Genomic DNA, 57,164 nt, shown 5'->3' with positions numbered 1-57,164 from the left:
AGATCGATCAACATTGCCATACGCTTTTTGCCGTCGCCTTCACGCCGCTCGGGTTGCAGCTGCCAGCCGGAGTGCGCCAGCGGTACCAATGCGGCTCCTGCGGTCAGGACACCGAGGCGTTGTAAAAATTGCCGTTTTCCACTATCCATTGATTTCTCCCAAAAAGTATCAACCGGGGAGCTGATACAAAGGAGTGTAAAAGTGGCGTACGACCGTCCATATTGTGGTTTACCACATTCCCTACTGCGGCTTGATCCAGGACAATTCCTGCTGGCGATCGAGATCATAAAAATGGAGATGATGTGAAAAAGGCAGTACTGATGATCTTGCTATGCGGTTGGTTGAGCCCGGCCTTGGCGGGGCAATGGACTATCGCCGTGCTGGCATTACGCGGCGATACACATGCGCTGGCCCAATGGCAGCCGTTAATTAACCATCTCAACCGTCAGTTCCCAGACGAAAGCTTTCAACTGTTGCCGCTGAACCTGGCCGATATGGGGGAAGCCGTCAGCAACGGCCAGGTCGATTTTCTGCTCACCAACCCGGCGCAGTATATTCAGTTGGACAATAGTTATCCGTTACGCTGGTTGGTGTCCTTACGCTCCGGGAAAAATCAGCAGAACGCTTCAAACAACGTAATAGGCAGCGTGATATTGGTACGCCGCGATAGCCCAGTGATCAACGCCGATCAGCTCACCGGAAAAAAAGTGGGCGCGGTCTCCCCTGACGCCTTTGGCGGCTATCTTCTGGGCTATAAGGAACTGTTGGCCGCCGGCGTACATCCGGAAAAAGATCTGCAACTGCACTTCAGCGGTTATCCGGTGGACGCCCTGCTTTATCTGCTGCGCGATCGGGCACTGGACGCGGCCATAGTGCCGGTTTGTCTGCTGGAAGAGATGGAGAAAGAGGGATTACTCAAAGCCAATGATTATCGTGCCCTGCTGGCCAAACCCAGCGCACAGCCCTGCCTGACCAGTAGCGTGCTTTATCCCAACTGGTCGTTTGCCGCCTTGAACCACGTACCCGATCCCCTGGTCGACGAGCTGACCCGCCAACTGTTGCAAATGGATACCCCAGGTCTCCCTGCCTGGGGCGCTCCCGCCTCATCTCGCCAGGTAGATCAATTGCTGCGCGATCTGGATCGCCATCCGGCACAGCGTTCACTCTGGCAAGAGATACACAGTTGGGCATTGCAACATCTGCTCCTGCTTGGCGCGCTCGCCGGGGGCATGCTACTGCTTGGCACTAACCACCTGTGGATCGGCCACTTGGTACGCCAGCGTGGGCGCGAGCTAGAACAAATGCATCTGACGCTGCGGGCCAGAGAAGCGGCGCTAGCCCGGGCGCAACGTCTCAGCACTCTGGGTGAGATGGCCTCCGGCTTTGCTCACGAACTTAACCAGCCTCTGGCGGCAATACGTCACTATGCCGAAGGCTGCCGTATTCGCCTTGAACGCAGCGATCCGCAGCACGAGCTGTTGCCGATCCTCGAACAGATTGGCCAACAGGCGCAGCGCGGGGCAGAAATCATCGTCAATCTGCGCCAATGGGTCAGCAAAACGCCACACCATGAGAGCGCACAATGGCTAACGCTGCGCCCCCTGGTGGAAAACGTCATCAAGCTGATGCGCATCGAACAGCATTACCCTCAGTGCCAGTTGGCCATCATCATCGCCCCGAAAAGCCAGTTGTATAGCCAGGCCACGCTGTTGGAGCAGGTGCTCACCAACTTGTTAAGTAACAGCCTGCAGGCCGGTTCACAGCAGATCACCCTGAGGCTGGAAACCGATGGCGATCGCCAGACGCTGATACTGGAAGACGATGGCGGCGGCCTCAGCGCCGAACAGTTAGCACAGCCGTTCGTGCCTTTTCGCAGTACTAAATCTGAAGGTCTTGGCCTGGGGCTGGTGATCTGCCAGCGGCTGCTAAGGAGCCAGCAGGGGGAGCTGACGCTGGAAAATTATTCGATATCGCCACAACGGCAGGGGCTACGCGTTACCCTGCTCTTCCCTGGGATCAAAAAGGAAACACGCCATGGCGCTGATACATCTGGTCGATGACGATCTGGCAGTCACCGACGCCAGCCGCTTTTTACTCGAAGGGTTGGATTACCGGGTGAAGATCTGGAACGACAGCCAAAGCTTTATCGACCAAGTCGACCCTTACCAATGCGGCGTCGTGATGCTGGATATTCGCATGCCGGGGATCGATGGGCAGCAAATCCATCAGCGGCTACGCGAGCGGGAAAGTACGCTGGCAGTAGTGATCGTTACCGGCCATGGCGATATCGCCATGGCGGTAGCAGAGATGAAATTGGGGGCGTTGGATTTCCTGCAAAAGCCGATTGCCACCGCACCGCTGATCGCCGCGTTGGAACGGGGGATCGCCCATTCTCAACGCCAAGTGGAGCGCTACCAGTTGCAGCAGCGTTACAGTACGCTAACCTCACGCGAGCGTGATATCGCTAGCGGCGTTGCCGCCGGAATGACCAACAAGGCCATCGCCGATCGTTACTTCGTTGCCGTACGCACCGTCGAGGTACACCGCTCTAAAGTGATGGAGAAGATGCAGGCCACCAGCCTGGCGGAATTGGTGAGCTCGCTGAACCTGCTGGCTGCACAGGAGCAAAAAAAATGCCGGTCAGCGTAAACTGACCGGCATCGGGTTCAGACGGTGCGTGGCTTACTCAGCCACATACCGGGCAATCACGGCAGGATCGAAGGCTGATCGGCGCCCTCTTTCTCCACTTTCTGCTGCAGCATGTGTTCGCGTTTCATACCCAGTTTCAACGCCAACGCAGAGGCGACGTAGATAGAGGATATGGTACCGATAGACACGCCGATCAGCATGGTCAGGGAGAAGCCCTGCAGCATCGCGCCGCCGAAGATGTACAGCATCAGAACCACCATCAGCGTAGTGGCGGAGGTCATGATGGTACGGCTCAGCGTCTGCGTCAGCGAGACGTTCATGATTTCGTAAGGCGTACCGCGACGGATCTTGCGGAAGTTCTCACGAATACGGTCAGATACCACGATACTGTCGTTCAGCGAGTAACCGATCACCGACATCAAGGATGCCACGATGGTCAGGTCAATCTCGATATGGAACAGCGACAGCACGCCCATGGTGATGACCACGTCGTGCGCCAGGGCGATAACGGCCCCCGCGGCCAAACGCCATTCAAAACGGAAGCCCACGTAAATCAGGATACAGATCAACGCCACCAGCAGCGCCATGCCGCCGGTTTGTGCCAGTTCTGCCCCTACGCTCGGGCCAACGAATTCAATACGCTTGACGGACGCATTCTTATCGACCGATTCGTTGATCACGCCAATAACTTTGTTACCCAGTTCCTGGCCTGCAGTACCGACCGCCGGTGGCATACGCACCATCACGTCACGGCTGCTGCCAAAGTTCTGGATAATCGGGTCCTGGAACCCGGCTTTTTCCAACGTATCGCGCATCAGGTCCAGATTCGCGGGTTGTTCCAGAGTAATTTCAATCACCGTACCACCGGTGAAATCCAGACCCCAGTTAAACCCACGCACGGACATGGTGGCGATCGACGCTACCAACAGCACCAAAGAGATGCCGAAGGCCACGTAATCCCAGCGCATAAAGTCATAGACTTTACGGCCGTAGTTGAGTTGTTCAACAGTATAATCCTGTGCCACAACGCACTCCTCAGATAGACAGCTTGTTAATGCGCTTGCCGCCGTAAAGCAGGTTGACGATGGCACGGGTACCGACAATCGCGGTGAACATGGACGTCGCCACACCGATTGCGGTGGTAATTGCAAAGCCCTTGATCGAACCGGTACCGACTGCGTACAGAATGATCGCGGTGATCAACGTCGTGACGTTGGCATCAACGATACTGGAGAACGCGCCTTTATAGCCCTCATGGATCGCCTGCTGAATGGATCGCCCATTCTTCAGCTCTTCCTTGATACGTTCGTTTATCAGTACGTTGGCGTCAACCGCCACCGCCAGCGTCAGCACGATCCCGGCAATCCCCGGCATGGTTAGCGTCGCCCCTGGTAGCAGAGACATCACGCCAACGATCAACACCAGGTTAGCCATCAGCGCGGTAGAGGCGATCAGGCCAAACTTGCGGTACCAGACCACCATAAAGACGATCGAAGCCACCAGGCCCCACAGGCAAGCTTCCAGGCCCTGGGTGATGTTCTGTTGCCCCAAGGTTGGACCTATGGTCCGCTCTTCCACGATCTGGATAGGCGCAATCAACGCACCGGCACGCAGCAGCAGCGACAGCTGACGTGCTTCGTTCGGGTTGCTGATACCGGTGATACGGAAGCTGTTACCCAGACGTGACTGAATGTTCGCCACGTTGATCACTTCTTCCTGCTTCACCAGCACGGAACGGCCGTTGGCATCTTTCTTGCCGCTGTCTTTATACTCCACGAACAGCGTCGCCATTGGCTTGCCAATGCTGTCTTTGGTGAAGTTGGACATGGCAGTACCACCAGCGCTGTCCAGTGAGATATTGACCTGCGGCTGGTTGTACTCATCGGTGCTGGAGGTGGAGTCTGTAATGTGGTCACCGGTCAGGATGACACGCTTGTACAGCACAACCGGTTGGCCTTCACGGGTGTATTTCACCTCGGAGTCACCCGGCACACGGCCATTGGCCGCAGCGGTCGCATCCGCGTTGGTGTTCACCAGACGGAATTCCAGCGTAGCGGTCGCACCCAAAATTTCTTTGGCGCGCGCAGTATCCTGGATACCCGGCAACTCAACGACGATACGATCGGCACCCTGGCGCTGTACCAACGGTTCGGCAACGCCGAGCTGGTTAACACGATTACGCAGGATGGTAATGTTCTGCTGCACCGCATACTCACGCGCTTCGCTCAGGCGAGCGTCGGTCATCGTTGCTTTCAGGGTGTTGGTGCCGTTGGCAGAAAGCACCAGATCGCGCTGACGTGGCGTCATGTAGCTGATGGCTTGATCGCGAGCGGCATTGTCACGGAAGCGGACTTCCACGCCGTTGTTGTCCAACTTGCGGATCGCAGCGTAAGGAATGCCCTTTTCACGCAGTTCGCTGCGCAGGGTATCCATGGTTTGTTCTTGCAACTTGCTCAGCGCGGTGTCCATGTCGACTTCCATCAGGAAGTGCACGCCACCACGTAAATCCAGACCCAGCTTCATCGGCTCGGCGTTGAGCATCGCCAGCCAGGCAGGCGTTGCCGGGGCAAGGTTCAATGCGACGACATATTTGTCACCCAGCTCCGCCATCAAGGCTTCACGGGCGCGCAGCTGAACGTCAGGATCTTTAAAGCGAGCCAGGATGGCGCCGTTTTCCAGCGCAATCGACTTGCTCGCAATGTTGTCTTTTTCTAATACAGTACGGACTTGGTCCAGCGTAGTTTCACTGGCGGCGACTCCGCGCGCGCCAGTGATCTGTACGGCCGGATCCTCTCCGTAAATGTTGGGAAGCGCATATAGCAGTCCGACGAGGATCACCACGATCAACATCAGATACTTCCACAGAGGATAACGGTTTAGCACGGCAGTTCCCTTAGGGAAAACAAAATTACAGGGCCTTCATAGTACCTTTCGGCAGAACGGCCGCCACGAAGTCACGCTTGATCATCACTTCCGTGGTGTCATTCAGCGCGATGGCAATGATACCGGTATCTGCCACTTTAGTGACACGGCCAATCAGGCCACCGGTGGTCAACACTTCATCACCCTTGCCGATGGAGTCCATCAGTTTTTTGTGCTCTTTAGCACGTTTCTGCTGTGGGCGCAGGATCATGAAATAGAAGATCAGGCCAAACACCACCAGCATAATGATCAAAGAGTACGGGCTACCCTGAGATGGAGCCCCTGCTGCTGCCACTGCATCGGAAATGAAAAAGCTCATTAAAATTCCCTCATTAAATTTTCAATTATTAATTCAAGCGTTTAAAGGTGGTATCGGTTTACCGATCCGACCATAAAAATCCGCCACAAACAGCTCTAATTTACCCTCTTCAATGGCCTGGCGTAAACCCGCCATCAAACGTTGGTAATAGCGCAAGTTATGGATGGTGTTCAATCGGGCACCGAGAATTTCGTTGCAACGATCGAGATGATGCAAATAGGCACGACTATAATGGCGACAAGTATAGCAGTCACACTCACTGTCCAGCGTGGAGGTATCATCCTTGTGCTTGGCATTACGGATTTTTACCACACCGTCCGTCACGAACAAATGGCCGTTACGGGCATTACGCGTTGGCATCACGCAGTCGAACATGTCGATGCCGCGACGCACGCCTTCAACCAGATCTTCCGGCTTGCCAACCCCCATCAGATAGCGTGGCTTATCTTCTGGAATTTGTGGGCAAACGTGTTCAAGAATGCGATGCATATCCTCTTTTGGCTCACCTACCGCCAAACCGCCCACAGCGTAACCATCAAAGCCGATCTCCACCAGCCCTTTTACCGATACATCACGTAAATCTTCGTAAACGCCGCCTTGAATAATACCGAATAACGCATTGTTGTTATTCAGTTCATCAAAACGCTGGCGGCTGCGCTGCGCCCAACGCAGAGACATTTCCATCGAACGCTTGGCATAGTCCCAATCCGCCGGGTAAGGCGTGCATTCGTCGAAAATCATCACGATGTCAGACCCCAGGTCGTACTGGATCTCCATCGATTTTTCCGGGCTGAGGAACACCTTATCGCCGTTGATTGGGTTACGGAAATAAACGCCTTCCTCTTTAATCTTGCGCATCGCCCCCAGGCTGAACACCTGGAAACCACCGGAGTCGGTCAGGATCGGCCCGTGCCACTGCATAAAGTCATGCAGATCGCCGTGCAGCTTCATGATCTCCTGCCCTGGGCGCAGCCACAGGTGGAAGGTGTTACCCAACAGGATCTGCGCACCGGTGTCTTTCACCTCTTCCGGCGTCATACCTTTGACCGTGCCATAGGTCCCCACCGGCATAAAGGCCGGGGTTTCCACTACGCCACGCTCAAAGACCAGGCGGCCGCGACGAGCACGGCCATCGGTTGTCTGTAATTCGTACTTCACAAAACCTCCAGCGTCAGAGATACAGTCTGACGTCATTAAAACAGGACCACGCAGTGTGCGTAGCCCGGGAATTTATTCCCCGACGGATTCGCTTTCCGCCAGTGGATTACGGCTGATAAACATCGCATCGCCGTAGCTGAAGAAACGGTACTGCTCGGCCACCGCCTGATGATAGGCGTTCATGGTGTTTTTATAGCCGGCAAACGCCGAAACCAGCATGATCAGGGTGGATTCCGGCAGGTGGAAGTTGGTGACCAGCGCATCGATCACCTGATAGTGATATCCCGGATAGATAAAGATGCTGGTATCGCCGAAGAAGGGCGCGATCAGCGCATCCTGGCAGGCATTGGCCGCGCTTTCCAGCGAACGCACCGACGTGGTGCCCACGGCAACCACCCTTTTGCCCCGCGCCTTACAGGCTAATACCGCATCCACCACATCCTGCGGCACTTCGGCGTATTCCGCATGCATCACATGCTCTTCAATGGTTTCTACCCGCACCGGCTGGAAGGTGCCAGCGCCAACGTGCAAGGTGACAAACGCCATCTCAATGCCCTTGGCGCGCAGCGCAGCCAACAGCGGCTCATCAAAATGCAGGCCAGCAGTCGGGGCCGCTACGGCACCTGGCTTTTCGCTGTAGACGGTCTGATACAGTTCGCGGTCGGCGTCTTCATCCGGACGATCGATATACGGCGGCAGCGGCATATGGCCCACCGCGTTGAGGATGGTGAACACGTCACGATCGTCGTTAAAGCGCAGTTCGAACAGCGTGTCATGGCGCGCGACCATGGTGGCGGCAATGCTTTCGTCATCGCCCAGCAGCAGTTCGGTACCCGGCTTGGGGGATTTAGAGGCACGCACATGGGCCAGCACCCGATGATCGTCCAACACCCGCTCGACCAGCACTTCTATCTTGCCGCCGCTGACCTTGCGGCCAAACAGGCGCGCCGGGATCACGCGGGTATTGTTGAACACCAGCAGATCGCCCGCTTCCAGGTTATCCAGCAGATCGGTGAACACGCCGTGCGTCAGGCCTCCGCTTGGCCCGTCCAGCTGCAGCAAACGGCAACCGCTGCGCTCAGGCTGTGGATAGCGGGCAATTAAAGACTCGGGGAGCTCAAAAGAAAAATCGGCGACGCGCATGGGTATTCACTTCTTCAGCTAGCTAATTGGGAAAAAACAGGCGGTACAGTCTAAAGCCGCGGGCGACAAGCAGCAAGGAATAAGGAGGAATTGCATGACTTGGGTTATAGTTGGCAGATGAATTTTCTCGCTCATCTCCATTTGGCCCAGCTTGCGGAAAGCTCGCTGCTTGGCAACCTGCTCGCCGATTTCGTGCGCGGCAACCCCGCAGGTGATTACGATCCGGCGGTCGTGGCTGGCATCATGATGCATCGGCGCGTCGATGTTCTGACCGATATCCAGCCGGAAGTCAAAGCCTGCCGTGACTTTTTCAGCCCGCAATTCCGCCGTGTCGCCCCCATTACGCTCGACGTGGTCTGGGATCACTTTCTGGCTCGCCACTGGCAACAGCTTGAGCCAACCTGCAGCTTACGTACCTTCACCCAACAAGCTCGCAGCGTGATTGTGCCGCACCTGCCGCAAACGCCGCAGCGTTTCCAGAATCTGAACAGCTATCTTTGGCCCGAACGCTGGTTGGAACGTTACGCCGAGCTGCCGTTTATCAGCGATGTATTGGCAGGCATGGCTAGCCGCCGCCCACGGCTGGCCGCATTGGCTGGCTCCTTTGCCGACGTGGAACGCCAGTATCATCAGCTTGAAACACAGTTCTGGCAGTTTTATCCTCGTATGATGGAACAGGCCAGAAACAAGTCATTGTGATCGCCGGATAAAAAACCCTATTACTCATTCAGTTAAGGGAATGTGGCTTTTTGTCCTTGCCCTTTTGTACGAAAAGGTTATTTTGAAAGACTGCTGAATTTATTCTCTCGGTTTGATAGGTGGAAGCTATCTCATTGATTGGTCTTTCACCCTTCCCTCACCGAGTGGTGGCCCTTATACTGGCCCCTGCTTTTACATCAACCCATTGAACTACTATTACAGGAGTAATTATGGTCCTGGTAACTCGTCAAGCCCCTGACTTCACCGCTGCAGCCGTTTTAGGCAATGGCGAAATCGTAGAAAACTTCAACCTGAAGAAGCACCTGAACGGCAAACCAGCCGTACTGTTCTTCTGGCCGATGGACTTCACCTTCGTATGTCCTTCTGAGCTGATCGCTTTCGATCACCGCTATGAAGAGTTCCAGAAGCGCGGCGTTGAAGTTGTAGGCGTTTCCTTCGACTCAGAATTCGTCCATAACGCATGGCGTAAAACCCCTGTCGACAAAGGCGGCATCGGTGAAGTGAAATACGCAATGGTTGCTGACGTTAAGCGCGAAATTCAGAAAGCTTACGGCATCGAACACCCAGAAGCGGGCGTTGCCCTGCGTGGTTCTTTCCTGATCGACAAGAACGGCGTTGTTCGTTCCCAGATCGTGAACGACCTGCCAATCGGCCGTAACATCGACGAAATGATCCGTACCGTTGACGCGCTGCAATTCCACGAAGAGCACGGCGAAGTGTGCCCAGCTCAGTGGGAAAAAGGCAAAGCAGGTATGGGCGCATCTCCAGACGGCGTAGCTAAATACCTGTCTGAGAACGCTTCCAAGCTGTAATTTCAGCCTGTAAGTGTCAGAATCGGTCAGCCCTGCTGGCCGGTTTTTTTTATGCCCAAAATCGGTGCAACCGCCCCCCTCCTGTGCAATATTCCCCTGTTTCGCTTCACATTTTTCACTCTGCCGACCGCCGCATCGCCTATTCGTAGCTACTCTTCATAGGTTGGCCTGCGCTTTGCAGCACCTGCGGGACAAATAATAAAACAGGGATCAACACAGGAGTCGTTATGTTTTTACAAAAATGGAGTCAACCGCTGACCTTGGCAGCCTTGCTGGTCAGCAGCCAACTGTATGCCGCATCAACCCCGGCGGTGGAAGCGCAAAATGGCATGGTGGTCACCTCGCAGCATCTGGCCTCACAGGTCGGCGTCGATATTCTCAAGATGGGGGGCAACGCGGTGGATGCGGCGATCGCGGTCGGCTATGCCCAGGCGGTGGTTAACCCCTGCTGCGGCAATATCGGCGGCGGCGGTTTCATGACCCTGCACCTGGCCGATGGCACCGATACCTTTATCAACTTCCGTGAAACCGCTCCGGCGGCGGCCAGTGCCGATATGTATCTGGATGCGCAAGGCAAGGTGAAAAAAGACGCCAGCCTGTACGGTTATCTGGCCGCTGGCGTGCCGGGAACGGTGCTGGGGATGGAGACCGCACGTAAAAAGTACGGCAAGCTGAGCCGCGAACAGGTGATGGAACCGGCTATCAGGCTGGCCCGTGAGGGCTTTATCCTGACGCGGGCCGATACCGATATTCTCGACACCACCGTCGCACGCTTCAAACAAGACCCGGAGTCGGCCAAAATCTTCCTGCGTAAAGACGGTTCTGCGCTACAACCGGGCGATCGCCTGGTGCAAACCGACTTGGCTAACACGCTGGAAGCCATCGCCAAAGAAGGCCCCTCCGCATTCTATCAGGGCAAAATCCCGCAGGCGGTTGAAGCCGCCGCCAAACAGGGGGGAGGCATCCTCACCGCCGCCGACTTCGCCAACTACCAAGTGACCGAGGCTACGCCGATCACCTGTAGCTATCGCGGTTATAAATTCGTCTCTGCACCACCACCTAGCTCCGGTGGCGTCACGCTGTGCGAGATCCTCAATATCGTTGAGGGCTACGATCTGAAAAGCATGGGCTTTAACTCGGCTGCGACGATCCATACCATGACCGAGGCGATGCGCCATGCCTATATGGATCGCAATACTTATCTCGGCGACCCCGAGTTTATCAAGAATCCGATCGATCGGCTGGTGAGCAAAAGCTACGCCGATGAGATCCGTAAGAAAATCGTCGCCAATCAGGCTACGCCTTCTGTCAATGTACAACCGGGGATGGAGCCGCACGAAAAGCCGGAAACCACCCACTATTCGATTGTCGATCATGAAGGGAATGCGGTGTCGACCACCTATACCGTCAACGGCCGTTTTGGTGCCGTGGTGATCGCACCGGGTACCGGCTTCTTCCTCAACGATGAGATGGATGACTTTACCGTCAAGGTTGGCGAGAAAAACCTCTATGGTTTAGTGCAGGGAACGGCCAACGCCATCGCCCCCGGTAAGCGCCCACTATCCTCCATGAGCCCTACGCTGGTAACCAAAGACAATAAAATCTTTATGGTACTCGGTTCGCCAGGCGGTTCACGCATCATTACCATCACGCTGCAGACCGCGCTGAACGTGATCGATCATGGCATGGCGCCGCAGGAAGCGGTGGATGCGCCAAGGATCCATCATCAATGGTTGCCGGATGAGGTCTATTACGAGCAGCGCGGTGTCTCTGCCGATACGCTAAAAATCCTCAAAGAGATGGGCTACAAGATGGTTGAGCAAACCCCTTGGGGCGCTGCGGAGCTGATTCTGGTGGGATTACCGGGTGCAGCGGGTGTCACCCCGGCCAACTCGGGTAACGACTCTGCCGTTTCTGGACGCGTACGTGAGGGCTACCTGTACGGAGCCAACGACGTACGCCGCCCGGCAGGATCTGCAGTGGGATACTGACGGATCGGGTTTACCCGCCAATTGGCGGGTAAACCTTTAGCCAACTTTAACCACGTAGCCGCCACACGCTGGCCGACTCGGCCGCTAACTGCAACCGCAGGCCACCTTCCTGTGCAATAAGTTCACCTTCCCCTTCCACAAGCTGCCATTTCCCCTCTCGCAACAGCGGGCTATAAGGCAGTTCGACTTCTCCGCTATCATTTCGCTGCAACGCCACCAGCACCTGCTCCCGCTGGTAAGTACGCACAAACACCAGCGTCTCACCCTGCGCATACAGCACCTGGCAGCCGCCACGGCGTAACGCCTTGCTCTGCTTACGCAGTGCCGTCAGGCGGCTGAACAAGGCCAACAGCGGCCGATCCCATTGGCTTTCATCCCAAGGGAACGTCTTGCGGCAGAAGGGATCGTTGCCGCCATCCAGACCAATCTCATCACCGTAATACAGACAAGGCACGCCAATCCACGCCAGCAGCCACACCGCCGCCATCTGCATCCGGCGCGGATTGTTATCCAGCAAGGTCAAGAAACGCGCCGTGTCATGGCTATCCAACTGATTGAACTGGATCAGTTGGCGGTTATGGGGCAATCCGGCCCGGTAACCGTCCATCCAGTGCGCACAGTCTGCCGCATCCAGCAGTACCGGATGATAAGCCACGTCGACACCGGCCAGAAACGCCCTAACCGGCAAGGCAAAGCCCATATAGTTCATGGCAGCGTCTTCAACTCCGGCATGCAGCCAGCGGCGCGCGTCGCCAAAATGTTCGCCTAGCACATAGGCATCCGGGTTCTCTTGCTTGATTGCCTGATACATTCCGGCCAGGTGATGGAGGTTTCCCGCTGCACCGCCGTTTTCCCCCAGCATATGCACCACGTCCAAGCGCCAGCCGTCGATGCTGTACGGTGGGCGTAACCAATGGCGTACCACGCTGTTGTCCGCCCGATAAATAGTATCGACCACCTGCGGTTCGGCAAAGTTGAGCTTGGGCAGATTGGTATTACCCTTCCAGCTCAGCACGTTACCGTCCGGATAGAAGTTGAACCAGCTACGATACGGGGAATCGGGATGATGGCATGCACCACCCTCTGCCTGTTGATAACGATCGAACCACGGATGGGAGTCTCCGGTATGGTTGAATACGCCGTCCAGCACCAGTTTCATTCCCACCTTGTGAGTGCTTACTCGCAAACGCAGCAAGGCGTCGTTACCGCCGAAGTAGGGATCGACCTGATAGTAATCTTCGGTATCGTACTTATGGACGCTGGGTGAGGTGAATATCGGGTTCAGATACAGGGCGGTGACGCCAAGCCGCTGCAAGTAGGGCAGCTTCTCGCTGATGCCGTCCAGATCGCCACCGTAAAAGGTCGAGGCAGCATGTTCATCTGCCAACGGGTGTTGCCAGTCACGACGTATCACGTCACTTCCGGCAGCATGATGGTGATAACTGCCATTCTGGATACCATGCTCCCCACCGCTGCTGGCAAAGCGATCGGGGAAGATCTGATAAAACACCTGATCGGCTACCCAACCTGGGCTGCTATCTGGCTCATCCACGGCAAACTGAGCCAGTTGCCCCGGCGGGGTCAGCGACCAGCCCTGCGGGCCAAACCACTGCTGACGATCGGCCCATAGCAGTTTAAAACAGTAGCGCCGTACCGGCTCCCCTTCGTGCAGCGTCAGGCTGGCCTGATAGCGCCAGAGCCCGTCTACCGCCTTCGGCTTCATGATCAACAGCCACTCTTCATTGTCCGGCTCGACGCGTAGAAAGACCTGTTCGGGCAACTCGTCACTTTGTAACCACAAAGCGATCTCCAGACGCTGCCCCTTATTCACCATGAAAGGTGGAACCGGCTGATGCCAGGCATTTAGCATGAATTTTCTCCTGATGTAGCAAACCCAATCGACGACGAATGCAATGCCACGCACCATGCCACGTTGAGCACCGTTCTCCCTCATCTTTGAGTGATAAACTCGGGGATGAGCCGAGGGGTGGAGATGCTGATTTACAATGTAAAAGTGGGTAAACAGACACATATCATGCCCGATAACCTTTAGGCTAACGGGTTTTAGATTTATTGGATGTTTTTTAAGTACTTTGGAGGGAGCTAGCATGCAACAACAAATAAGGCACTGGTTGGAAAGTATTGGGCTGGAATTCACCGACATGATGTCACTGGCGATGGTGCTTGGGCTGATTGCACTGATTTCCGTGGTGATCCATCTGGTACTGCACCGCGTGGTACTGACCGCTATCCAGCGCCGTGGCCAGCATTCACAGCATCTCTGGCAGCAGGCCATCACCCAGCATAAACTCTTCCAGCGCGCCGCCCTGCTGCTGCAAGGGGTGATCATCAACGTGCAGGCGGTACTGTGGCTGCATAATGGCAGCCAGACTCAGGCAATTATCGTTACTGCGGCGCAGGTGTGGATCCTGTTATTCTCACTGCTGACGTTGTTCTCACTGCTCGACACGCTGTTGGCTCTGATGCGCCAAAGCCAGCTTGCCAATCAGCTCCCGCTGCGTGGCATCTTCCAGGGCGTGAAACTGGTCGCCGCGATCTTTATTGGCATCATGATCATCTCACTGCTGATGGGCCGCTCACCGCTGCTGTTACTCAGCGGTTTGGGGGCCATGACGGCCGTCTTGATGTTGGTGTTTAAAGATCCCATTCTCGGCCTGGTCGCCGGGATCCAGCTTTCCGCCAACGATATGTTGAAAATCGGCGATTGGCTGGAGATGCCTAAATACGGTGCCGATGGCGCGGTGACCGACATCGGCTTGACCACGGTCAAGGTCAGAAACTGGGACAACACCGTCACCACCATTCCCACCTACGCACTGATCTCTGATTCGTTCAAGAACTGGCGTTCAATGTCTGAATCCGGTGGCCGCCGCATCAAGCGCAGCATCAATATCGACACCACCAGCGTCCACTTCCTGACGTCAGAGGAGCAGGAACGCCTCAACCGTAACCCCCTGTTGCAACGCTATCTGAACGATAAAACCCAGGAGCTGGGTAAGTACAATCAACAGAGCGAGGTGGATCTCAGTTCGCCGCTCAACGGCCGCCGCCTGACTAATGTCGGTACTTTGCGTGCCTATTTGGTGGCTTATTTACGTTCGCACCCGGGGATCCACCAGAATATGACGCTGATGGTGCGCCAATTGGCCCCAACGCCGGAAGGGTTACCGCTGGAGATTTACGCCTTTACCAACACCACTGTGTGGGCAGAGTACGAAGGAATTCAATCGGATATCTTCGATCATCTGCTGGCGGTGATCGGCGAATTCGATCTGCGCATCCATCAGACACCAAGCAGCAACGACATGCGCAGCATGCTGGCAAACCTGCAGCCCGCGCCCAACAATTCCTAACGTAGCCTGACGAAATTATTTCTGTTGGTAATTATCTTCAACCGATTGCCAACAGATATCTCCCCTGACTTTCTTTCTGCCGCCGAATGGCTATTAATACTCACACGCCATTTTACCGTTCGGAGCAGGCATCTTGTTAACATCGTCAAAACACCGTCTGATCACCCTATTGGCCACGCTGATGTTTGCTGGCTACCTGCACAGCGCCACGCTGGATGAAAGCCAGATGAGCCGCACATTGCAACCGGCGCTCAGTGCCTTGAGCAGCAATATGATGGATATTCGTGAAGCACTGGCGCGCTGTGTCAGAGAAGGGAAGGAAGAACGGTTATGCGAAAGCAATCTGGTGATGGAGGCCAGGGCCACCGGAGGGGACGATCCCGAGGAACACAGTTAAAAAAACACCGGTTCAAGGCCGGTGTCCGCTTGCTGACAAAGTCGCAATATAAGGGCGCAGCATGCTGCGCCCCCTAAATGAGTCTCGTTCAGTCCTGCTGCGTCAGCACGACCTGCTTTTTCTGGCGGTTCACCTTGATGTAGTAGCCCAGCAGCAGCACCGCGACCCATACCAGCCCGGCATACAGGGAAATACGCGTCGTTGGGAAGTAACCGATCAGGCCGATGATAAACACCAGGAAGATGATGGCAACCACCGAGGTGAATACCCCACCGCGCAGTGGGAACGCCAGCTTGCTAACCTGATCCTTGCTCAAGCTGCGGCGGAAAGCGATCTGCGAGAACAGGATCATGATCCACACCCACACGGTGGCAAAGGTCGCCAGTGAGGCAATCACCAGGAACACGCTTTCCGGCATGATGTAGTTGAGATACACGGCGATCAGCATGGCCGCCATCATCACCACTACAGTCACCCACGGAATACCGCGTTTGGAGATTTTGCTGAATACCTGCGGGGCATGCCCCTGCTCCGCCAACCCATGCATCATACGGCCAACGCCGAATACATCGCTGTTAATCGCCGACAATGAAGCGGTGATCACTACGAAGTTAAGAATACCAGCCGCAATGGTGATCCCCATATGCTGGAAGGTCAGCACAAACGGGCTACCGTTGGTCCCCACCTGGTTCCACGGATAGATGGACATGATGACGAACAGCGTCCCGACGTAGAACACCAGGATACGCCAAGGCACCGAGTTGATGGCTTTAGGGATCGACACTTTAGGATCTTTGGCTTCACCGGCGGTAATGCCAATGATTTCAATCCCACCGTAGGCGAACATCACCAGCTGTAGCGACAGGATCATGCCAATAAAGCCGTTACTGAAGAAGCCGCCGTTGACCCACAGGTTATGTATCCCGGTCGGTTGCCCTCCGTTGCCGATGCCCCAGAAGATGATGCCGATACCGGCGACGATCATGATGATAATGGTCGCCACCTTGAAGAACGAGAACCAAAACTCCAGCTCACCGAACACCTTCACGCTCATCAGGTTGATGGCACCGATGATCAGCACCACGCTCAACACCCAGATCCAATGCGGCACTTCCGGGAACCAGACGCCCATGTAGATGCCGAAGGCCGTCACGTCGGCAATGGCAACGATCAAGATCTCAAAGCAATAGGTCCAACCGGTAATATAACCCGCCATTGGGCCGAGATAATCCTGGGCATAGCGCGAGAACGAGCTGGCCTGCGGATTATTCACTGACATTTCGCCCAGTGCGCGCATGATGATAAAGGCAATGATACCGCCGATCAGGTAAGCCAGCAGGACGCTGGGGCCAGCCATTCTGATGGCCTCTGCGGAGCCGTAAAACAGACCGGTACCAATGGCCGAACCCAGGGCCATAAAACGAATGTGGCGCGTGCTGAGGCCACGCTTGAGCTTATTGGCTGGAGCTGCGGTGGGTGACTGTTGTTGCATGAAAATGACCCGTCTTTATTTAAACGTAAAAAAGCCACGGACAAGTCCGTGGCCTAAAATTCAGACCGTAGGTTTAAGGGTGAGCAGTCACTTGGCTGCGTGCAAAAACCCGATCATAAATCGCGACCAGTACCAGCATCAGCAGCGAAGGTGGCAACCATGCCAGCCCCTGCGCCGCCAGCGGCAGGTGATTGGTCCATTCTGGCATCAAATGCTGGAAGTTGGACGCTTTCACCGCATCAAGGATACCAAACAACAGGCTGACTAACATCACCGGCGCAACAATACGTGATGCACTGGTCCACCAACGCAGGGTGAAACTCAGCAGCACCAGCACGATGCAAGGTGGATAGATCGCGGTCAGCACCGGGATCGAAATCTGGATCAGGTGGCTCAGGCCGAGGTTGGAAACCACCATCGAGAACAGGCCGAGAATGAATACCAGCGTCTTGTATGAGAACGGCAGGTATTGCTCAAAGAACTCCGCACAGGCACAGGTCAGGCCCACCGCGGTCACCATACAGGCGATGAAGATCAGCGCCGCCAGGAAGAAGCTGCCCAGGCCGCCGAAGGTATTTTGCACGTAGGCATGCAGCACTACCGCACCATTGGTGGCATCTGGCGTCAGCACGCCGCTGCCGGAGCCCAGTTTGAACAGGCTCAGGTAGACCAGCGTCAGGCCCACACCGGCGATCAAACCGGCCAGGATGGTATAACGGGTCAGCAGACCAGCGTCCTTCACCCCACGAGAACGTGCGGCGTTAACGATAACGATACCGAACACCATGGCGCCCAGCGTATCCATCGTCAGATAGCCGTTAACAAAACCGGAAGAGAACGGCACGGTTTGGTAGGCATCCACCGCCGGGATCGGCGTCCCAGCAGGCCACAACACTGCGGCAATACCCAGCACGGCCAATGCCACAATCTTCAGCGGAGCCAGAATATGGCCCACGGTGTCAAGCAAGCGGCCTGGATAGAGGGAGATGCCAATCACCAGTGCGAAATAGACCAGGCTGTAGATAAACAGCGGCATGGCACCGTCACCGGTCAACGGCGCAATACCCACTTCAAAGGAAACGGTCGCGGTGCGCGGGGTGGCAAACAGCGGGCCAACGGCAAGGTAGCACACCGTTGCCAGCAGCAGACCAGCGCTACGGCCAATCGGTGAGCTTAGTGCATCAACGCCGCCGCCAACGCGAGCCAAGGCAATCACGGTGAGAACCGGTAGACCCACGGCGGTGATCAGGAAACCAATTGCCGCAGTCCAGACGTGTTCGCCAGACTGCAAACCCACCATCGGCGGGAAGATGATGTTCCCGGCTCCGACGAATAAGGCAAAGGTCATAAAACCCAAAGCCAGAATATCTTTTGACGCTAAACGATGACTCATAATCTGTTGTGCTGCCTGTTGAAATAAAAAATTGCCGATAAGCATGGTGGCAAAAGTGCCCCACTTCGGTTCGGTTGCCGGCCTGCTCTCTCATCGTAATACTCATGGGCAACAGACAGCGCGCAATAGCGGCGTCTGACCTTGATAAAGGCGAATACGCATGATGACGAGCAGATTTTTAGACGTTTTTTCCCGTGCTGAATTCCAGGCCGCAATCACCGCGGAATGCTGAGGAAAATGGAGGTTTAGTCCGGCAATAGGGGGATAGTTAAACGTTTATAGTGCCAAAAGGCAATACGCAGGACAGAAAGCAGAGTGATCGTCCAGATAATATTGCTCATCCAGTCGAACATAGGGGTTATCAATAAATATGCACTACATGATTTGTATTATTTTTGAGCACATCACTCACGAAATGTGAAACAAATGGTTACATAGTGCGTGAAAACACCAATAACCAGACACTAAACGCGTGTCATGTGCTCATTTTACTGGCGTTTACCAGACCGACGCTGCGATATTGACCACGCTACGCAGCTTATCCCACTGCTGCTGCTCACTCAGGCTGTTGCCCTCTTCGGTAGAGGCAAAGCCACACTGCGTGCTCAAGCATAGCTGTTTGATATCGACGAACTGCGTTGCTTCCTTGATACGTTGTTGCACCACCGCCGGATCTTCCAGCTCACCGGTCTTGGTGGTGATCAACCCTAGTACCACCTGCTGTTTGCCCGGCCTGATAAAACGCAGTGGCTCAAAACCGCCAGATCGTTCGTTATCATATTCCAGGAAGAAGGCATCAATATTGACCTGGCCAAACAGGATTTCCGCTACTGGCTCGTAACCGCCTTCCGAGATCCAGGTGGAACGGAAGTTACCACGACAAACGTGCAGACCAATGGTCAAATCATCCGGTTTTCCGGCAATGGCTTTATTCAGCACCTCTGCGTAGGTTCGGGCCAATTGCTCAGGATCTTCACCCCGCTCACGGATCTGGCGCTTCTGATCGTCGGAGCACAGATAGGCCCAGACAGTATCGTCAAGCTGCAGGTAGCGGCAGCCAGCTTCGTAAAAGGCTTTGATCGCATCGCGGTAGGTTTGTGCCAGATCGTCAAAGTAGCTATCCAGATCCGGATAAACCAGCGGGTCGATCGCCTTACGGCCACCACGGAAATGCAGCACGCTCGGGCTCGGGATGGTCATCTTCGGTACAGCATCACCGGCTACGCTTTTCAGAAAACGGAAATCCTCCAGCATCGGATGGTTGCTAAAACCCAGTTTGCCGGTCACCTTGATGCTGCGGGCTTTGGTTTGCACGCCGTTAAACTGAATGCCCTGCTCCACGTCGTAGCCTTCTACACCATCAAGCCCTTCAAGGAAGTCGAAGTGCCACCAGGCGCGACGGAACTCGCCATCTGTCACGACCTGTAAGCCTATCTCTTGCTGTTTGCCAACAATATGGCGGATTTGCTCGTTTTCTACTGCGCGCAACTGAGCCGCATCGATCTCACCATTCTGGAACTGCTGACGGGCCGTTTTCAACGCCGCAGGGCGCAACAGGCTACCGACAACGTCGGCGTGAAAGGCATGGCTGGCTTTGGACATGTTCTGCTCCGATGATGCACTGAGGGCTTACCGCCGTCAGTTCCAATCATTGACAAGTTGAATTATTACGCCGGGTTACAAATGGACATCCAGACGTCTACACTGCTTGAGTGCATCCTTTCATGTCACCGGTCACCCGGCAATGGAGAAATTTTCATTGGTGTTGAATTAAATTCAAGTTGGCCGGACTACTCCAACCCCAATAGAGCGCGGGTTTTGCGCAGCGTATCTGGCGGCAACGGCAGATAGCCGTCGTGATTTACCAGATCCTGTCCCTGCGCAGACAGTACACGGTCGAGGAATGCCGCCGTCAGGGGCTCCAGCGGCTGGTTGGGAGCTTTGTTGATGTAGATATACAGATAGCGCGCCAACGGATAGCTACCGTTACGCACGTTGGTTTCGCTAGGTTCAATATAACGGTCACCCGTTTCTGCCAGGGGCAACAGCCGCACCCCGCTGGCACGAAAACCAATGCTGGCATAGCCAATGCCGTTTAACGATCCGGCCACCGCCTGCACCACCGAGGCCGACCCCGGCAGTTCATTCACCCGCGCCATAAAATCACCACCGCATAACGCACGCAGCTTGAAATACCCATAGGTACCCGAGGCGGAGTTGCGGCCAAAACGTTGCAAGGCACGCTGCTGCCAGCCGCCCTGCAGCCCCAGCTCTCCCCAGCGATTAATCGGCGTGTTTTCCCCGCAGCGGCGGGTAGCGGAAAAGATTTGATCCAGCTGTTGCAGATTCAACCCACGTAACGGATTGTCCTGATGCACCAGCACCACCAGCGCATCAACCGCGACCGGCACCGCCAGCGGAGCATAGCCATAGCGGTGCTCAAATGCCGACACCTCCGCCGCCTTCATTGGCCTGCTCATTGGCCCAAGCTGCGCCGCTCCTGCCGCCAATGCGGTGGGTGCCGTCGAGGAACCGGCAGCCTGCAGTTGCAGGTTCACGTTGGGATAGTGTCGGCTGAAATCCTGCCCCCACAGCGCCATCAGGTTGGCCAAGGTGTCGGAACCTACGCTAGACAGGTTACCGGAAAGCATGCCGTCCGGAGCAGCCACGGCCCCGCGGCCAACCGACAGCAGCAGGCAAAGCAGCAAAGCTTGGGTAAATCGATTCATGGCGGGCTACCTGTTAATTTTTCACCGCATTCTCTGCTAAAGACGCGGGAACAATCAACCGGTTAGGCAAGGTAAAGATAAAACGGGTGCCGATGCCTGGCTCGCTGAGGATCTCCAGCCGTGAATCATGATGGCTGAGCGCATGCTTCACGATCGCCAACCCGAGCCCACTGCCGCCGGTCTGGCGCGAACGTGCTTTATCCACGCGATAGAAACGCTCGGTCAGGCGTGGGATATGCTCGGCACCGATGCCCGGCCCGTTATCGCTGACCTGGAACTGAGCCCCGTGCGGCGTCTGCTGCCAGCTCACTTCGATGTTGGTACCCGCCGGAGTATGGTTGACAGCGTTGTACACCAGATTGGAAACCGCGCTGCGCAGCTGATCCTCATTACCGAACACCTGCAGATTTTCATTCACCCGGAAATTGATCTGGTGATTACCACTGCTGAGCGACTGCGCCTCACGCTGCAATACCCGCAGCATTAACGGAATATCAACCTTCTCGTTCATATCCACGTTTGGCGCGGCCTCTATCCTGGAAAGCGTGAGCAACTGCTTTACCAACCCATCCATGCGTTTGGTCTGCTCTTGCATGGTGCCCAAGGCTTTGCCACGCAGCGAACCATCCAGCTCTTCATCGCTCATCATCTCCAGATAGCCTTGCAGCACCGTTAGCGGCGTACGCAGCTCATGACTGACGTTGGCAAAGAAGTTGCGTCTGGCCCCCTCCAGTTGACGCATCTGGGTCACATCACGGGCCACCATTAGCAATTGGCCTTCGGAGTACGGCATGATACGGAATTCGACAAAGTGCTCGTTATTCAGCTGTAGCGTCAGCGGCCGGGTAAATTCTTGCTGTTGCAGATAATGACTGAATTCCGGATAGCGCAGCAGGTTGAGAATGTGTTGGCCGTTATCTTCCGGCCAGCGAAAGCCCAGCAGATGCTGTGCCAGGCCGTTACACCAGAAGATATTGCCCTCAACGGTGGTCATCACCACCGCATCCGGTAAGGATTCGGCCCCACTACGGAAGCGTTTGATCAACAGCGCCAGCTCACGGCGGCGGCGACGGTTACGCTGCTGCATCTGGTACAGGCCATAGAACAACGGCTCCCAGCTCCAGCGGCCCGGCGGCGGCGTCATGCTGCGGTCCACCCACAGCCAGTGGGAAAGTTTGAGTTGGTTATAGAAGTTCCAGGCCAGCGCAGCCAGCACCGAAACCAACAGCAGCCAGGGCAGATAACCGAAAATCAGCCCCAGCAATAAGGCGGGCAGGCAAAAAAGGGCCAGCTCCAGCGCCAGCCTCTTCCACGATAAACGTTCTAGCACGGTAACCTCTCCAGCGCAGTGCGATCAGTAGCGCGTTGAGAACCGATAACCGGTGCCGCGAACGGTTTGAACCATCTTGTCATGACCACTGGTCTCCAGCGCCTTACGCAGCCGGCGGATATGCACATCAACGGTGCGGTCTTCCACATAAACGTTAGTGCCCCAGACGTGATTAAGCAACTGTTCGCGGCTATAAACACGCTCCGGATGAGTCATAAAGAAGTGCAGCAGCTTGAACTCGGTCGGCCCCATCTCCAGCGCCTGCTCATTGGCCATCACCCGGTGTGAGGAAGGATCCAGGCTTAGCCCCTGCATTTCAATCACTTCTTCTACTGCCATTGGTGAAATACGGCGCATTACCGCCTTGATACGTGCCACCAGCTCCTTGGGGGAGAAAGGTTTGGTGATGTAATCATCCGCCCCAACTTCCAGGCCACGTACCCGATCTTCTTCTTCACCGCGCGCGGTCAGCATCATTACCGGGATATCCCGGGTCATCGCCTCACGCTTCATATGCTTGATAAACTGAATGCCGGAACCTCCCGGTAACATCCAGTCCAGTAACACCAAATCAGGGAACGGCTCAGACAGGCGCGTGACGGCACTGTCATAATCCTCGGCTTCCAACGGTTGGTAACCATTCTGTTCCAACACAAAGCACACCATCTCACGGATCGGCGCTTCGTCTTCCACCACCAGTATGCGTCTTGCCATCGTCAATCCTGCCAATGTGTTAGCGATCTCAGTTGATTGCGGTCGCCATTATGCGTCAGTTTTGTGACACTTTTATGAAAAAATAGCCCGTTCGAACGCAGTAAGCATAGCGATTATTTCTGACGGCAAACAAAAATCATTCGGCTCTCTACTTGATTGAGCCACGACAGGAGAGATCCCCCCCTTTATAATCGTCGCCATTATGTTGTCGCCCTGGGAGTTTTATGCGCCTGATCCATACCTCCGACTGGCATTTGGGCCAGTACTTTTTCACCAAAAGCCGCGCCGCCGAGCATCAGGCCTTTTTAGGTTGGCTGATCGAACAGGTGGAACAGCAGCGGGTGGACGCGCTGATCGTCGCAGGCGATTTGTTCGATACCGGCTCTCCGCCAAGCTACGCACGCGAGCTGTACAACCGCTTTGTGGTGGAGCTGCAACGCACCGGCTGCCAGCTGGTGGTGCTGGGCGGCAACCACGACTCCGTAGCCACGCTGAATGAATCGCGTGAGCTGCTTTCCTGCCTGAACACCACCGTGATTGCCAACGCGCAAAGCGAGCTTGAGCAGCAAATTGTGGTGCTCAACCAGCTTGATGGCCAACCTGGTGCGGTGCTCTGCGCCATTCCGTTCCTGCGCCCACGAGATCTGCTCACCAGCCGCGCCGGTGAGTCTGGCAACCAAAAGCAGCAGGCCCTGCAAGAAGCCATCGCCGAACATTACCAAAACCTGTATCAGGCAGCTTGTGCGCGCCGCGATGCGTTGGGTTTGCCACTGCCGATCGTCGCCACTGGCCATTTAACCACCGTGGGCGTCACCACCTCGGATTCGGTGCGGGATATCTATATCGGCACGCTGGACGCTTTCCCGGCTCAAGCGTTCCCTCCTGCCGATTACATTGCGTTGGGGCATATCCATCGTGCGCAGAACGTCGCCAAATCCGAGCATATCCGTTACAGCGGCTCGCCAATCCCACTGAGCTTTGACGAGTTAGGCAAAGCCAAAAGCGTGTTTATGGTCGATTTTGCCGACGGAGCATTGCAACAGATCACGCCACTGGAGATCCCCACCTTCCAGCCCATGCAGCTGATCAAAGGTGATTTGCAGCAAATCGAGGCCCAATTACAGCAGTTTGCCGATTATCAGGGCGAACTTCCGGTTTGGCTGGATATCGAAGTGGCCACCCAGGATTACCTCAGCGATATTCAGCGCCGCATCCAACAGTTGGCGGAAGATTTACCGGTTGAAGTGGTGCTGCTGCGACGCAGTAAAGAGCAACGTAGCCAGACCATTGCTCAGCAGGATAAAGAAACCTTGAATGAATTAAGCGTGGGCGAAGTCTTCGAGCGCCGGTTGGCGTTGGAAGCCGAGATGGCCGAACCGCGCCAACAACAGATGCGGCAGATGTTCCAGCAGGTGGTAGAAACCTTGCATCACCATGAGGAGCCATCAGCATGAAGATCCTGAGCCTAAGGCTGAAAAACCTGAACTCGCTACAGGGCGAGTGGAAAATCGACTTCACGGCGGAACCCTTCGCCAGCAACGGCCTGTTTGCCATTACCGGCCCCACCGGAGCGGGTAAAACCACCCTGCTGGACGCCATCTGCCTGGCCCTCTATCACCAGACACCACGCCTGGAAGTCAGTGCCAGCCAGAATGAATTGATGACCCGCCACACCGCCGAATCGCTGGCCGAAGTGGAGTTTGAGGTCAAAGGCATCGGCTATCGCGCCTTCTGGAGCCAACGCCGGGCGAAAAACGATCCGGACGGCAACCTGCAGGCACCCAAGGTGGAGCTGGCACTGCGGGCAGACGGCAAAATCCTGGCGGATAAAATTTCCGATAAAAAAGAGCTGATTGCCGCGATCACCGGGCTGGATTTTGGCCGCTTCACCAAATCGATGATGCTGTCGCAGGGCCAGTTCGCCGCCTTCCTGAACGCCAAGGCCAACGAACGTGCCGAACTGTTGGAAGAACTGACCGGCACCGAGATTTATGGACGGCTATCGGCACAGGTATTCGAACAGCACAAACAGGCGAAAAGCGATCTGGACGCTTTGCACCACCGTGCCAGTGGGATTGAACTGCTTAATGATGAGCAGCGCCAGGCGTTGGAAAACCAGCTCAACGAGCTCGGCGCTGAAGAGCAACTTCTCAGCCAACAATCACAGCGGCAACAACATCAGTTGAGCTGGCTGCAACGCTGGCACGCCATCCAGCAACAGACTCAGGATTATCAGCAACAGCTGTCTGGCGTGCAGCAGGAGTATCAACTGGCCGAACCGCAGTTGCAGCAATTAGCTCGCAGTGAGCCCGCCGAGAAACTGCGCCCGTTGCTCAATGAGCGTAATCGTTGTCAGCAGGATCGTTTGGCGTTACAGCAACAGATCGAACAGTTGGCTCAGCAGCAAGAGCGTCAATTGGCCGAACTGACCCCGTTACAACAGCAGTTGGAGCAGGCGCAAAAGGCCAGACAGGCCCAGGCGGAACATCAGCAACAGCAGCAGACGCTGATGGATGACAAGGTGTTGCCGCTCGATCATCAGATTGCTCAGTTACAAAACCAACTGGCAGAAGCGCATAAACAGCATGCAGAGAGCCAGCGGCAGAGCGATGAGCTGCGGCGCACGCTGGAACAACTCACCGAAAGACGCGGCCAACTGGCTACCCTGGCGGGTCAATATCAGACCAGACAGCTTGAACTCACGGCAGCGCTGGATAGCCAACTCCAGCAGCAAGCCACGTTAGAGGCGCAATCCCCACTGGAGAAACTGCGTCACCGCCAGGCCGAACTGAGTGGCTTGCGCCCGGCTCGCCAGCAGTTGTCGAAACTGACCTTACTATTCCAGCAGAACCAGCAGCGCCTTGAGCAACAGCGGCTCGAATTCACTTCGCGCCAAAAACAGCTGACCGAAGTAGAAACCCAGCTCGATGCGGTGCGCCAGCAGTATAAACAGCAAAAAGCGCACCTGACAGACGTTGAGAAGACACTCGAACTGGAAAAACGCATCGTCAGTCTGGAAGCCGAACGGGCGCGTCTGCAAACCGATGCCCCCTGCCCGCTGTGCGGCTCCACGCACCATCCGGCGATCGAGCAATATCAGGCTGTCAAACCGTCAGAAACGGAGCAGCGCGTCGCTCAATTGCGCGCCCAAACCGAAGAGCTGCACACTAAAGGAACAGAGCTGCGTGCACGCAGTGAAAGCCTGAAAGAGCAGCAGCAACGCTTGCAAACGCAGTTGAACCAGGAACTCGAGCAGCAGGAAAGCTATCTGCAAAACTGGCAAACCCTCAGCGCGCCCTTGGCCTTCGACTTTACGCTGCAAGACAGCGCCCGGTTAACCGCCTGGCTGGAGGCTTGCGATAGTGAGGAACAGGCCGGTCAGCAACTGCTGTTGCAACACGAACGGCTCGCCAAGGCCGTGCAGCTTGCGAAGGATGCCCTGAATGCCCTGCAAAACGAACAGCAGAGTTCGCAACAGGAAGCGGCACGGTTGAATGAGCGCTTTGAGCTGCTGCAGAAAAACCAGCAGGAAACTCAACGCCAATTGGCGCAGTGGCAACAGCAGTGCCTGACGAATGAAACTCAGCTGCTGGCACAGCGTAACGAACGCATCGCGCTGTTTGGTAAGCGAACGGTGGCTGAAGCCCGTGAGCAGTTACGCACGGCACAAATCGCCGCAGAGCACGCCTTGCAGCAGGCCACGGAGCAATTGCACAAAGCGCAGGAGCAGCGCGATCTCCTGTCTGGCCAGTGGGTCGGTTTGCAGCAACAGCAACAACAGCAAGCCGAACGGGGGCAACAGGCCGAGCAGCAATGGCTGCAGGCCTTGGCCAGCAGCACCTTCGACGATGAGGCCGCATTCAACGCCGCGCTGCTGGAGGACGACGTACGCCAGCGCTTACAGCAGCACAAAGAGCAGTTGCAGGAGCGTCAGGTGCGGGCCACAACGCTGTTGGCGCAGGCCGTACAAGCTCTGGAACAGCACCGTCTGGAACGCCCTGCGGATCTGGATGAAAACCAGGTCAATATTGAGCAACTCACCACCGCGCTCAGCGAACTGGCAGAGCGGCTGAAAACATTACAGCTGCGCCAGGGCGAGGTACGTAACCAACTGAGCAGCGATGCCGAGCGCCGCCTGAATCAACAGTCCCTGTTCGAACAGATCGCCCAAAGCCAGCAGCAGTACGACGACTGGAGCCTGCTCAACCAGCTTATCGGTTCCAAAGAGGGCGACAAGTTCCGCAAGTTCGCTCAGGGCCTGACCCTGGATCATCTGGTGTACCTGGCCAACAACCAGCTTGGCCGCCTGCACGGGCGCTATCTGTTGCAGCGCAAAACCAGTGATGCGCTGGAGCTACAGGTAGTAGATACCTGGCAGGCAGATGCTCTGCGCGATACCCGAACCCTTTCCGGTGGTGAAAGCTTCCTGGTGAGTCTGGCGCTAGCGCTGGCCTTGTCCGATCTGGTCAGCCACAAGACCAGCATCGATTCGCTGTTCCTGGATGAGGGCTTCGGCACGCTGGATGCCGAGACGCTGGATACCGCGCTAGACGCCTTGGACAGCCTTAACGCGACTGGCAAAACCATCGGCGTGATCAGCCACGTTGAGGCAATGAAGGAGCGCATCCCGGTGCAGATTAAGGTGAAAAAGGTCAATGGCCTGGGGGTCAGCCGACTGGACGCGCAGTTTCGCATCGAATGACTGCTACTGAGGTTTACGTCAAGAGGTAACTACGGCCAGAAGTGTGATCGTGGCGACAGTACAGGCTGAAAAGCATTGAGCCCGCGCCGACAACGGTTATCATGATAATGATTACAGGATTGTCACTGTGCATACAGGCAAAACCTGACCTCCGGGATCGCTCCTGGGCGTCGGGTTTTTTCGTTTTCAGCGGGCCGGGAATAGCCATGAAAATCGCTAAAATACTCAATAATAACGTAGTGATTACGCTGAATGACCATCAGGAAGAAACGGTGGTTATGGGGCGTGGCATTGGCTTTCAAAAGAAAGCCGGGGAAAGTGTGGATGAAAGCCTGATCGAAAAGGTGTTCACCCTCAACAGTGGCGAAATGAGCGAACGCTACAAAGAACTGCTGGCGGAGATCCCGCTGGCGTGTGTCACCACTGCCGACAAAATCATCACCCTCGCCCGCGAGCGGCTGCCGGGGAAACTGCATAACATTGTCTACATCACGTTGACCGACCATATCCATTTTGCGCTGCAACGCCACGCGCAAGGGTTGGATATCAAGAACGCGCTGCTGTGGGAGATCAAAAAACTCTATCCAAACGAGTTTGCCATCGGGCTTGAGGCGCTGACCATCATCGCCCAGCGTCTGGAAACCACGCTGCCGGAAGACGAGGCCGGATTTATTGCCTTGCACCTGGTCAACGCGCAGCTCAATGACGAAATGCACAACACCCTGCATATCACCCGCGTGATGCAGGAGATCCTCAATATCGTCAAATACCATTTCCGTTTTGACTACAACGAGGAGTCGCTCAGCTACCATCGCTTTGTCACCCACCTGAAATTCTTTGCCCAGCGCCTGTTAGGTAAGAATTACGTCAACAGCGAGGACGATTCGCTGTATCAGGTGGTGAAGGAGAAATACCGCGAGTCATTCGCCTGTGCCGGCAAGATCAACCAGCACATCGAGAAGAGCTACCAGCACCAGTTGACCAGCGAAGAAATGCTGTTTCTGACCATCCATATCGAGCGGGTACGCAGCGAAAGCGAAAAGAATTACACGCCGAAGGAGTGAAGCTGGGGATCACAACGGGCACTGCATGCAGTGCCCGTACGAAGGTATGTTACACCTGAGGCCAGAGCCAGGCGGCACCGCGCACACCGCTCGAATCACCGTGAATTGCCTTACGGATTGGCGTTTCGCACTCGCCACCAAATACCCAAGGTTTTACCAGTGACGGCACCGTTTGATACAGCCGTTCCACGTTGCTCATCCCGCCTCCCAGGACAATCATATCGGGATCAAAGAGATTGATAACGTGCGCCAGAGACTTTGCCAGCCGCATTTCGTAACGCTGAATAGCCAACTCTGCCACCGCATCCTGTTGTGCAGCCAGCGCCATAATTTCGTGACCTTTTCGCGCCTGACCACTCAGCCGCGCATAGTCGGTGGCGAAACCGGTCCCGGAGATAAAGGTTTCAATACAGCCTGGCTTACCACAGTAACAGGGCACCTCGGAGCGAAAACGCAGTTCATCCTCATCTAGCCACGGCAACGGGTTGTGTCCCCACTCGCCGGAAATGCCGTTGCCCCCGGCATGCACCTGGCCGTTTATCGCAACTCCAGCCCCACAGCCGGTGCCAATGATCACCGCAAACACGGTTTTTTTTCCGGCAGCGGCCCCATCCGTGGCTTCCGATACCGCCAGACAGTTGGCATCGTTGGCTAGCCGCACTTCGCGCTGCAGCATGGCAGAAAGATCTTTATCCATCGGCTGGCCATTCAGCCAGGTAGAGTTGGCGTTTTTTACCAGGCCGGTAAAGGGCGACAACGTGCCTGGGATCCCCACGCCCACCGAGCCTTGCTGGCCTGTTTTTTCCTCCGCCAGTGTCACCAGCCCGCAGATAGCCTCCAACGTCAGCTGATAATCATGACGAGGGGTGGCAATGCGATGACGGAACAGTTCTGCCCCATCGTTAGCCAACGCAATCACTTCAATTTTGGTGCCACCCAGATCGATACCAATACGCACAATTTCTCTCCCCAATTCAGCACGACAACAAACTTGCCGCCCAGTGTAGCGCATAGCCCGGCTCACGCCACGCTCACCGAATGTGACACCAATGGCAATTCCCCTATCTGGCTGTATGAAACGCGGCAGCGGACGCAAATCAACGGGAATGAGGCGATTTTTCAGCGTCAATTCGTTATTATGCCGCCCTGCTTTTGATGAATCTGCGTGCCAAATGCACGCCCAGCCTGGGATAACATTATGCTGTGGTTTAAGAATTTGATGGTTTACCGTTTGAGCCGCGACGTTGCGCTAACTGCGGATGAAATGGAAAAACAGCTCAGCGCCTTTGCCTTCACCCCGTGTGGCAGCCAGGACATGGCGAAAACCGGCTGGGTTTCCCCGATGGGCTCTCACAGCGACGCACTGACGCACGCGGTTAACGGCCAGATCATGATTTGCGCCCGTAAAGAAGAGAAGATCCTGCCCTCTCCGGTACTGAAACAAGAGCTGCAGGCCAAGATCGAAAAGCTGGAAGGCGAACAGCATCGCAAGCTGAAAAAAACCGAGAAAGACTCCCTGAAAGATGAAGTGCTGCATAGCCTGCTGCCACGCGCCTTCAGCCGCTTCAACCAGACCTATATGTGGATCGATACCGTTAACGATCTGATTATGGTCGATGCCGCCAGCGCCAAGCGCGCCGAAGATATGCTGGCGCTGCTGCGTAAGAGCCTGGGTTCTCTGCCGGTAGTACCTTTGACCATGGAAAGCCCGATCGAGCTGACGCTGACCGAATGGGTCCGCTCCGGCGAACTGCCAGCCGGCTTTATCATTCAGGATGAGGCCGAACTGAAAGCTATTCTGGAAGAAGGCGGGGTGATCCGCTGTAAGAAACAGAACCTGATCAGCGACGAGATTGCCGTGCATATCGAAGCGGGCAAGCTAGTGACCAAGTTGGCGGTAGATTGGCAGGAACGCATTCAACTGGTGCTGGCCGACGACGGCTCACTCAAGCGCCTGAAGTTTGCCGATACCCTGCGCGATCAGAACGATGATATCGATCGTGAAGATTTTGCCCAGCGTTTCGACGCCGACTTCATTCTGATGACCAGCGAACTGGCGGCCTTGATCAGCAATACCATCGAAGCCTTGGGTGGCGAAGCACAGCGCTAATAAACAAAAGGGGCGCAACGTTGCGCCCTCTGGGGAATGCCGGGGAAAATCTTCATCCCCGGCCAAACAACACTGATTACTTACTCAGATAACGACACAGGTAGGCCGTCGCATCGGCAACCTGAACGTTGAATTCACTCTGCGCAGGCACGAAGAACTTCTCGCCTGGCGTAAACACCTGCCAATCCGGTGCGCCCGGTAACAGCACTTTCAATGCCCCGGTGATCACCGTCATCTCTTCCGGCTGTGCGGTACCGAAGGTGTATTCACCCTCTTCCATCACCCCGACGCTGGTACGACCGATGCTGCTACTATCGTAACCGATAGACTTCACTTTCCCGGCAAAATACTCGTTCACTTTCAGCATAGACTGGCACCTGCGTAATCATCTTTGAGGGATCTCCATATTGGGGGATGAAACCGGGTCTGTCACTGGTTTTTGATGCGAAATGCGATCGTTACGCATGGCAAAACATGAGCGGGATCAAACAATGGGTTCGGCGGCCAACGTTCGGCGTTCTCTTGCTCATTCCATCTGGCGGAGATCACGGTTATTTCCGCTGTTGAAAATGGCTCAGGCTGCCATAAAGCGCCAGCAGACGGTCATATTCAGCAGGATCGTAGAAACTGCAGGTACCACGCCCAAACTCTTTGGCCACTTCCACGGCAAACTTCACCGCCAGCGCGATATCCACTTCATGGCTGGCACCGGTGCCACAACCCGGCACTACCGACTCAGTACAGATTGCCACACCTACTACTGGCGCTGCCGTAGCAGTTGAGGGTTGCAGGATACTGTTGAGGTGATGAACGTCATTACCATAGGGCGTAATGTCCTGCATGGTGATCGGGAAGGTCACTGCCGGGCGGCCACTGGTCATTTCCATGATACGCAAAAGGTCTTCCGACACCCGCAGGATGTAGCCCTGTTTCACCGTCGGTGATAGTGCATAGCCCTTATGGTTGATAATACGATTGCCCTTGGTGGTATCGATCGACAAAATGGCATCGGCTTGCGGCACCACTTCGTTATCATTCATCGTGACGTCATCGATGGGCGAATCCATAAAATCGACCGGATCGTGTGGGCGAGTGGGTGCGTTCGGGCAAATATGCGTAGTGATCACCACGTCACCAGGCAGAACGTCACCTTTGCGCTGCATTTCTGCCAGCTTTAGCGCACTGGCGATCGCCGCAATCGCCCCATCACCGTCTGACACCAATCCTATACGCGTGGGGCGAGCTCCAATGCCGCCCAACCGGCCAATAATTCCCAAGGTTGGCGCATCACCACCGGATTGCTTGCCTGCACTGCCAGGGATCTCGATGCGGACAAAATCCGTGGTGCCCTTCTCACCGCTGACACGATGAGTGCTGGCCTTGACCGACGGGTAGTGGGCAAACAGATCGACCACGTCCTGCCCTTTGACATAGGCATTATCAATCAGCTCAAAGACCTGCAGCGTTTGTTGCAAACTCATGTTAATCCCTCGCAAATGTTGCCTGATAGGTTTATGCCTCCCGCAATTGCAGGCACGGCGTTACTTTCCCTTGCTGGAAAAGATCGAATTGAAGAAGTTGTATAGCGCATCACCGGCAATAAACCCGGCAGCCATGATCTCCATCGGCGCGCGGCCTTTATCCCCCCAGCGTTTGATGATCAGAATGCGCAACGCGATACCGGCAAGCACCGCCCATCCTGCCAAGGCATTATTAATCAGCAAACCTGTCGCAAGCAGCACGCCGAGCTGGCGTTTAGGCCCGCCAATAAACTGCACTATCGCGCCTGGTATGGCCCAAATCAGCAGGCTGGACGCAATACCGGGCTGGGCTCCTGCCTCAATGGTTTTGGCGTATACCCGGGCCACCGGTGGGATCAACTCCTGCAGGAAATAGCTGGTGTAAGAGAGATAAACCACGGGAATGGCGATCACAAAAGCAATCATGGCGGCAATCAGCTGAATACGCCGCCCCAGCAGTTCCTGCTGTAAATCCTTACCGTAACCCCGCAGGATAAAACCGGCTTTCAGGTCAAACCCCATATCGGCAAACGCCGGCCCGGTCGCTGCGGTAAAACCGGTCAGAATGCACAGCGCCAGAGGAGGGAAACCAAGCATGATCCCCACGATCAGCGTGATCAACGCCACCGCAAACGCCGGAAACCAGCCGGAATGCATCGCCGCAATGCCGACGATCAATTCATGTACAAAGGCAGCAAACGCGGCATAGATAACAAACAGCACCAGCATGGTCAGCGACATTTCGCTGTATAGCCCGCCCCCCAAAGCCAGCATCCCGGCAATCACGACATATCCGACAGCCCCCAGCCCCAAGGCCTTGCGTACTTCGCTGTCAGGTTGGGTATAGGTAGAGGTCGAACTTTGATTTTTGTTGCGGATCACCTGCACCACCTGGATCAATGCCACCAGCCCGGCACCGACCATCACGCCATGCGGAATATAGTGCGCATTGATGTCGACACCGGTCAGCGGCTGGCCATAGGCACGCAACAGCAGGCCAACACCGAACATGCTCAACGCCCAGATATTGCCAATAAATGCGGTACCGAAGGCCGCCATAGGGATCTTCAACATGGAGCCTGCAATCCCCACAACAACGCCGACAACCAGTAACCAGGCCTGTTTACCACCACGGTCACCGGCCTTGATAGCCTCCGCCGCCGCGACTCCCGGGGGCCAGGCATTGGCCGCTGGGAACACTTTAGTGTCAAACATCCGGTACAGCAGGTAAGCATCTAGCAGCATCGCCGCCGCTACGCCGCAAAACATCGGCAGGATCAATTGCGGTTGTCCCATGACATAAGGCACGGCAATCGGCATCAGCAGGCTATTGGCCGCCCCGAAGGTGGCTGAGGAAATTACCGTTTGGGCCAGATTCTGAGTGTGTATCGAACGATAGCGTTGGAACATGCGCAGCGGGATCCGGGCCAGCAGCATGGCGATCAGCGCACCAATAATCGAAGTATTAGGCGTCACGCCCAAGGTGGTGATCAACTGTACGCCAATTATCGCCCCGACGACGGATAACAGCACCATCACCAGTAACGTACCGATATCTTTCAATGGATTACTCGTTATATCTGGTTTCATAAATCCACCCTGTGAATATCCCTGCTAAATGGCAAAAATAATATTTCGGACACAGATTGCCGATAGAGTTCCATTATTCGAAACTCTACGCGGTGAAATAAATTATTTAGTGCCTGCCTTGGCCGCATTAATGGTAGAACGACTCTCTCTACCATTAACTCATCAGCGAGATGCCCTGGTGTTGGCGCGCTAATCAAGCCGGTTTACGGTGATCTATTTGATCTGTTGCCAATAGTCATCACCGAGTTTTTCTGCCAGTTGCCGGGAAACCGTCATTAATGCCTCAAGCACCTGGGGAGAATAAGGCTGCTCCTCGGTCTGGGAGGGGAAAGAGAGACATAACCCCACCGTCTCACTACGGTGTTTATTCCTCACCGAGGTTGCTAACGAACTGATACCCGGCAGCGTTTCGTTACGGGCCAATGACCAGCCCTGCTGCCGGATGGTTGCCAGCTTTTGCAGCAACGCCTCCAGCGTTTTGGGAGAGTTTGCCGAGGAGACTTCGTAGCCGGTTGCGAAACGCTCACGCACCTGCTCATCACTTTCCCGCGCCAGTATCGCGCGCCCCACAGAGGTTTCTGCCGCTGGCGAACTGGCCCCCACCGGTGTCACCACCTGTAGGAAATGGCGGCCAGGCAGCGTACGCATCACCCAATTCTCCCGCCCCTCCAACACCGATATATAGCCGGTACAGAAGGTTAACTGATTAAGCTGCATCATCGCCGCCGTGGCACTTTCCACCAGCGGAGTGGAAAGATAATGGCTGGTCACCCCAAGCAGCAGATAGCCAATATGATACTGACGGCTTTGCGGATCCCGCTCTAACAGCCCCTGGCTTTCCATCGTTTGTAGCAGGCGTGATACGGTGCTTTTTGGCAGCCTCAACCTTTCGACGACATCAGTAAAAGAAATTCCTCCTTGGCCATGCGTTATCTGCCGTTGAGAAAACAGTTTTAATACCGCGGCAGCATTTTCCAAGGTCGTCATAATTTGCCTTGTTCCACTATATGGAACTCAGTTCCCAGTCGATATTTAGAAACCTAAAACCAACACCTCTTATCGTCAAGAAGTTTATTTTTATTACACGGTGAAATCACAGCGAATGATGCTTTAATATTGAAAATACTGCACAGATCGCCAAGTTATTTTTCGAGTGAGTTGGTTTATATCCGTCTTACAGCGTTAATATCAGCATAAGATACCAATATTCACCCAGTCATCAGTGCGGGGGATGCCGCTATTAAAAGATTGCGCAAGATATAAATCGCGAGAAGTCTCGAACAGAATGATGAGGATGGACCCAAAGGCGGGGAAAAACCGGTCATGGATAGCACCACGCTGTAGAAAAAATGAAGCCGGTTTATACCGGCCACTTGTTGTTACACCGCTGGCTATTCGCCCAGGCTTTCATCTTCGTAACGCCGCTTGGCGTCTAACGCTTCCCGTTCGGTTTCGTGCTCGCTGATCAGCGTATCAGGTTTGGGGTGATCGGCCCGTAGCTCATACCAACGAACCTGCTTGCCCACTTCGCCCTTGTCTACGGCCTTGATACGCGCCGTTCTCGGGTAGGGAGGTTTACTCGGCATAGTGCTCTCCAATGTGATGACCTGCGGTTAAGTATAGACAACCACACGGAAATGCCAGTTATCGGCGCGACCCCAAATCCCGATCCTGGTGTTCACCGGCCAGCAACTGCGTCAATTCAACACAGGACTGGATCTGGCCATCACGCACGGTGAAATGAGCCAACACCCTGATCTGGCTCTGGCTGCCATCACGTTTTTCAATATTCACCCAATGATGGGTGAAGACATTTTCCCCATCAGCGGCGATGGCGAGGATCTGAAGCTGCATGCTGCAGGTGATCTGTTTAAGCAAGGCCATATGCTGGATAAACTGCGGGTAATCTAGCGTATGACCATCCACCGTCTGGTGATAGTGGCGGCTGAACAGATTGGCAATCAGCTCGGGCTGGTGTTCAGAGTTAGCTACAATTTGCTGTAAAGCCGTAAGGACAAGGGTTTGGTGGATCATGCTGTTTTCTCCGGTGTGATAACGCCCGAAGAGCATAAAGGCAATCAGCAATGGCATAATAACCGTATCAAGCTATTCAATAACGCTAATCGGCCAATCTGATGAAACTGCACAGCGAACGTTTGTTGCACGCTAAAAAACACCTGACGCCCTGGCATCAGCATCAACAGGGGCAGGTCTATCTGTTAAGCCACGGCATGATGATGTTGGAAACCGCGGGGCGGCAGTGGGCAATGACCGCCGGTAACCTTGGCTGGCTGCCGCCCCACTGTCCTCATCAGGCACTGGCCTGCGGCAAAGTGATCGGCTGGATCCTCTATTTACCCGAGAGCTGCTGCAATACACTGGCGGCAACGCCACGCTTGACCGCTGCCAACGCCTTAAGCTCGGCGCTGGTTGAACGCATTGCACAGTTTTCCGCGCCGCTTGAGATGGCGCAACAGCGTTTGGTGCAGGTTCTGCTTGATGAGATGCGAAGCGAGGAGGCCGAGCCGCTGCAATTACCGCTGCCGCAAGATGCCCGGTTGCTGAAGATTGCCTATGGCTTATTGAACGATCCCGCCAATGTGCGCCAACAAAGTGAATGGGCTGCATGGGCGGGCTTAAGCCCCCGCACCCTTAGCCGACGCTTTATGCAGGAAACCGGCATGAGTTTTTCCCGCTGGCGTCAGCAAGCCAGGGTGATCCGTTCGTTGGAGGCGCTATCGGCCGGTATGCCCGTTGCTAACGTCGCCAACGAATGTGGCTATGATAACGTCAGCGCCTATATTGCCGCCTTCCGTCAGCGATTTGGCATAACGCCAGGGCTTTATTTTACTTAGCGGCATACAGTTAAGCGGGCGCAGCATGCGGCGCCCCCTACAGCACATAGCGAGTTGGTTGGGGTTGGTCAGTGAGATCGTGGCACAAGGTGTGGCCTGGGTAAATTACTTCACCGCCTCGCCTTGCAAGACCGCCAAGATTTGCTCGACTACCTGCTGGGGATTAGCGGTGCCATCCATAACATGGTGCGCGGCCTCCTGATAGAGAGCCTCACGTACCGCCAGCACTTCCAGCATTTCTTCGGCGATGGGACGGCCAGTGAGCGTTGGGCGCTGCCCCTCTTCCGGAAACTCTGCCAGCCGTTGCGCCAATACGCTGGCTGGGGCACGCAGGTAGATCACCGTGCCATGCTGGCGCATAAAACGCCGGTTCTCTTCGGCCAGGATCGCCCCGCCGCCAGTGGCAACTATGGTTGACGGTTGGGTCACCGCTTGCAGGGTCTGGGTCTCGCGCTGACGAAAACCCTGCCAACCCACCTGTGCGACCATTTCCGCTACGTTCATTTGCGTGGTTTGCTGCATAAACAGATCGGTATCGATAAACCGATAGCCCAGCGCCTGCGCCAATGCACTGCCGACCGTGGTTTTACCTGCTCCACGAGCTCCTACCATAAAAATGGCTTGTGTCATTACGGGTTGTCCCTTTTGCGGTGACTGAATGCATTAGATTGCCTGCGAACCTGCCCGCAGGTCGATCGAGCGTTGGCGTTGTAACTGCATCATACCGCCCTGAATCTGTATTTCAATCTTTACGATAGTGTAAATTCCATAGCACAGCGGCTATTGGCAGCAAACCCATGCTTTACCTCCTGCGCCAGAAGATGCTGTAGATACGCATCCAACCGTGCAACAGGAATGGTGCGAAAGCCAAGGCGCTGGTAATAAGGTGCATTCCATGCCACTTGTACGAAAGTCGTTAGCGTTAACCGTTGGATGCCTTGGTGCAAGGCCAGCCCGGCAATCTCTTCGACTAGGCGCTTGCCCACGCCTTGCCGCTGCCAATCGGCCGCGACCGAAAGCTCGGCGATATGCCAGCTGTGCGCAAAAGGCTGAACCGCGATAAAACCGGCGATCTGCTCAGTTGGACTAGCCATCACCCACTCCCGCTGCTGAGCAATAAAATCGACGTGCTGCTGCGGGCTCATCACCTCGCCTTCGGCAATAAACTGTAACTCTGGCTGCTGGCGAAACAGTTGGGCGGCGGAACGTTCAACCGCGACCAACTGCGGGATATCCTGCGGTTGTGCCAAGCGTAGCTTCAGGTTCATGTCTGGCTCCTGGTTAGCGGCCGGCTATTTAAACAGATTTTGCCGCAGGCAGAAATCACCAATAGCGCCATATGATAATGACTCTCATTTAAATATTCAATCAACAGCGAAGATACGGCATCCTCTTCCCTGAACAACCTCAGCAGATAAAAAGCCAAAAGCAGTCGCCACACGGCGGCCTTGCAGGCTAAATTGGTATCTCAACACCGGGGGATAAATATGGCTCAACAGATTGTTACGCTGACAGACTACCCACACTTTGCCGATGTCTGTGCCGCTTGGGCATTCGGCCAATGGGGTTCACAACGAGGTGGCACGTTAGAACGTACCCGCCAACGCTTTGCTTTGTGCAGCAAACCCAGCGAGGACTTCCTGACGCTGCTGCTGATTGATGGCGAACGCCCACTGGGGATGGCCAGCCTGTGGCCAAGTGACGACCATCATCGCATGGATCTCTCCCCCTGGTTAGCCGGTGTCTTCGTGCACCCAGATCATCGGCGGCAGGGTATTGCCCAGCGCCTGGAGCAGGCGATCGTCAGCGCGGCGCAACAACGCGGCCATCCCGTTCTGCATCTGATCACCGATCACAGCGAGGCGTTGTACGCCGGTTGGGGCTGGCAGACTATTGAGCGCCGCCAGCAATATGGCGACGAAGTGGTGGTAATGGAAAAGCGATTGTGACCGGTAATCAAGTGTCACCAGGCATCATAAAATAAAAACCAAAAAGGCTGCGATAATAATCAACCAACACAGTATTGGACAGATTATTATCCGCAGCCGTCTATACCCGTCGCCTTTCAAGCTGCAGCGTTGTTACCTGCACTTACACACCCCAGTCACTTACTAAACGTAAGCTCCTGGGGATGAGTAAGTTTGTCGCCTAGCTGCAGCTTGAAATTCATAGGGTAATTCATATTGGCCGAGCTAACTGACCACTTAACTATTTATCGTGACTTAATTAACGATAAACTTCTGCAGTACCGCGCCAAGCGCTGGAATCCCCTGGATTATCCAGGCCAATGATTCGATAGTGCGTTGCACCGTCTTCAGTCGCTTTTTGTTTCAACGCATGGATAGCGTCATCCGGTGAGCCGCTGATACCGGAAACTGACACCACGCCGATGCTCTGCATGCTGCTGGCTTGAGCGCTATCAACCTGTTTGGCGCCCATGGTTGCGGCCATGGTGGAGAATGAAGCGGTGGCGATCAGTGCTGCTGCGATGCATGGTAATAGTTTCATGATTGACTCCGTTATTTTCATTTGAACTCGTTCTCAGTGAGGTTAATTATGAGTTAACCATTGAAAACAGACGTCATCCAATGTAAAGAAGCTCAATCATTGTGAGCAAAATAAGGAGAAAGTGAGAGTGGGTATTTCCTGATAGCGCATAACTTTATTTATAGCGCAAATTTTACGCTCTATTTGAAAAAATTAATAATTATATTTAGTCAACTGAGGTAACCCGGTTTATTTTATAGCAATTTTCCTTCTCCCTGCCCCCGCTTAACGGATAATTGGGCCAAACCTGGCCCAATTATCCGGCAGACATTCCTCTATCGACTTGCTACGCCCGTTCAGCGCAATGGCTCTGGCAGGGTTAACACCCACAGTTCACTCAAGGACTCTGGCTGTGCCAATGGACGCAATTCAATCGTCGTGTTTACCGGTTTACCTGCCAAACTCAGTTTCCCTTGCTGATCCAACTGATAATCGCCAATCTTCTTCCCTTCAGGCTCGGCGTTGACCAGCTTGGCCTGCAAACCAAAATCATTGTCGTTAATCACCGCCAGTGTGCGGTTATCGATCAGCGCCAATCCTTCCACCTTTTCCTGCTGCCAACCCAGTTTACGCAGATCGACCACTTCACGTTTCTGGGCCAACTTAACTCCGCGCTTGGCCAATTCGCTGGCATCAGCAAATTCTAACGCCTTACCCTGGCCGTCGAACGACGTCAGATCGCTGGCCTGGCTGAGATCAACCAGATAGATCTTGTTCATCATCTGTTTGTCTTTGTCACTGCCCTGTTCGATCAGCAGGATGTGTTGATTATCGACCGCCACGATATCGCCAATCTTGGCATCTTTGGCTTTCTGGTAACGGGTGATATCGATCGGATAACCATACATGGCCGTTTTGCCACTGGCAGGGTCAAAGCTGACCAAACGGGTAAACTGCGCCTGGTTTTTGCTCTTGCCATCGATATCCAGCGTGCTCTGCACCGCGGCCAGGATCCGCCCATCCGGCAACCGGGTTACGCCTTCAAAACCCCGGTTCGGTTGACGCCATTTAATGATGTTAGGCAGACCGCTGGCAACCGCCTGCTCACCCGCTAACGGCGTTGGGCCATATTTCGCCAGGATCTTACCCTGGCCATCGATATGGATCAGGAAGGGGCCATATTCATCACTCAGCCAATAGCCTCCCTTGCCGTCTGGCGTGATCCCTTCGGTATCCAACCCGCGTTTGTCACTCGGCAGCGGCTTGAGCGTATCCGTCAATGCCACTTCATTGGTTGAGCCAATCAGGTTGCCAGGCAACGGCAAGCCGCTAATAGGGCCTTTATCATCGTGCAGAGGACGGGCTTGGGTGGCAACGGCCTTACCGCCACCAATACGGATTTCCATCAATAAGGGAACAAAAGCCGGATTGGCAAAAATCTTGGCCTCCTGTTTGCCGACTGCTGGCGCATCGGCGTTCGGGCCACGATCGGTCACGGTAGTCAGCAGTAGATCCCCCCCTTCCTGGCCATTAAATACCAGCCCGGAACCAATCCCTACCGGTAGCCCATTGGGAAACTGGCTGGCAAAAGCGCCGGAATAGCCCACGCGATCGCCATCAGGAAAGCTGACGTTGTAACGAGCAACGCCAATATCGGCAGCATGGGACAACAGCGGTAATACAGAGGCCAACAACACGCCAAGCGGTTTGATTCTCATAGCATTAACTCTTTGTAAGGGAAAGTAACAGCCTGAGAGCCTAACCACCGATGGTGACACTTTTATGACGACAGAGGTTAAATTAGCAGATAACAAATAGAAATAAACAATCAGCCCTTCATTATTGAGTGATAAAAACCAATTGAAAAATAAGAATTTACCCATGCGAAAAATAAAACACGGAATTAATCCTATATAAAATAGGAAAATTACCCATAAGCAAGATAAAAAAACAGCAAAAAATATGATAATTTCTTAAAATACTCGCTTTCACATAGACAAAATAAAAAGATAGGGCTTTAATACCGGCCGTCATCGAAGGTGTGCGCGAAAATTTATGCTATAGGCCACTACAATATTAAAAAGGTGCTCTATAGTTTTAGTGCTAACGCCCGTTAGTTTTTTCCCCAGCAGGATGGAGTTTATGTCAAAGCGACTTTTTGCCGAATTTTTCGGTACTTTTTGGTTGGTGTTCGGTGGTTGTGGTAGCGCAGTGCTGGCCGCAGCGTTTCCTCAATTAGGTATTGGTTTTGCTGGTGTGGCTTTAGCGTTCGGCCTTACCGTGGTCACCATGGCCTACGCTGTCGGCCATATTTCTGGTGGGCACTTTAACCCAGCGGTCACAATGGGATTATTTGCAGGCGGCCGTTTCCCTGCCAAAGATGTTATTCCCTATGTGGTTGCTCAGGTAATTGGTGGTATTGCTGCCGCCGCGGTACTTTATTTTGTTGCCAGCGGAAAAGCCGAGTTTGATGCAACTGCCAGCGGTTTAGCCTCTAATGGCTACGGTGAGCATTCACCGGGTGGCTATTCTTTGCAGGCCGCCATCATTATTGAACTAGTATTGACTGCATTCTTCCTGATCGTTATCCATGGTGCGACCGATAAACGCGCACCGGCAGGCTTTGCGCCTTTGGCCATCGGCCTGGCGTTGACGCTGATCCATCTGATCAGTATTCCTGTTACCAATACCTCAGTTAACCCGGCACGTAGTACCGCCGTGGCAATCTTCCAGGGTACCTGGGCGTTGCAACAGCTGTGGGTATTCTGGCTGGTACCGCTGATCGGCGGTGTTATCGGTGGTTTGATCTACCGTTGCCTGTTAGAAGACAAGAAGTAAGCGTGGATTTTCAGGGCAGCCCACAACGGCTGCCCTGAAATTTTAACCTTTCACCGCTTCAAACATCATGATGTCACTGGTAAATGTGCCGTCGGCCTGAATCGCAAAGTGTTGGCGAACATCTTCTGCTACCCCCTGCTGTAACGCACGGATCGCCGTGACAAAATGCTCAGGCGTCCGCATCCGCGCCACCCAACTGCTGAACTCCAGATCCAAACGATCGGTCGTGACTTCCCGCACCAACAACCCAGACTCGGTCAACATGCTCAGCCACTCACCTGGTGCATAGTTGCGCACGTGCGAAGTATCCCGCAGCACTTCGACCGTTTGCAGATAGATATCCAATAACGGATGCCCCGGGGAGACCACATCCATAAAGATGGCTCGCCCGCCTGGTTTCAATACCCGTTTAACTTCACGCAGTGCCCGACCCACATCGTGCCAATGGTGTGCCGAGTAGCGGCTGATCACCACGTCAAAGCTGGCATCATCAAAGGGTAACGACTCCGCTACGCCCTGCTGCAGCTGAATATTCTCCAATCCCTTTTCCTGCGCCGCGTTGCCAACCACCGTCAGCATCTGCGCCGAAAGATCGTACGCCACCACCTGCCCGACATGGGCCGCAGCGGTAAAGCTGGCGTGCCCTGCCCCGCACCCCAGATCGAGCAAGCGGGCCTCGGTACTCCCTGCCAACTGCTTGGCCAGGCGTTGCAGATCTTTCCCTTGCGCATGTACCGCACTGGTCAGGTAGGCATTGGCCTGTTCGCCAAACTGGCGGTCGACCGCATTTTTATGGCTGTTGCTGATGCTCATAGCTGCTCCCATTATTATCTGGCTTACGCCGGTGCCGAGATGGCTGGTAATGACTATAATCAAGCAGCTATACGGGTACAATATGAGCAGTTATCCTAGTATAAACAGGTACCACCCTAATGGAATCAGACGCAATATCCAGCCAGAAAGCCCTAGGTGCCTTTTTGCGTGCGCACCGCGAGCGGATCACGCCAGAAATGCTGGGCCTGCCCACCGCAACACGCCGCCGCACCAGTGGTTTGCGCCGTGAAGAGCTGGCACAAATCAGCGGTATTAGCGCCACTTGGTATACCTGGATAGAACAGGGGCGCGAGGTGTCAATTTCCCCCTATACGCTGGCACGCATCGCCACGGCGTTACGGCTGGGCCATGCCGAGCGGCACTACCTGTTCACCCTGGCACATATCACCGATCCTGAAAAAGAACAGCCGCAGGAGACGGTTAATGCCGCCGTGCTGCAAAGCGTGCATCAAATAACCGTGCCCTGTTATCTGCTCGATCTCACCTGGAATATGGTGGCCTGGAACCCACAGGCGGAGGAGCTGTTCTGCGATTGGCTTAAGCAGGCAAAAACCCCCAACCTGCTGCACTTCATGTTTTTTCACCCTCAGGCGAAGGTGCTGGTCAGTGACTGGGAAAATCGGGCTCGACGAGTGGTGGCCGAATTTCGTGCCGAAACCAGCCATCATCAGGGAACGGAAGAGATACGCGCCTTTGTGCGCAATATGACCCACAACAGCGAAGCTTTTCACCATTGGTGGAAGCAGCAGGACGTGATGGCCCGTGAAGGTGGTGAACGTACCTTCAGCCACCCACAGCAGGGGGAGCGGCATTTTCAGCAGGTCACGTTCTACCCGGCGGAGCACAGCGGGTTGAAGTTGGTTATGTTAATGCCGTTATGCTAGCCCGCTAAAAAATTATTGCGCCTGGCAAACGGCGTTAGCGGGTTTGGTCACTGTCAATCTTCGCCAGAACCTGGCGGTAGGCTTTGACTTTCTGACGTTTTTTCAGCCAGGTAGTGGTTGAAACAACAAAAATGGCACCGGACATGGCCAATACGCCGGTAGGATGACCATAAAACGCCATCAGAGCAAAGTAAGCGGCTGAAACAATTGCCACCCATTTCGCCGAATTGCCGACGGCATTTTTTTCTAGACTCAACCGACGGAGAGCTTCTTCTTCACTGATCCCCATACGCGCTCCTTGTGAAATTAACACTCCATTATATGTGGAGATCCCGCTGAATTTTCAATCGGTTTCTCAGTAAAGATGCGTAAATTTCAATACGTTGTTCGCAGCAGGAACGTTCGCGGTCGGGAAATTTGAGTATGACGCCCGGCACGGAGAGCATTTTCTGTACCGGGACATCAATTTTACAGATTGCTGCCTGAGGTAGTCAGCGGCATCGCGCCAAACTGACCGCTGTTGAAATCACGGAAAGCCTGTTGGATCTCCGCCTCGTTATTCATCACGAAGGGGCCGTAACCGACGATGGGCTCATCGATAGGCTCACCACTCAGCACCAGCAAGCTGACGTCACCATTTGCCTCAAGGGTGATGGAGTCGCCAGCGCGATCCAGCAGCACCATTTGCGTTTCCCGCACAATCTGCTCGCCGTTAACCAGAATCGCCCCATGCAGCATAACCACGGCCAGCGTATGCCCTTCTTCCACCTGCAAGGTGGTGGTATGCCCGGCGTTCAGCTTCATATCCCACACGTTGATCGGGCTGAAGGTACGCGCTGCGCCAGCATGACCGCCGTAGTTCCCGGCAATCACCCTGACCTGCCCGGCGTTATCCGCCAGAGGCACGACAGGAATATCCTGGTTGAGCAAAGTCTGGTAACCCGGCGCCGCCATTTTGTCTTTGGCTGGCAGGTTGACCCAAAGTTGTACCATTTCTATGGTGCCCCCTTTCTGCGAAAAGTCTTTGGAATGAAACTCTTCGTGCAAGATGCCTGACGCTGCCGTCATCCACTGCACATCGCCAGGGCCAATCACCCCACCGCTGCCGGTGGAATCGCGATGCTCTACTTCGCCCTGATAGACAATGGTGACCGTTTCAAACCCGCGATGGGGATGCTGCCCCACGCCACGTCGGCCACTGTGCGAACGGAATTTGGTTGGCGCAGCGTGATCCAGCAGCAGGAACGGGCTCATCTCTGCGCCCAGCTCGTTATATGAGAACAGGGAATTCACCAGAAAACCGTTGCCGACCCAGTGAGCTTCCGGGCTGTTATAAACACCAAGGATCTTTTTCATCTTAAACTCCTGTTGCAGGCCTCGCGGCCTAACGTTGATGACAGAAGTTTAGTCCAAGGCGATTTGCCGCAGTAGTCGGCAAGATATACACTCAGTGTTCTATCAATAGAACGATAAGGGCACCGATGCAGACAGACCTGAACGATCTGTATTTCTTCGCCAGCGTGGTAGACCATCAGGGATTTGCCCCGGCAGGGCGTGCGCTGGGCATTCCCAAATCGAAGCTCAGCCGCCGCGTGGCGCAGTTGGAAGAACGGCTCGGCGTACGCCTGATCCAGCGTTCAACCCGGCGTTTCTCGGTGACCGATTTGGGGCAAAGCTATTATGTGCACTGCAAGGCGATGCTGGTTGAGGCCGAAGCGGCACAGCAGGCGATCGAACAAACCCGGGCGGAGCCTTGCGGCACGGTACGCATGTCTTGCCCGGTGGCGATGTTGCATACGCGTATCGGTAGCATGGTGGCCAGGTTTATGGCGGATTATCCACGGGTGACGGTACATCTGGAGGCGACCAACCGCCGGGTCGATGTGGTGGGTGAAGGGTTGGATCTGGCGGTTCGCGTCAGGCCACCGCCGTTAGAAGACAGCGACCTGGTATTGAAAATCCTGGCTCAGCGCAGCTGGTGCATCGCAGCCAGCCCGGCATTGGTACGCACCATCGGCGCTATCGATTCACCTGCTGGGTTACAGCACTACCCAACGCTCGATCTCGGCCCGGCGAGAACGCAGCATCAATGGCAACTCAGCGGCCCAGAGGGGCAAACGTTTCAGTGGGAGCATCAGCCCAGACTGGTCACCGACGATATGCTGATGCTGCGTACCGCGGCGATTGCTGGGGCCGGTATCGTTCAACTGCCGACCATGATGATGCACGACGAGATCCTGCGGGGCGATCTGGTGCAGCTGTTGCCCGGTTGGCAACCTCAGGGCGGCGTGATCCACATTGTCTATCCCTCACGCCGTGGCATGCTGCCAGCGGTACGGCTGCTGATAGATTTTCTGGCTCAGCAGTTTGCCACCCTGGAGGAAGCGTGATCAGGCGGTGATTTCGATCGCGTTGCCGTCTGGATCGCGAATGATGGCCTCATAAAAGCCATCACCGGTCCAGCGCGGTGCCGCCTGCAAAATCCCCTCTTGGCTGGCCCGCTGTGCCAGTTCATCCACCAACGCCTCGCTTCCGAGCGACAGTGCAATATGGGCCCAGCCAACGCGTTCCTCCCCTTTCCCCCCCGGCAACAGGCCAGGCACGCACATGATCTCCAGCGCGGGGCCATCCGCCAGTTGAACAAAACGCGAGGTAAAGCCTGGGCGATTTTTGCTCACATACTCCTCCCCTGCTACGCCATTGAAATAGCGCTGCCAGAAGCCGACCTGAGCCTCAATATCCTCTGTCCATAGGGCAACATGGGCGATTTTCATCCTCATTCTCCATCATCTGCGGAAATATACAGCACGCTACCGCCACTGAGAGTGACCTGCTGCTCGAGCTGCGCATGGCCGCCACGGGCAATCACCAGATAATCGACCTGGTTGGCGGGCATGAGCGTATAAGGCGCATAGGTATTGAACTTGTCGCGGGTACACAGCACCGCGACGTTGCCAGCGCGTGCCAGCATTTGCTTCTTGAACTGCGCCTCCTGATAGCGCAGCGCGGTAAAGCCACTGTCGGGATCGTAAGCACAAACGCCGGTGAAGGCGATGTCGAAACGAAACGCGGCAATCTCGGCCAATGCCTTGGCATCGACGCTGCCGCCGATTTCTGCATCTAGCTCACCGCCTATCAAAATAGTACGTATCCCAGGGCGTTCCAGCAGGCGGCTAGCCACGCTTAGCGCATTGGTCACCACGGTGAGTTGCCGATCGCGGGGCAGCAGATCGGCCAGATAAAGATAGGTACTGCCCGCATCAAGAAAGATCACCTGCCCGGTCTGGATCAGAGGCAAGGCTGCCTGGGCCAGCCGATGTTTTTCATCGCCACTAATCTCAACCCGCTCGGCCATATAGCCACCGGCAGGCGTGAGCGCCAACGCCCCACCATAGATCCGTTTGCACAGGTTTTGCGCCGCCAGTTGGCGCAGATCGCGGCGGATGGTGGCCTCGGTGGTATGCAGTTGCGCCGCCATTTCAATCGCCAGCACTCGCCCCTGCTGTTGCAAGGTGGCGAGAATGGCTTGGTGGCGCTCATTGGGCAGCAGTTTTGACATTCTGAAGGTCCGGCAAAGTAACAACGAGCATAAATGTATACAAACGAACACAAACGTACAATCGTTTTCTATAAAAAGCGCTTTTGGCGATTTTCGCCGCCAGGATGTTGGCTATACTGGAAAAAGTTACGTTAACGCAGATGTAACGCTCTGATTAATCACCCATTGAAAGGCAAGTTGCGGCTTGAAAGGAAAAACAATGCTATTGAGAGTTGCAAACTGGCTGTTTCAACTGCCGGGAAGGCTATTGGCACCGATCTTCCGCAATCGACTGACCCTGTTGATCTTCTTTATGCTGGTTGCAGCCGGGGTTTTGCTGGCTAAACGCCACTTGAGTGAAGGGGAACAGGAGGAGAGTTTTACCCTTGCCGCCCCCCAAAATTACGTGATCCAACGGGAAGCCCCATTACGGGAGGCACGCCAACACTGCGTTGGGCCGTTGCCAGATAATCAGGGCAGCCCATGGCCCGCTTCGGCAGGTTATCTCCATGAGCCAGATTGGCAAGCAGGCAGCAAATTGCAGACGTTGACGCTGGATAATCAGCACAATGAATTTGCCGTGTTGGTCAAACTGGAGAACACCACCAAGCAACTGCTGGCCGAGGTGTTCCTCCCGGCCGCCAGCAGCTTCAATATCAAGCTGGAGCCCAACGGCCGCTATGTGATGAAGGTGAAAAACATCCACAGCGGTTGTAGCTTCCGTAAGGCCCTCTCGGTGGCAGATCGGCCCGATGGCAGGCTGCCATTAACCTTTTCAGAGGAGGGGCCAAACCAATATCATCCAATCAGTGATAGGGAGTTCTAGCACGGTTATCGGGTTACTTTTTCGCTGGATGGTCGCGGCGGAACAGCTCCCAGCTGTCAATCTCTTGCCCATCAGGCAAAGTGCAGGTGGAATACTGCCCCTGAGCATTCTGTTTGGGGTTAAGCTTGCCGCCAATCTGGCTGCAATACACATCTGCCGGATTCGCCATACCAATCACCTTTGGCGGCGCAGGCGCATCATCATGGGTTTTCGCCGTACACCCCTGTAACAAAGCTACACTAGCGAAAAGAGAAAGTATCAGCATCTTGCTCATTGAGATTATCTTCACCGTGAGTTGAGTAGGAGCATCGCTGACCCCAGGGGATCAGGAAATAAAGGACATACCCTGCTTGAGCACCAGATCGCAGGCTTTCTGCTTCACCTTCTCGGTGATTTGCGAGGTGCCAAGGCTATTGAGATCCAGCGTGTTGCCCTTGCCGGTAAGCAACAGGCCACCCAGACCTTGCTGATAATCTTCACTGTTGGCATTGGCCGTGCTGGTGATGCCCAGTTTATTCAGCAGTTGGTCTTTCACCGCTTCGGTGCCGTTCGCCGATAGAACGTTATTCTGCACGCAGTACTGCAAGATCCCTGCGGCGTTGGTCATGCTGGAGGAGCTCAATGCTTTATCACCGCCGTTGAGTAATCCACTCAGCGAAGACAGCGACATGCCACCGCTGCTGGTGCTACCACCCGATTTGCTCAGTTCTGTGGCGGCACTGCCAAGGGAGTCCATCAACCCGGCGGCCTGGGCACTGCCCGTAGCCATTACCGTGGTCAAGCTCAGGGCCAACAATAAGCGATGTTTGGTATTCATAACGGCAAGACTCCTGTTTAACTGCAAAATGATGGCGCAATTAACACCACGCTTAGCTCGGACGCCGTGCCAACCGACAAGTTCCGTTTATTCGGACTGCCGCGCATTTTTCAGAACATCGGCAAGTCATCACAACTGCCAGCGTAACCAAGCGAAGAACACGTTACCGTTGTTGTAAGTACCCGGAATATAGGTGGCCTGGAAGGTCAGTTGCTTATAGCCGATCGAGGCCAACGGCAGCGGCGCGGGGATCGGGATATATTTCCAGTTGTCACGAGCGGTCACGCTGGCGGTAAATCCCAGCCCCAGACGGAAATCCTCCCCTTCAATCGGTCGCCAGATCTTCTCATAGGCATAACCGCCGATCGGCTCCCACTTGTTGAAGGAGTCCTTGAACGCCATCAGGTAGATCGCGTGCCAATCACCATCGGCATCAAACCGTGAGATGCCATAGCCAGCCCCCCAAGGGCGCTCGTTATACTCGTCGGTCTTTTCCTTGTCGTAGGTCCAGCGGTTGTGCCAAGTGATCGCCGGGAGATAGAGCTCCTTATTGGGCGAGTTGTTCCAGGTTTCCGCCACGTTGCCGGTAAAGCGCCCCCACCAGCCTGGATCTTCTGCGTGCGCGGCATTGCTATTTTCCGCACTAACCTCGGCGTAGGAAGGCAGTGCAGGAAATATCAACGCCAACCCCCCGGCTAACAAGATCCTTTTAACCACCATTTCACAACTCCTGTAAAAATAAAACCGGGGATTCTTACCGATCGTCCTATCCTGAGCAAGCCGTATCTTACTGGTCCGATGCTTTTATCGCCCCTCGTTGAGAGAAGGTTAAGTTTGGTGCGCGATGGCGTGCTAGCGGCATACGTGCTCAAGTTATGCGCCTGGATACGCGTTGTCTGTCAGAAAACTCCGGTTATCCTGCTTGCACCTCAACGACTTATGGAGGAACCTTAGCTTTTATTTGCCGGGGGGATAAGTATGGTTATTGGTCCATTTATTAATGGTGCAGCAATATTGGCCGGTGGCATTGCAGGGGCAATGTTGGGCCATAGACTACCGGAGCGGGTGCGCCTGGCATTGCCAATGACCTTTGGTATTACCTCCATGGGGATGGGCATAGTGCTGATTGGCAAGGTAGCTCATATGCCGGTGATGGTATTGGCGCTGGTGCTGGGAGCGCTGCTTGGCGAGCTTTGCTACATCGAACGAGGCATCAGCCGCATCGCAGGCTGGGCCCGTAATCTGATGTCTCCCAAAGGCGCTGTCAGAGAGGACCAGAAAGAGTTTCTGGAGGCATATGTCGCCATTATCGTGCTGTTTTGTGCCAGCGGCACCGGCATCTTTGGCTCGATGCACGAAGGGATGACCGGGGATGCCAGCGTGCTGATTGCCAAATCTTTCCTTGATCTGTTCACCGCGCTGATTTTTGCTTCCACGCTTGGCCTGGCCGTAGCGCTGATCGCCGTCCCGCAGTTGGTCATCCAGTTAGCGCTGGCGTTTGGTGCCGTGTTCATTTTGCCGCTGACCACACCGGCAATGCAGGCCGATTTCTCTGCCGTTGGCGGATTAATGATGTTGGCCACCGGCTTGCGCATCTGCGGCATCAAGCTGTTCCCGGTAGCCAATATGCTGCCAGCATTGGTGTTGGCGATGCCGATTTCGGCGGCCTGGATTATGTTCTTCTGAGCGCCACTCTCCCACTCTAAATTATCTTCCTCCTGGCGTAGCGAAAAATTGACGCCCGGCCAGGAGAGAAGTGAAGATGGCGGAAAGTACCTATCTGGCGTTTCCCTTCTGCCCTTGCCGCGATTTTCAGCGGACATCAATGCAAGAAAAGTACCGCCCCCTGCGAAAACCGTTCTTGCTACCCCTTTGGGGTCGTAAACTCCTTGATACGATAAGCAATCCTTCCCCAAACCCGCTCAACTTGAACAAGCCACCACTTTCACCAACTGTTAATGCTGACGCCCTACAAGCGACTCGCATTTTCAACGATTAACCGCGCGACATCGCCAGCCGTTCCCTGCTGCGCACGGTTAAATAACAATAAATTGACGTGAATGTGGAGCAATCAATGAGGATCACCATAGGTTCATTCATCCTGCAACAGCTGCGTGCCCTGAAAGTGGATCGCATCTACGGCGTGCCCGGCGATTACAACCTGGCGCTGCTGGAAACCATCGAGCATGACCAAGAGTGCGAATTCATTGGCAACTGTAACGAGCTTAACGCCGCTTACGCCGCCGATGGCTATGCCCGTCTCAAAGGCGCCGGGGCGTTGATCACCACCTATGGCGTGGGCGATCTGGCGGCCCTTTCCGGCATTGCCGGAGCCTATGCGGAATCAGCTCCGGTGATTTGCATTGCAGGTACACCACCGCTGCACGCCATGCAGGGCAATGCGCTGCTGCACCACTCTCTGGCAGACGGCAATTTTGATAACGTGATGAACTGTTTCCGGCAGTTTACCGTGGCGCAGGCGCTCATCACCCCGGAAAATGCCGCAACGGAGATCCCGCGGGTCATTGCCTGCGCTTGGCAACGTAAGAAGCCGGTTTACCTGCAGCTACCTTCAGACATTTGTGAAGTGGAAATTGAGGTTGCCGATAACCCCGCCCCATATCGTTTGCCAAGCAGCGATGCCAGCCATCTTCAGCTTGCCAGCGCAGCCCTGCTCGCACGGATTAGCCGTGCTAAACGGCCAATCATCCTGATCGATCAGATGGTCGAACGCTATCACCTTCAAACGCAGGTGTTAGCGTTGGCGGATAAATTCGCCATCCCGCTAACCAATATGCCCACGGCAAAATGTGCGATCTCAGAGAACACGCCGGGCTGGCAAGGCGGCTACAACGGCGATCTGTCTCGCCCCGAGTTGTTTGAGCTGATGGCCGAGTCAGATTGCATCCTCAGCTTTGGCGTACGCCTGGTGGATTCCACCACCGGTTATTTCAGCCAGCAGATCCCAGAGCAGTCAGTGGTGGATATTCAGCCTTTTTCGCTGAAGCTGGATAATCTGTCCTATCCGGCGGTAACGGCAAGCGAGCTGCTGCAAGCTCTATTGGAGAAAGTTCCTGCCACCAGCCTGCCGCCGCTGAAGCCACTATCCCGGCCGCAACAAAAACTGGCGCAGCCAAGCAGCGAACCGCTCGATCAGGACTATTTCTGGCAGCGGATACAGCGCTTTATTCAGGCGGATGACGTGCTGGTCGTTGAAAATGGCACCTCTGGGGCAGCGATCGGCGGCATGCGGATGCCAAATGGCGTTACGGTGGTCAACCAACCAATATGGGGATCGATCGGCTATACCTTACCCGCATTACTCGGCACGATGATGGCCGCGCCCCAACGGCGGCAGTTGCTGTTTATTGGTGATGGCTCCTTCCAGCTCACCGCCCAGGAACTCTCAACGCTGTTACGCCATCAGCAAAAGCCGATCGTCTTTCTGATCAATAACGACGGTTACACCATTGAGCGCTATATCCTTGGCGAAACGTCGTCTTATAACGATATCGGCTCGTGGGATTACGCAAGACTCCCGGCGGTGCTAAGCCCGCAGACACAGGCGTTTTGCGTCGCGGTAGCAACCAGCCAACAGCTGGAGATGGCGCTGGAGCAGGCTTCGCGTCAGGACCAGTTGGCGTTTATCGAGGTGAAATTGCCGAGGATGGACTCCCCACCGGCGATGAAAGAGTTCTGCCGCCGCTGCAACAGCTTTAACTTTGGGCTGCACAACCCAAGGCGCATTGGCTGATAAAACCAGGGCCTGGCACAGGGATACCGCCAGGCCAAACTGAACGGGTATACTGTGATCCTCTCAACGGCTAGGCAAAAGGCCATTAAAGATGTATTTTATATACATCAAATATAGAGGAACACCATGATGGATCAGCAGCCCCCCCTGCCAGAAAACTACTACACCCAAAAATACTCCCTGACGGCCACCCATTCCGAAGTCCTTGAGGCAGCCAAACTGATCGCGCCCGGCAAGACGCTGGATCTGGGCTGTGGCAGCGGCCGCAATGCGCTGTATCTCAACCTGAAAGGTTTTGACGTTACCGCCTGGGACAAAAATGCTGCATCAATCGCCGCGATAAACCAGATCATAGCCACCGAGCAGCTTGCACATATCAGCGCCAGTGAGCAGGATCTCAATACTCACCGCTTTAGTGGCCAGTACGACTTTATCCTGTCTACCGTGGTGTTTATGTTCCTGGACCGCCAGCAGATCCCACACATCGTGCGCAATATGCAAGACAGCACGGTCAAAGGAGGCTACAACCTGATCGTCGCGGCCATGGATACGCCAGATTATCCCTGTACGGTGCCCTTCTCATTCACCTTCAAACCGGATGAGTTAGCAGACTATTATCAGGATTGGGACATCATCAAATATAACGAGAACCCCGGCGAGCTGCACCGCGTCGATGCCGAGGGCAACCGCATCAAACTGCGTTTCGCTACCTTGCTGGCGCGTAAATAGCCCGTAAGTGTCACGCAGTACAAACCCATTGTCAGGCAGATGAAAACCGCGTTGGGCATAACGCTATAGACTGTTAAGGGTAACGATCCGTTTATTCCCTTAGGAGGGCGTATGCCTAATGTGACCATACTGGACAGCGTAGTCCGTTTCCTCGATCGTCAGCACGGCCTGTATATCAACGGCCAATGGCAAACCTCACAGGCCGAATCGCGGCTGGCGGTCTATAACCCAGCCGACGGCAAACAAATCTCCTGCACCGCCGATGCCAACGCCGCCGACGTGGAGCTGGCGGTCACCTCGGCCCATCAGGCCTTTACCGCTGGCGTTTGGGCACAACGCCTGCCCGCCGAACGTGAGCGTATTTTACTGCGCTTCGCCGATCTGGTTGAACAACACGCCGAGGAGCTGGCCCAGTTGGAAACCCTGGAACAGGGGAAATCCATCAACATCTCCCGCGCCTTTGAAGTGGGCTGCACGCTGAACTGGATGCGCTATACCGCCGGGCTGACCACCAAGATCGTCGGGCAAACCCTGGATGTCTCCATTCCGATGCCGCCGGGAGCCAAATATCAGGTCTATACCCGCAAGGAGCCGATCGGCGTAGTGGCCGGAATTGTCCCCTGGAACTTCCCGCTGCTGATTGGCATGTGGAAGGTGATGCCAGCGCTGGCTGCGGGCTGTTCCATCGTCATCAAACCGTCTGAAACGACGCCTCTCACCCTGCTGCGTATAGCTGAGCTAGCCAGCGAGGCAGGAGTACCACCGGGCGTGTTTAACGTGGTGACCGGCAAAGGAGCTATCTGCGGTAAGGCGCTGACGGAACATCCGCTGATCGCCAAAGTGAGCTTTACCGGCTCCACGCCGGTGGGGAAAGGGATCGCACGCGCGGCGGCGGATCGGTTGACCCGCGTCACGCTGGAGTTAGGCGGTAAAAACCCGGCCATCGTGCTGAAAGATGCCGATCTGCAGCAGGTGATCGAAGGGTTGATGGCCGGCAGCTTCCTCAACCAGGGGCAGGTCTGCGCCGCCAGCTCACGTATCTATATTGAAGCCCCGATTTACGATCGGCTGGTCGCCGGTTTTGAGCAGGCAGTGAAGTCGCTTTCTGTCGGGCCGGGGATGGATGGCAACGCCCAGATCAACCCGCTGGTGTCCAAAGAACACCGCAACAAGGTGGCCGCCTATTTGGATGACGCCCGCAACAAACACGCCGAGTTGATCACCGGAGCCGCCGGGCCTGACTTGCAAGGCTTCTATATTCCCCCGACGCTGGTGATCAATCCCGATGACAGCCTGAACCTGGCGCGGGAAGAAGTGTTTGGCCCGGTCGTCAACCTGATCCGCGTAGCGGATGCCGAAGAGGCGCTGCAGAAGGCCAACGATACCGACTATGGCCTGACGGCCAGCCTGTGGACCACCAGCCTGCAAGCGGCGATGGCTTATACGCCACGCATTCAGGCGGGCACGGTGTGGGTCAACACTCATACGTTAATTGATGCCAACATGCCGTTTGGCGGCATCAAGCAGTCTGGCAGCGGCCGTGATTTTGGCCCGGACTGGTTGGATGCTTATACCGAGTCCAAATCGGTGTGTATTCGCTATTAGTTAGCACTGCATTGAAAGAGTCAGGGGGGCGAATCGCAGAGTTCGCCCCCCTGTGTTATTTGCCGTCACCCGATATCGCTGCTTCCCCTCACCCCAACCCTCTCCCACAGGGAGAGGGAGCTGGTACGGAGTTAGGCTCAGGTGCAGGAGTCGTTCTTTGGCATACTGCTGACAAACGCCAACAGAACCAAACCGTAGGGGTGCTGCATGCTGCGCCCGTCTGGATAATCAATAGATTGCAGGAGCTCGCTGTTCCTCTACTCCTTCAATCTCTCTCACAGGGAGAGGGAGCTGGTACGGAGTTAGGCTCAGGTGCAGGAGTCGTTCTTTGGCATACTGCTGACAAACGCCAACAGAACCAAACCATAGGGGTGCTGCATGCTGCGCCCGTCTGGATAATCAATAGATTGCCGGAGCTCGCTGTTCCTCTACACCTTCAATCTGGCTTACTGCTGCTTTTGCCCGTTCAGATTCAGCGTTGGCGTTTCATCGAAGAAGTTCCATGGTTTCAGCAAGGCGTGCACCCACTCAGTTGGCATAATCGGCCACTCTTCCGCTCGCGCCACATGGGTGGTGCCGGTGGTGAGCCAGACCACGTCGTCGGTATTGTCTATCGGCTGGTTGTCCGCCGTGTACTTGCCCAGCCCGGTATCGTGGATCGAGCGGTTGGGGTATTTGCCTTCCGGATAGCGTTCATTCGGGTTGTAGCGGATCACCCACAGTTGCCGATCCATAAAGCTCAGGCGGTGGTAAATCCATTCGTCATTGCCAAAATTGGCCTCCTTGGCGATCGGGTGCGTACCGCCCGCATACGGGATCAACTGATAGGAAACCGGGTTACCCATCTTGTTCAACCGGCTCGGGTTGCTCAGCAAACGGAGGGTAGAAGGATCGAATTTCTGTGCCGCCTGCTGTTCGGTAGTCACTTTCACCTGATCGACCTGCATGGTGCTGGTGCGCGGGCCGCTCCGATCGTTAGGCTTCACATCTGGGTTCAACTCCACCAGGCTGTTATTTTCGCCATCCACATCCATATCCATATCCATATCCAGCCGGAAGTTGTAAAGGATAGCTTTCGTCGCGGGGATATAAATAATCGCAGAAACAAGAAGAGAATATGGGGGAAAAGGAAAGGTACGACACCATCCATAGTGCCGTACCTTGACTATTACTTGCGATTAAGCGCCGCAGCGAGCCAGATCGGCTGGTTCACGAGTCAAAAATTCACCGAACTTGCCTTGGCAGGTGGCAACGCGACGGCAAACGGTTACCGCAGAGGTACCGGTACCTGTGGTTTGACGCTCATAGGTAATAACACAGCCAAGTACATAACCACCAATAACATTTGAAACTTCAGATGCGTTTAATTTCTTCATAAATATATCCTTATAGTAATTACCAAAATGAACTTGCAATATTTTGCTAGAAAATAACTTTAATTTAACGAGATATTATCGTCTTAAAGCGATTAAATTATAATAATAGAATAAATCCACAGTCAACATTAAAGCCTTACCTATCCCACGTTATGGATTGGTCTTGATTAAAAACAAGAATAATCCATCATTAACCCCCTAAACATACATTCATTATATGATTAATAAAAAATTATCTGGTGTAAGATATTACAATATCGGCAACAGGAATAAACCCAACTGACCAGTTATCATCGCATTGGGCTTTATTGAATAGAGTTCATCCTGGTAAGTCCCCAACAGCAGAACAAACACGAGTTGATTACGTGATCTTTATCACTGTATAAATAAACAGCATATGTAACATAACCAATCAGGAACAACAATCAATACCACTGGAGAATACCATGAATAAAAATATCGTTAGCTGGTTTGAAATTTATGTTACTGATA

55 protein-coding genes and 1 pseudogene (2 of these 56 cut by a window edge) are annotated in these 57,164 nt (G+C 54.8%); 22 read left to right on the top strand and 34 right to left on the bottom strand.

Going from position 1 to position 57,164, the window contains the following annotated elements; genetic code table 11:
• Positions 1–149: the beginning of a tetrathionate reductase subunit TtrB gene (gene ttrB, locus KGP26_RS06280; protein WP_021805500.1), read on the bottom strand. Its footprint begins 586 nt before the window's first position; 149 of the gene's 735 nt are visible here — the first part of the coding sequence; it begins with the start codon at positions 147–149; its stop codon lies beyond the left edge, outside the window.
• A 171-nt stretch (positions 150–320) separates the two neighbouring features.
• Here ttrB and ttrS point away from each other — a divergent pair, with 171 nt between their 5' ends.
• The gene (gene ttrS, locus KGP26_RS06275; protein ID WP_371822708.1) at positions 321–2,060 is read left to right on the top strand and encodes a tetrathionate respiration histidine kinase TtrS; all 1,740 of its coding nucleotides are present in this window, start codon (positions 321–323) and stop codon (positions 2,058–2,060) included.
• Positions 2,035–2,649 carry a tetrathionate respiration response regulator TtrR gene (gene ttrR, locus KGP26_RS06270; protein WP_021180197.1) on the top strand — a complete coding sequence of 205 codons (615 nt, stop codon included), beginning with the start codon at positions 2,035–2,037 and terminating at the stop codon, positions 2,647–2,649. The genes ttrS and ttrR overlap by 26 nt, the downstream gene beginning before the upstream one ends.
• A 56-nt stretch (positions 2,650–2,705) precedes the next feature.
• Here ttrR and secF read toward each other — a convergent pair whose 3' ends face one another.
• From secF to queA, 5 genes are all read right to left on the bottom strand, one after another.
• Positions 2,706–3,674 carry a protein translocase subunit SecF gene (gene secF / locus KGP26_RS06265; RefSeq protein ID WP_024483920.1) on the bottom strand — a complete coding sequence of 323 codons (969 nt, stop codon included), beginning with the start codon at positions 3,672–3,674 and terminating at the stop codon, positions 2,706–2,708.
• Positions 3,675–3,684: 10 nt separating this feature from the next.
• On the bottom strand, positions 3,685–5,532 hold the full coding sequence (secD, locus tag KGP26_RS06260) for a protein translocase subunit SecD (RefSeq protein ID WP_094981208.1): 1,848 nt from the start codon (positions 5,530–5,532) through the stop codon (positions 3,685–3,687).
• Between the two features lie 25 nt (positions 5,533–5,557).
• Complete coding sequence (gene yajC / locus KGP26_RS06255; protein ID WP_021180200.1) at positions 5,558–5,890, bottom strand: preprotein translocase subunit YajC; 333 nt, start codon at positions 5,888–5,890, stop codon at positions 5,558–5,560.
• Positions 5,891–5,923: 33 nt separating this feature from the next.
• Complete coding sequence (gene tgt, locus KGP26_RS06250) at positions 5,924–7,048, bottom strand: tRNA guanosine(34) transglycosylase Tgt (RefSeq protein ID WP_021805505.1); 1,125 nt, start codon at positions 7,046–7,048, stop codon at positions 5,924–5,926.
• 72 nt (positions 7,049–7,120) lie between these two features.
• Complete coding sequence (gene queA, locus KGP26_RS06245; protein WP_021805506.1) at positions 7,121–8,191, bottom strand: tRNA preQ1(34) S-adenosylmethionine ribosyltransferase-isomerase QueA; 1,071 nt, start codon at positions 8,189–8,191, stop codon at positions 7,121–7,123.
• Positions 8,192–8,308: 117 nt separating this feature from the next.
• On the opposite strand from queA, the gene KGP26_RS06240 reads away from it, so the two are divergent.
• The 3 genes from KGP26_RS06240 to ggt all read left to right on the top strand — a co-directional run bounded on the left by KGP26_RS06240 (position 8,309) and on the right by ggt (position 11,714).
• Positions 8,309–8,890 (top strand): ACP phosphodiesterase, encoded by a 582-nt coding sequence (locus tag KGP26_RS06240; protein ID WP_037375264.1) that lies wholly within the window; start codon positions 8,309–8,311, stop codon positions 8,888–8,890.
• Positions 8,891–9,120: 230 nt separating this feature from the next.
• Positions 9,121–9,723 (top strand): peroxiredoxin C, encoded by a 603-nt coding sequence (locus KGP26_RS06235; RefSeq protein ID WP_037375265.1) that lies wholly within the window; start codon positions 9,121–9,123, stop codon positions 9,721–9,723.
• 227 nt (positions 9,724–9,950) lie between these two features.
• A complete protein-coding gene (gene ggt / locus KGP26_RS06230) occupies positions 9,951–11,714 on the top strand; it encodes a gamma-glutamyltransferase (RefSeq protein ID WP_223665161.1) in 1,764 nt (587 codons plus the stop codon).
• A 46-nt stretch (positions 11,715–11,760) separates the two neighbouring features.
• Here ggt and malZ read toward each other — a convergent pair whose 3' ends face one another.
• Positions 11,761–13,584 (bottom strand): maltodextrin glucosidase, encoded by a 1,824-nt coding sequence (gene malZ, locus KGP26_RS06225; RefSeq protein ID WP_223665160.1) that lies wholly within the window; start codon positions 13,582–13,584, stop codon positions 11,761–11,763.
• 238 nt (positions 13,585–13,822) lie between these two features.
• Here malZ and KGP26_RS06220 point away from each other — a divergent pair, with 238 nt between their 5' ends.
• Together KGP26_RS06220 and KGP26_RS06215 are read left to right on the top strand one after the other, a co-directional pair.
• A complete protein-coding gene (locus KGP26_RS06220; protein WP_021805510.1) occupies positions 13,823–15,088 on the top strand; it encodes a mechanosensitive ion channel family protein in 1,266 nt (421 codons plus the stop codon).
• A 133-nt stretch (positions 15,089–15,221) separates the two neighbouring features.
• Positions 15,222–15,485, top strand: a complete 264-nt coding sequence (locus KGP26_RS06215) for a hypothetical protein (protein WP_094981211.1) — start codon at positions 15,222–15,224, stop codon at positions 15,483–15,485.
• Positions 15,486–15,573: 88 nt separating this feature from the next.
• Here KGP26_RS06215 and proY read toward each other — a convergent pair whose 3' ends face one another.
• The 6 genes from proY to phoB form a co-directional block, all read right to left on the bottom strand.
• Positions 15,574–16,977 carry a proline-specific permease ProY gene (gene proY, locus KGP26_RS06210; protein ID WP_021805512.1) on the bottom strand — a complete coding sequence of 468 codons (1,404 nt, stop codon included), beginning with the start codon at positions 16,975–16,977 and terminating at the stop codon, positions 15,574–15,576.
• Between the two features lie 73 nt (positions 16,978–17,050).
• Positions 17,051–18,370, bottom strand: a complete 1,320-nt coding sequence (gene brnQ / locus KGP26_RS06205; protein ID WP_037375329.1) for a branched-chain amino acid transport system II carrier protein — start codon at positions 18,368–18,370, stop codon at positions 17,051–17,053.
• A gap of 498 nt (positions 18,371–18,868) precedes the next feature.
• Positions 18,869–19,972, bottom strand: a complete 1,104-nt coding sequence (locus KGP26_RS06200) for a cobalamin-independent methionine synthase II family protein (protein WP_223665159.1) — start codon at positions 19,970–19,972, stop codon at positions 18,869–18,871.
• A gap of 188 nt (positions 19,973–20,160) precedes the next feature.
• Entirely contained in the window at positions 20,161–21,099 is a 939-nt protein-coding gene (locus tag KGP26_RS06195; RefSeq protein ID WP_218519784.1) for a PstS family phosphate ABC transporter substrate-binding protein, read from the bottom strand.
• Positions 21,100–21,112: 13 nt separating this feature from the next.
• Positions 21,113–22,429: a phosphate regulon sensor histidine kinase PhoR gene (gene phoR / locus KGP26_RS06190; RefSeq protein WP_223537590.1), complete on the bottom strand. Its 1,317-nt coding sequence runs from the start codon at positions 22,427–22,429 to the stop codon at positions 21,113–21,115.
• A 24-nt stretch (positions 22,430–22,453) separates the two neighbouring features.
• Complete coding sequence (gene phoB, locus KGP26_RS06185; RefSeq protein ID WP_021180214.1) at positions 22,454–23,143, bottom strand: phosphate response regulator transcription factor PhoB; 690 nt, start codon at positions 23,141–23,143, stop codon at positions 22,454–22,456.
• 224 nt (positions 23,144–23,367) lie between these two features.
• On the opposite strand from phoB, the gene sbcD reads away from it, so the two are divergent.
• From sbcD to licT, 3 genes are all read left to right on the top strand, one after another.
• Positions 23,368–24,597 carry an exonuclease subunit SbcD gene (gene sbcD, locus KGP26_RS06180; protein WP_223665158.1) on the top strand — a complete coding sequence of 410 codons (1,230 nt, stop codon included), beginning with the start codon at positions 23,368–23,370 and terminating at the stop codon, positions 24,595–24,597.
• Positions 24,594–27,845, top strand: coding sequence for an exonuclease subunit SbcC (gene sbcC, locus KGP26_RS06175; protein WP_223665157.1), 3,252 nt, complete (start codon positions 24,594–24,596; stop codon positions 27,843–27,845). The genes sbcD and sbcC overlap by 4 nt, the downstream gene beginning before the upstream one ends.
• A 206-nt stretch (positions 27,846–28,051) precedes the next feature.
• A complete protein-coding gene (gene licT, locus KGP26_RS06170) occupies positions 28,052–28,909 on the top strand; it encodes a BglG family transcription antiterminator LicT (protein ID WP_021805518.1) in 858 nt (285 codons plus the stop codon).
• Between the two features lie 49 nt (positions 28,910–28,958).
• Here the strand turns inward: licT and mak are convergent, their stop codons facing one another.
• On the bottom strand, positions 28,959–29,867 hold the full coding sequence (gene mak, locus KGP26_RS06165) for a fructokinase (protein WP_037375267.1): 909 nt from the start codon (positions 29,865–29,867) through the stop codon (positions 28,959–28,961).
• A gap of 240 nt (positions 29,868–30,107) precedes the next feature.
• Between mak and rdgC the strand changes: the two genes are divergently transcribed.
• Positions 30,108–31,019 (top strand): recombination-associated protein RdgC, encoded by a 912-nt coding sequence (gene rdgC, locus KGP26_RS06160; protein WP_021805520.1) that lies wholly within the window; start codon positions 30,108–30,110, stop codon positions 31,017–31,019.
• 76 nt (positions 31,020–31,095) lie between these two features.
• Here the strand turns inward: rdgC and ppnP are convergent, their stop codons facing one another.
• The 6 genes from ppnP to KGP26_RS06130 form a co-directional block, all read right to left on the bottom strand.
• Positions 31,096–31,386 (bottom strand): pyrimidine/purine nucleoside phosphorylase, encoded by a 291-nt coding sequence (ppnP, locus tag KGP26_RS06155; RefSeq protein ID WP_021180225.1) that lies wholly within the window; start codon positions 31,384–31,386, stop codon positions 31,096–31,098.
• 184 nt (positions 31,387–31,570) lie between these two features.
• Positions 31,571–32,500 carry a DUF1177 domain-containing protein gene (locus tag KGP26_RS06150; RefSeq protein ID WP_021805521.1) on the bottom strand — a complete coding sequence of 310 codons (930 nt, stop codon included), beginning with the start codon at positions 32,498–32,500 and terminating at the stop codon, positions 31,571–31,573.
• A 60-nt stretch (positions 32,501–32,560) separates the two neighbouring features.
• A complete protein-coding gene (locus KGP26_RS06145) occupies positions 32,561–34,129 on the bottom strand; it encodes an OPT/YSL family transporter (RefSeq protein WP_021805522.1) in 1,569 nt (522 codons plus the stop codon).
• 213 nt (positions 34,130–34,342) lie between these two features.
• Positions 34,343–35,116 (bottom strand): IclR family transcriptional regulator, encoded by a 774-nt coding sequence (locus KGP26_RS06140; RefSeq protein ID WP_223665156.1) that lies wholly within the window; start codon positions 35,114–35,116, stop codon positions 34,343–34,345.
• Positions 35,117–35,520: 404 nt separating this feature from the next.
• Positions 35,521–35,715 carry a YaiA family protein gene (locus tag KGP26_RS06135; protein ID WP_021180227.1) on the bottom strand — a complete coding sequence of 65 codons (195 nt, stop codon included), beginning with the start codon at positions 35,713–35,715 and terminating at the stop codon, positions 35,521–35,523.
• Between the two features lie 58 nt (positions 35,716–35,773).
• Positions 35,774–36,163: a nuclear transport factor 2 family protein gene (locus KGP26_RS06130; protein WP_223665155.1), complete on the bottom strand. Its 390-nt coding sequence runs from the start codon at positions 36,161–36,163 to the stop codon at positions 35,774–35,776.
• A 98-nt stretch (positions 36,164–36,261) separates the two neighbouring features.
• On the opposite strand from KGP26_RS06130, the gene KGP26_RS06125 reads away from it, so the two are divergent.
• Positions 36,262–36,984: an AraC family transcriptional regulator gene (locus KGP26_RS06125; protein WP_179250792.1), complete on the top strand. Its 723-nt coding sequence runs from the start codon at positions 36,262–36,264 to the stop codon at positions 36,982–36,984.
• Positions 36,985–37,089: 105 nt separating this feature from the next.
• Here KGP26_RS06125 and aroL read toward each other — a convergent pair whose 3' ends face one another.
• A complete protein-coding gene (gene aroL, locus KGP26_RS06120; protein WP_021805524.1) occupies positions 37,090–37,614 on the bottom strand; it encodes a shikimate kinase AroL in 525 nt (174 codons plus the stop codon).
• Between the two features lie 119 nt (positions 37,615–37,733).
• Entirely contained in the window at positions 37,734–38,252 is a 519-nt protein-coding gene (locus tag KGP26_RS06115; RefSeq protein WP_021805525.1) for a GNAT family N-acetyltransferase, read from the bottom strand.
• 219 nt (positions 38,253–38,471) lie between these two features.
• On the opposite strand from KGP26_RS06115, the gene KGP26_RS06110 reads away from it, so the two are divergent.
• Positions 38,472–38,933, top strand: coding sequence for a GNAT family N-acetyltransferase (locus tag KGP26_RS06110; RefSeq protein WP_021180230.1), 462 nt, complete (start codon positions 38,472–38,474; stop codon positions 38,931–38,933).
• Positions 38,934–39,210: 277 nt separating this feature from the next.
• On the opposite strand, the gene KGP26_RS06105 is transcribed toward KGP26_RS06110, so the two are convergent.
• Both KGP26_RS06105 and KGP26_RS06100 read right to left on the bottom strand, forming a co-directional pair.
• Positions 39,211–39,492: a DUF1471 domain-containing protein gene (locus KGP26_RS06105; protein ID WP_021805527.1), complete on the bottom strand. Its 282-nt coding sequence runs from the start codon at positions 39,490–39,492 to the stop codon at positions 39,211–39,213.
• Positions 39,493–39,827: 335 nt separating this feature from the next.
• Complete coding sequence (locus tag KGP26_RS06100) at positions 39,828–41,189, bottom strand: esterase-like activity of phytase family protein (protein WP_021805528.1); 1,362 nt, start codon at positions 41,187–41,189, stop codon at positions 39,828–39,830.
• 424 nt (positions 41,190–41,613) lie between these two features.
• On the opposite strand from KGP26_RS06100, the gene aqpZ reads away from it, so the two are divergent.
• Complete coding sequence (aqpZ, locus tag KGP26_RS06095; protein ID WP_021805529.1) at positions 41,614–42,309, top strand: aquaporin Z; 696 nt, start codon at positions 41,614–41,616, stop codon at positions 42,307–42,309.
• 42 nt (positions 42,310–42,351) lie between these two features.
• Here the strand turns inward: aqpZ and KGP26_RS06090 are convergent, their stop codons facing one another.
• Positions 42,352–43,122: a class I SAM-dependent methyltransferase gene (locus KGP26_RS06090; RefSeq protein WP_223665154.1), complete on the bottom strand. Its 771-nt coding sequence runs from the start codon at positions 43,120–43,122 to the stop codon at positions 42,352–42,354.
• A 119-nt stretch (positions 43,123–43,241) separates the two neighbouring features.
• On the opposite strand from KGP26_RS06090, the gene KGP26_RS06085 reads away from it, so the two are divergent.
• The gene (locus tag KGP26_RS06085; RefSeq protein ID WP_094983235.1) at positions 43,242–44,027 is read left to right on the top strand and encodes a helix-turn-helix transcriptional regulator; all 786 of its coding nucleotides are present in this window, start codon (positions 43,242–43,244) and stop codon (positions 44,025–44,027) included.
• A 34-nt stretch (positions 44,028–44,061) separates the two neighbouring features.
• On the opposite strand, the gene KGP26_RS06080 is transcribed toward KGP26_RS06085, so the two are convergent.
• Complete coding sequence (locus tag KGP26_RS06080; RefSeq protein ID WP_021805531.1) at positions 44,062–44,316, bottom strand: hypothetical protein; 255 nt, start codon at positions 44,314–44,316, stop codon at positions 44,062–44,064.
• A gap of 179 nt (positions 44,317–44,495) precedes the next feature.
• On the bottom strand, positions 44,496–45,383 hold the full coding sequence (locus KGP26_RS06075) for a pirin family protein (protein ID WP_223500956.1): 888 nt from the start codon (positions 45,381–45,383) through the stop codon (positions 44,496–44,498).
• A 125-nt stretch (positions 45,384–45,508) separates the two neighbouring features.
• Between KGP26_RS06075 and KGP26_RS06070 the strand changes: the two genes are divergently transcribed.
• A complete protein-coding gene (locus KGP26_RS06070) occupies positions 45,509–46,417 on the top strand; it encodes a LysR family transcriptional regulator (RefSeq protein WP_094983233.1) in 909 nt (302 codons plus the stop codon).
• Here KGP26_RS06070 and KGP26_RS06065 read toward each other — a convergent pair whose 3' ends face one another.
• Together KGP26_RS06065 and KGP26_RS06060 are read right to left on the bottom strand one after the other, a co-directional pair.
• Complete coding sequence (locus KGP26_RS06065; RefSeq protein ID WP_021805534.1) at positions 46,418–46,801, bottom strand: VOC family protein; 384 nt, start codon at positions 46,799–46,801, stop codon at positions 46,418–46,420.
• Between the two features lie 2 nt (positions 46,802–46,803).
• Positions 46,804–47,586: a DeoR/GlpR family DNA-binding transcription regulator gene (locus KGP26_RS06060; RefSeq protein ID WP_021180241.1), complete on the bottom strand. Its 783-nt coding sequence runs from the start codon at positions 47,584–47,586 to the stop codon at positions 46,804–46,806.
• A gap of 199 nt (positions 47,587–47,785) precedes the next feature.
• Between KGP26_RS06060 and KGP26_RS06055 the strand changes: the two genes are divergently transcribed.
• Positions 47,786–48,391, top strand: coding sequence for a hypothetical protein (locus KGP26_RS06055; protein ID WP_223665153.1), 606 nt, complete (start codon positions 47,786–47,788; stop codon positions 48,389–48,391).
• Between the two features lie 13 nt (positions 48,392–48,404).
• On the opposite strand, the gene KGP26_RS06050 is transcribed toward KGP26_RS06055, so the two are convergent.
• The 3 genes from KGP26_RS06050 to pagP all read right to left on the bottom strand — a co-directional run bounded on the left by KGP26_RS06050 (position 48,405) and on the right by pagP (position 49,928).
• The gene (locus KGP26_RS06050; protein WP_305801995.1) at positions 48,405–48,665 is read right to left on the bottom strand and encodes a DUF333 domain-containing protein; all 261 of its coding nucleotides are present in this window, start codon (positions 48,663–48,665) and stop codon (positions 48,405–48,407) included.
• Between the two features lie 51 nt (positions 48,666–48,716).
• A complete protein-coding gene (locus KGP26_RS06045) occupies positions 48,717–49,208 on the bottom strand; it encodes a DUF2501 domain-containing protein (RefSeq protein WP_115158589.1) in 492 nt (163 codons plus the stop codon).
• Positions 49,209–49,337: 129 nt separating this feature from the next.
• Positions 49,338–49,928: a lipid IV(A) palmitoyltransferase PagP gene (gene pagP / locus KGP26_RS06040; RefSeq protein WP_059199975.1), complete on the bottom strand. Its 591-nt coding sequence runs from the start codon at positions 49,926–49,928 to the stop codon at positions 49,338–49,340.
• A 258-nt stretch (positions 49,929–50,186) separates the two neighbouring features.
• Here pagP and KGP26_RS06035 point away from each other — a divergent pair, with 258 nt between their 5' ends.
• The 4 genes from KGP26_RS06035 to KGP26_RS06020 all read left to right on the top strand — a co-directional run bounded on the left by KGP26_RS06035 (position 50,187) and on the right by KGP26_RS06020 (position 55,296).
• Complete coding sequence (locus KGP26_RS06035) at positions 50,187–50,894, top strand: DUF554 domain-containing protein (protein ID WP_021805540.1); 708 nt, start codon at positions 50,187–50,189, stop codon at positions 50,892–50,894.
• Between the two features lie 388 nt (positions 50,895–51,282).
• Positions 51,283–52,962: an alpha-keto acid decarboxylase family protein gene (locus KGP26_RS06030; RefSeq protein WP_115158588.1), complete on the top strand. Its 1,680-nt coding sequence runs from the start codon at positions 51,283–51,285 to the stop codon at positions 52,960–52,962.
• Between the two features lie 126 nt (positions 52,963–53,088).
• A complete protein-coding gene (gene tehB / locus KGP26_RS06025) occupies positions 53,089–53,691 on the top strand; it encodes a tellurite resistance methyltransferase TehB (RefSeq protein ID WP_021805542.1) in 603 nt (200 codons plus the stop codon).
• Between the two features lie 111 nt (positions 53,692–53,802).
• Positions 53,803–55,296 carry an aldehyde dehydrogenase family protein gene (locus tag KGP26_RS06020; RefSeq protein WP_179248303.1) on the top strand — a complete coding sequence of 498 codons (1,494 nt, stop codon included), beginning with the start codon at positions 53,803–53,805 and terminating at the stop codon, positions 55,294–55,296.
• A 446-nt stretch (positions 55,297–55,742) separates the two neighbouring features.
• Here the strand turns inward: KGP26_RS06020 and tynA are convergent.
• Both tynA and KGP26_RS06010 read right to left on the bottom strand, forming a co-directional pair.
• A pseudogene (gene tynA / locus KGP26_RS06015) lies at positions 55,743–56,366 on the bottom strand (primary-amine oxidase); the annotation flags it as partial.
• A gap of 108 nt (positions 56,367–56,474) precedes the next feature.
• A complete protein-coding gene (locus tag KGP26_RS06010; protein ID WP_021805545.1) occupies positions 56,475–56,672 on the bottom strand; it encodes a DUF4762 family protein in 198 nt (65 codons plus the stop codon).
• 446 nt (positions 56,673–57,118) lie between these two features.
• Between KGP26_RS06010 and KGP26_RS06005 the strand changes: the two genes are divergently transcribed.
• On the top strand, positions 57,119–57,164 hold the 5' portion of the coding sequence (locus KGP26_RS06005) for a VOC family protein (protein WP_021805546.1). 326 nt of this gene lie beyond the right edge of the window; 46 of the gene's 372 nt are visible here — the first part of the coding sequence; it begins with the start codon at positions 57,119–57,121; its stop codon lies beyond the right edge, outside the window.

The organism is Serratia sp. JSRIV002 (assembly GCF_019968725.1).
Classification (GTDB): domain Bacteria; phylum Pseudomonadota; class Gammaproteobacteria; order Enterobacterales; family Enterobacteriaceae; genus Chania; species Chania fonticola_B.
This window is presented reverse-complemented; position numbering and strand designations above follow the sequence as displayed.

Excerpts from the sequence above, each read along its gene's own strand:
- rdgC (WP_021805520.1), top strand. The coding sequence starts at position 30,108 with ATGCTGTGGTTTAAGAATTTGATGGTTTACCGTTTGAGCCGCGACGTT.
- sbcC (WP_223665157.1), top strand. The coding sequence starts at position 24,594 with ATGAAGATCCTGAGCCTAAGGCTGAAAAACCTGAACTCGCTACAGGGC.
- KGP26_RS06105 (WP_021805527.1), bottom strand. The coding sequence starts at position 39,492 with ATGAAACTATTACCATGCATCGCAGCAGCACTGATCGCCACCGCTTCA.
- KGP26_RS06115 (WP_021805525.1), bottom strand. The coding sequence starts at position 38,252 with ATGAACCTGAAGCTACGCTTGGCACAACCGCAGGATATCCCGCAGTTG.
- queA (WP_021805506.1), bottom strand. The coding sequence starts at position 8,191 with ATGCGCGTCGCCGATTTTTCTTTTGAGCTCCCCGAGTCTTTAATTGCC.
- KGP26_RS06090 (WP_223665154.1), bottom strand. The coding sequence starts at position 43,122 with ATGAGCATCAGCAACAGCCATAAAAATGCGGTCGACCGCCAGTTTGGC.
- KGP26_RS06130 (WP_223665155.1), bottom strand. The coding sequence starts at position 36,163 with ATGATCCACCAAACCCTTGTCCTTACGGCTTTACAGCAAATTGTAGCT.
- KGP26_RS06110 (WP_021180230.1), top strand. The coding sequence starts at position 38,472 with ATGGCTCAACAGATTGTTACGCTGACAGACTACCCACACTTTGCCGAT.
- ggt (WP_223665161.1), top strand. The coding sequence starts at position 9,951 with ATGTTTTTACAAAAATGGAGTCAACCGCTGACCTTGGCAGCCTTGCTG.
- KGP26_RS06080 (WP_021805531.1), bottom strand. The coding sequence starts at position 44,316 with ATGGGGATCAGTGAAGAAGAAGCTCTCCGTCGGTTGAGTCTAGAAAAA.
- proY (WP_021805512.1), bottom strand. The coding sequence starts at position 16,977 with ATGCAACAACAGTCACCCACCGCAGCTCCAGCCAATAAGCTCAAGCGT.
- tehB (WP_021805542.1), top strand. The coding sequence starts at position 53,089 with ATGATGGATCAGCAGCCCCCCCTGCCAGAAAACTACTACACCCAAAAA.
- KGP26_RS06135 (WP_021180227.1), bottom strand. The coding sequence starts at position 35,715 with ATGCCGAGTAAACCTCCCTACCCGAGAACGGCGCGTATCAAGGCCGTA.
- KGP26_RS06145 (WP_021805522.1), bottom strand. The coding sequence starts at position 34,129 with ATGAAACCAGATATAACGAGTAATCCATTGAAAGATATCGGTACGTTA.
- ttrS (WP_371822708.1), top strand. The coding sequence starts at position 321 with ATGATCTTGCTATGCGGTTGGTTGAGCCCGGCCTTGGCGGGGCAATGG.
- KGP26_RS06045 (WP_115158589.1), bottom strand. The coding sequence starts at position 49,208 with ATGAATACCAAACATCGCTTATTGTTGGCCCTGAGCTTGACCACGGTA.
- KGP26_RS06140 (WP_223665156.1), bottom strand. The coding sequence starts at position 35,116 with ATGACGACCTTGGAAAATGCTGCCGCGGTATTAAAACTGTTTTCTCAA.
- KGP26_RS06100 (WP_021805528.1), bottom strand. The coding sequence starts at position 41,189 with ATGAGAATCAAACCGCTTGGCGTGTTGTTGGCCTCTGTATTACCGCTG.
- KGP26_RS06240 (WP_037375264.1), top strand. The coding sequence starts at position 8,309 with ATGAATTTTCTCGCTCATCTCCATTTGGCCCAGCTTGCGGAAAGCTCG.
- KGP26_RS06030 (WP_115158588.1), top strand. The coding sequence starts at position 51,283 with ATGAGGATCACCATAGGTTCATTCATCCTGCAACAGCTGCGTGCCCTG.
- KGP26_RS06075 (WP_223500956.1), bottom strand. The coding sequence starts at position 45,383 with ATGAAAAAGATCCTTGGTGTTTATAACAGCCCGGAAGCTCACTGGGTC.
- KGP26_RS06085 (WP_094983235.1), top strand. The coding sequence starts at position 43,242 with ATGGAATCAGACGCAATATCCAGCCAGAAAGCCCTAGGTGCCTTTTTG.
- ppnP (WP_021180225.1), bottom strand. The coding sequence starts at position 31,386 with ATGCTGAAAGTGAACGAGTATTTTGCCGGGAAAGTGAAGTCTATCGGT.
- KGP26_RS06200 (WP_223665159.1), bottom strand. The coding sequence starts at position 19,972 with ATGTCCAAAGCCAGCCATGCCTTTCACGCCGACGTTGTCGGTAGCCTG.
- aqpZ (WP_021805529.1), top strand. The coding sequence starts at position 41,614 with ATGTCAAAGCGACTTTTTGCCGAATTTTTCGGTACTTTTTGGTTGGTG.
- phoB (WP_021180214.1), bottom strand. The coding sequence starts at position 23,143 with ATGGCAAGACGCATACTGGTGGTGGAAGACGAAGCGCCGATCCGTGAG.
- brnQ (WP_037375329.1), bottom strand. The coding sequence starts at position 18,370 with ATGAGTCATCGTTTAGCGTCAAAAGATATTCTGGCTTTGGGTTTTATG.
- KGP26_RS06070 (WP_094983233.1), top strand. The coding sequence starts at position 45,509 with ATGCAGACAGACCTGAACGATCTGTATTTCTTCGCCAGCGTGGTAGAC.
- pagP (WP_059199975.1), bottom strand. The coding sequence starts at position 49,928 with ATGGTGGTTAAAAGGATCTTGTTAGCCGGGGGGTTGGCGTTGATATTT.
- KGP26_RS06020 (WP_179248303.1), top strand. The coding sequence starts at position 53,803 with ATGCCTAATGTGACCATACTGGACAGCGTAGTCCGTTTCCTCGATCGT.
- sbcD (WP_223665158.1), top strand. The coding sequence starts at position 23,368 with ATGCGCCTGATCCATACCTCCGACTGGCATTTGGGCCAGTACTTTTTC.
- KGP26_RS06235 (WP_037375265.1), top strand. The coding sequence starts at position 9,121 with ATGGTCCTGGTAACTCGTCAAGCCCCTGACTTCACCGCTGCAGCCGTT.
- KGP26_RS06055 (WP_223665153.1), top strand. The coding sequence starts at position 47,786 with ATGCTATTGAGAGTTGCAAACTGGCTGTTTCAACTGCCGGGAAGGCTA.
- KGP26_RS06195 (WP_218519784.1), bottom strand. The coding sequence starts at position 21,099 with ATGAATCGATTTACCCAAGCTTTGCTGCTTTGCCTGCTGCTGTCGGTT.
- KGP26_RS06010 (WP_021805545.1), bottom strand. The coding sequence starts at position 56,672 with ATGAAGAAATTAAACGCATCTGAAGTTTCAAATGTTATTGGTGGTTAT.
- licT (WP_021805518.1), top strand. The coding sequence starts at position 28,052 with ATGAAAATCGCTAAAATACTCAATAATAACGTAGTGATTACGCTGAAT.
- aroL (WP_021805524.1), bottom strand. The coding sequence starts at position 37,614 with ATGACACAAGCCATTTTTATGGTAGGAGCTCGTGGAGCAGGTAAAACC.
- KGP26_RS06150 (WP_021805521.1), bottom strand. The coding sequence starts at position 32,500 with ATGAGTTTGCAACAAACGCTGCAGGTCTTTGAGCTGATTGATAATGCC.
- malZ (WP_223665160.1), bottom strand. The coding sequence starts at position 13,584 with ATGCTAAATGCCTGGCATCAGCCGGTTCCACCTTTCATGGTGAATAAG.
- KGP26_RS06065 (WP_021805534.1), bottom strand. The coding sequence starts at position 46,801 with ATGAAAATCGCCCATGTTGCCCTATGGACAGAGGATATTGAGGCTCAG.
- KGP26_RS06050 (WP_305801995.1), bottom strand. The coding sequence starts at position 48,665 with ATGAGCAAGATGCTGATACTTTCTCTTTTCGCTAGTGTAGCTTTGTTA.
- KGP26_RS06035 (WP_021805540.1), top strand. The coding sequence starts at position 50,187 with ATGGTTATTGGTCCATTTATTAATGGTGCAGCAATATTGGCCGGTGGC.
- ttrR (WP_021180197.1), top strand. The coding sequence starts at position 2,035 with ATGGCGCTGATACATCTGGTCGATGACGATCTGGCAGTCACCGACGCC.
- yajC (WP_021180200.1), bottom strand. The coding sequence starts at position 5,890 with ATGAGCTTTTTCATTTCCGATGCAGTGGCAGCAGCAGGGGCTCCATCT.
- KGP26_RS06220 (WP_021805510.1), top strand. The coding sequence starts at position 13,823 with ATGCAACAACAAATAAGGCACTGGTTGGAAAGTATTGGGCTGGAATTC.
- KGP26_RS06060 (WP_021180241.1), bottom strand. The coding sequence starts at position 47,586 with ATGTCAAAACTGCTGCCCAATGAGCGCCACCAAGCCATTCTCGCCACC.